The sequence below is a fragment of the Sulfitobacter sp. SK011 genome, from assembly GCF_003352065.1.
In the GTDB taxonomy this organism is placed as follows: Bacteria; Pseudomonadota; Alphaproteobacteria; order Rhodobacterales; family Rhodobacteraceae; genus Sulfitobacter.
Genome location: NZ_CP025803.1, coordinates 2,850,096 through 2,906,973, shown reverse-complemented (window position 1 = coordinate 2,906,973; position 56,878 = coordinate 2,850,096). Strand labels below are relative to the sequence as shown.

At 58.0% G+C, this 56,878-nt stretch carries 52 protein-coding genes, 1 tRNA gene and 1 riboswitch (2 of these 54 only partly in view); of the genes, 30 read left to right on the top strand and 23 right to left on the bottom strand.

Annotated elements, in window-relative coordinates; genetic code table 11:
* The 4 genes in view from C1J02_RS14320 to C1J02_RS14305 are tightly spaced (at most 1 nt apart) and all read left to right on the top strand, a layout consistent with a single transcriptional unit that may run on beyond the window.
* Nucleotides 1-309: the 3' portion of a 4'-phosphopantetheinyl transferase gene (locus C1J02_RS14320; RefSeq protein WP_114879178.1), read on the top strand. The gene continues 390 nt to the left of window position 1, outside the view; only the last 309 of its 699 coding nucleotides appear in the window; the start codon falls outside the window, past its left edge; its stop codon occupies nucleotides 307-309.
* A gap of 1 nt (nucleotide 310) precedes the next feature.
* A complete protein-coding gene (locus C1J02_RS14315; RefSeq protein WP_114879177.1) occupies nucleotides 311-1,261 on the top strand; it encodes a hypothetical protein in 951 nt (316 codons plus the stop codon).
* Nucleotides 1,258-3,771, top strand: a complete 2,514-nt coding sequence (locus C1J02_RS14310) for a hypothetical protein (RefSeq protein ID WP_114879176.1) — start codon at nucleotides 1,258-1,260, stop codon at nucleotides 3,769-3,771. Before C1J02_RS14315 ends, C1J02_RS14310 begins: the two co-directional genes overlap by 4 nt.
* Nucleotides 3,768-4,601, top strand: a complete 834-nt coding sequence (locus tag C1J02_RS14305) for a glycosyltransferase family 2 protein (RefSeq protein WP_114879175.1) — start codon at nucleotides 3,768-3,770, stop codon at nucleotides 4,599-4,601. Before C1J02_RS14310 ends, C1J02_RS14305 begins: the two co-directional genes overlap by 4 nt.
* On the opposite strand, the gene C1J02_RS14300 is transcribed toward C1J02_RS14305, so the two are convergent.
* The 7 genes from C1J02_RS14300 to glpX form a co-directional block, all read right to left on the bottom strand.
* Nucleotides 4,598-5,788 carry a glycosyltransferase family 4 protein gene (locus tag C1J02_RS14300; RefSeq protein ID WP_114880616.1) on the bottom strand — a complete coding sequence of 397 codons (1,191 nt, stop codon included), beginning with the start codon at nucleotides 5,786-5,788 and terminating at the stop codon, nucleotides 4,598-4,600. The genes C1J02_RS14305 and C1J02_RS14300 overlap by 4 nt on opposite strands.
* A 67-nt stretch (nucleotides 5,789-5,855) precedes the next feature.
* A complete protein-coding gene (locus C1J02_RS14295) occupies nucleotides 5,856-7,154 on the bottom strand; it encodes a DUF874 domain-containing protein (RefSeq protein ID WP_205389815.1) in 1,299 nt (432 codons plus the stop codon).
* A gap of 91 nt (nucleotides 7,155-7,245) precedes the next feature.
* Nucleotides 7,246-8,181: an exopolysaccharide biosynthesis protein gene (locus C1J02_RS14290; RefSeq protein ID WP_114879173.1), complete on the bottom strand. Its 936-nt coding sequence runs from the start codon at nucleotides 8,179-8,181 to the stop codon at nucleotides 7,246-7,248.
* A 47-nt stretch (nucleotides 8,182-8,228) separates the two neighbouring features.
* Nucleotides 8,229-9,002, bottom strand: a complete 774-nt coding sequence (locus C1J02_RS14285) for a sugar transferase (RefSeq protein ID WP_114879172.1) — start codon at nucleotides 9,000-9,002, stop codon at nucleotides 8,229-8,231.
* Nucleotides 9,003-9,696: 694 nt separating this feature from the next.
* Nucleotides 9,697-9,771, bottom strand: a tRNA-Glu gene (locus C1J02_RS14280).
* A gap of 78 nt (nucleotides 9,772-9,849) precedes the next feature.
* Nucleotides 9,850-11,589, bottom strand: coding sequence for a single-stranded-DNA-specific exonuclease RecJ (gene recJ, locus C1J02_RS14275; protein ID WP_114879171.1), 1,740 nt, complete (start codon nucleotides 11,587-11,589; stop codon nucleotides 9,850-9,852).
* Between the two features lie 67 nt (nucleotides 11,590-11,656).
* On the bottom strand, nucleotides 11,657-12,619 hold the full coding sequence (gene glpX, locus C1J02_RS14270) for a class II fructose-bisphosphatase (RefSeq protein ID WP_114879170.1): 963 nt from the start codon (nucleotides 12,617-12,619) through the stop codon (nucleotides 11,657-11,659).
* A gap of 823 nt (nucleotides 12,620-13,442) precedes the next feature.
* On the opposite strand from glpX, the gene C1J02_RS20930 reads away from it, so the two are divergent.
* Entirely contained in the window at nucleotides 13,443-13,829 is a 387-nt protein-coding gene (locus C1J02_RS20930) for a hypothetical protein (RefSeq protein ID WP_162798327.1), read from the top strand.
* A gap of 131 nt (nucleotides 13,830-13,960) precedes the next feature.
* Here the strand turns inward: C1J02_RS20930 and C1J02_RS14255 are convergent, their stop codons facing one another.
* A complete protein-coding gene (locus tag C1J02_RS14255; protein ID WP_114879167.1) occupies nucleotides 13,961-15,247 on the bottom strand; it encodes a homoserine dehydrogenase in 1,287 nt (428 codons plus the stop codon).
* Nucleotides 15,248-15,334: 87 nt separating this feature from the next.
* Nucleotides 15,335-15,631: a hypothetical protein gene (locus C1J02_RS14250; RefSeq protein ID WP_205389814.1), complete on the bottom strand. Its 297-nt coding sequence runs from the start codon at nucleotides 15,629-15,631 to the stop codon at nucleotides 15,335-15,337.
* A gap of 77 nt (nucleotides 15,632-15,708) precedes the next feature.
* Here C1J02_RS14250 and C1J02_RS14245 point away from each other — a divergent pair, with 77 nt between their 5' ends.
* Nucleotides 15,709-16,296, top strand: coding sequence for a TetR/AcrR family transcriptional regulator (locus tag C1J02_RS14245; protein ID WP_114879166.1), 588 nt, complete (start codon nucleotides 15,709-15,711; stop codon nucleotides 16,294-16,296).
* Nucleotides 16,297-16,314: 18 nt separating this feature from the next.
* Here the strand turns inward: C1J02_RS14245 and C1J02_RS14240 are convergent, their stop codons facing one another.
* From C1J02_RS14240 to C1J02_RS14205, 8 genes are all read right to left on the bottom strand, one after another.
* Entirely contained in the window at nucleotides 16,315-17,070 is a 756-nt protein-coding gene (locus C1J02_RS14240) for a hypothetical protein (protein ID WP_114879165.1), read from the bottom strand.
* 179 nt (nucleotides 17,071-17,249) lie between these two features.
* A complete protein-coding gene (locus tag C1J02_RS14235) occupies nucleotides 17,250-18,161 on the bottom strand; it encodes a pirin family protein (protein WP_114879164.1) in 912 nt (303 codons plus the stop codon).
* Nucleotides 18,162-18,274: 113 nt separating this feature from the next.
* A complete protein-coding gene (locus tag C1J02_RS14230) occupies nucleotides 18,275-18,754 on the bottom strand; it encodes a hypothetical protein (RefSeq protein ID WP_114879163.1) in 480 nt (159 codons plus the stop codon).
* A 199-nt stretch (nucleotides 18,755-18,953) separates the two neighbouring features.
* The gene (locus tag C1J02_RS14225) at nucleotides 18,954-20,126 is read right to left on the bottom strand and encodes a reductive dehalogenase domain-containing protein (protein WP_114879162.1); all 1,173 of its coding nucleotides are present in this window, start codon (nucleotides 20,124-20,126) and stop codon (nucleotides 18,954-18,956) included.
* Between the two features lie 105 nt (nucleotides 20,127-20,231).
* Nucleotides 20,232-21,605, bottom strand: a complete 1,374-nt coding sequence (locus tag C1J02_RS14220) for an L-serine ammonia-lyase (RefSeq protein ID WP_114879161.1) — start codon at nucleotides 21,603-21,605, stop codon at nucleotides 20,232-20,234.
* Entirely contained in the window at nucleotides 21,605-22,300 is a 696-nt protein-coding gene (locus tag C1J02_RS14215; protein WP_114879160.1) for a glutathione S-transferase family protein, read from the bottom strand. Before C1J02_RS14215 ends, C1J02_RS14220 begins: the two co-directional genes overlap by 1 nt.
* Before the next feature lie 64 nt (nucleotides 22,301-22,364).
* Entirely contained in the window at nucleotides 22,365-22,634 is a 270-nt protein-coding gene (locus C1J02_RS14210; RefSeq protein WP_162798326.1) for an adenylate/guanylate cyclase domain-containing protein, read from the bottom strand.
* A gap of 365 nt (nucleotides 22,635-22,999) precedes the next feature.
* The gene (locus C1J02_RS14205; RefSeq protein WP_114879158.1) at nucleotides 23,000-23,335 is read right to left on the bottom strand and encodes a hypothetical protein; all 336 of its coding nucleotides are present in this window, start codon (nucleotides 23,333-23,335) and stop codon (nucleotides 23,000-23,002) included.
* A 150-nt stretch (nucleotides 23,336-23,485) separates the two neighbouring features.
* Between C1J02_RS14205 and rpiA the strand changes: the two genes are divergently transcribed.
* From rpiA to C1J02_RS14175, 6 genes are all read left to right on the top strand, one after another.
* Nucleotides 23,486-24,274 (top strand): ribose-5-phosphate isomerase RpiA, encoded by a 789-nt coding sequence (gene rpiA / locus C1J02_RS14200; protein ID WP_114879157.1) that lies wholly within the window; start codon nucleotides 23,486-23,488, stop codon nucleotides 24,272-24,274.
* A 12-nt stretch (nucleotides 24,275-24,286) separates the two neighbouring features.
* A complete protein-coding gene (locus tag C1J02_RS14195; protein WP_114879156.1) occupies nucleotides 24,287-25,762 on the top strand; it encodes an FAD-dependent oxidoreductase in 1,476 nt (491 codons plus the stop codon).
* Nucleotides 25,763-25,841: 79 nt separating this feature from the next.
* Nucleotides 25,842-27,056 (top strand): FtsH protease activity modulator HflK, encoded by a 1,215-nt coding sequence (gene hflK / locus C1J02_RS14190; RefSeq protein WP_205389813.1) that lies wholly within the window; start codon nucleotides 25,842-25,844, stop codon nucleotides 27,054-27,056.
* Nucleotides 27,056-27,955: a protease modulator HflC gene (gene hflC / locus C1J02_RS14185; protein WP_114879155.1), complete on the top strand. Its 900-nt coding sequence runs from the start codon at nucleotides 27,056-27,058 to the stop codon at nucleotides 27,953-27,955. The genes hflK and hflC overlap by 1 nt, the downstream gene beginning before the upstream one ends.
* Nucleotides 27,952-28,146, top strand: coding sequence for a DUF2065 family protein (locus C1J02_RS14180; protein WP_114879154.1), 195 nt, complete (start codon nucleotides 27,952-27,954; stop codon nucleotides 28,144-28,146). The genes hflC and C1J02_RS14180 overlap by 4 nt, the downstream gene beginning before the upstream one ends.
* A 173-nt stretch (nucleotides 28,147-28,319) precedes the next feature.
* The gene (locus C1J02_RS14175) at nucleotides 28,320-29,804 is read left to right on the top strand and encodes a Do family serine endopeptidase (RefSeq protein ID WP_114879153.1); all 1,485 of its coding nucleotides are present in this window, start codon (nucleotides 28,320-28,322) and stop codon (nucleotides 29,802-29,804) included.
* 49 nt (nucleotides 29,805-29,853) lie between these two features.
* On the opposite strand, the gene C1J02_RS14170 is transcribed toward C1J02_RS14175, so the two are convergent.
* Nucleotides 29,854-30,411 carry a peptidoglycan-binding protein gene (locus C1J02_RS14170; RefSeq protein ID WP_114879152.1) on the bottom strand — a complete coding sequence of 186 codons (558 nt, stop codon included), beginning with the start codon at nucleotides 30,409-30,411 and terminating at the stop codon, nucleotides 29,854-29,856.
* A gap of 189 nt (nucleotides 30,412-30,600) precedes the next feature.
* Here C1J02_RS14170 and C1J02_RS14165 point away from each other — a divergent pair, with 189 nt between their 5' ends.
* The 3 genes from C1J02_RS14165 to C1J02_RS14155 are packed head-to-tail and all read left to right on the top strand — an operon-like array spanning nucleotide 30,601 to nucleotide 32,068.
* Complete coding sequence (locus C1J02_RS14165) at nucleotides 30,601-30,924, top strand: 2Fe-2S iron-sulfur cluster-binding protein (protein ID WP_114879151.1); 324 nt, start codon at nucleotides 30,601-30,603, stop codon at nucleotides 30,922-30,924.
* Entirely contained in the window at nucleotides 30,924-31,673 is a 750-nt protein-coding gene (locus tag C1J02_RS14160) for a VCBS repeat-containing protein (protein WP_114879150.1), read from the top strand. Before C1J02_RS14165 ends, C1J02_RS14160 begins: the two co-directional genes overlap by 1 nt.
* Nucleotides 31,673-32,068: a hypothetical protein gene (locus tag C1J02_RS14155; RefSeq protein ID WP_114879149.1), complete on the top strand. Its 396-nt coding sequence runs from the start codon at nucleotides 31,673-31,675 to the stop codon at nucleotides 32,066-32,068. Before C1J02_RS14160 ends, C1J02_RS14155 begins: the two co-directional genes overlap by 1 nt.
* Before the next feature lie 19 nt (nucleotides 32,069-32,087).
* On the opposite strand, the gene purD is transcribed toward C1J02_RS14155, so the two are convergent.
* Nucleotides 32,088-33,353 (bottom strand): phosphoribosylamine--glycine ligase, encoded by a 1,266-nt coding sequence (purD, locus tag C1J02_RS14150; RefSeq protein WP_114879148.1) that lies wholly within the window; start codon nucleotides 33,351-33,353, stop codon nucleotides 32,088-32,090.
* 87 nt (nucleotides 33,354-33,440) lie between these two features.
* On the opposite strand from purD, the gene xseA reads away from it, so the two are divergent.
* Nucleotides 33,441-34,997: an exodeoxyribonuclease VII large subunit gene (gene xseA / locus C1J02_RS14145; RefSeq protein WP_114879147.1), complete on the top strand. Its 1,557-nt coding sequence runs from the start codon at nucleotides 33,441-33,443 to the stop codon at nucleotides 34,995-34,997.
* Between the two features lie 28 nt (nucleotides 34,998-35,025).
* Here the strand turns inward: xseA and C1J02_RS14140 are convergent, their stop codons facing one another.
* The gene (locus C1J02_RS14140; protein WP_114879146.1) at nucleotides 35,026-35,421 is read right to left on the bottom strand and encodes a hypothetical protein; all 396 of its coding nucleotides are present in this window, start codon (nucleotides 35,419-35,421) and stop codon (nucleotides 35,026-35,028) included.
* Between the two features lie 49 nt (nucleotides 35,422-35,470).
* Nucleotides 35,471-36,484: an alkane 1-monooxygenase gene (locus C1J02_RS14135; protein ID WP_114879145.1), complete on the bottom strand. Its 1,014-nt coding sequence runs from the start codon at nucleotides 36,482-36,484 to the stop codon at nucleotides 35,471-35,473.
* Nucleotides 36,485-36,648: 164 nt separating this feature from the next.
* Here C1J02_RS14135 and C1J02_RS14130 point away from each other — a divergent pair, with 164 nt between their 5' ends.
* The 4 genes from C1J02_RS14130 to C1J02_RS14115 all read left to right on the top strand — a co-directional run bounded on the left by C1J02_RS14130 (nucleotide 36,649) and on the right by C1J02_RS14115 (nucleotide 41,718).
* A complete protein-coding gene (locus tag C1J02_RS14130; protein ID WP_114879144.1) occupies nucleotides 36,649-38,361 on the top strand; it encodes an NAD(P)H-dependent oxidoreductase subunit E in 1,713 nt (570 codons plus the stop codon).
* Nucleotides 38,362-38,811: 450 nt separating this feature from the next.
* The gene (ftsY, locus tag C1J02_RS14125) at nucleotides 38,812-40,161 is read left to right on the top strand and encodes a signal recognition particle-docking protein FtsY (RefSeq protein ID WP_368073787.1); all 1,350 of its coding nucleotides are present in this window, start codon (nucleotides 38,812-38,814) and stop codon (nucleotides 40,159-40,161) included.
* Between the two features lie 36 nt (nucleotides 40,162-40,197).
* On the top strand, nucleotides 40,198-41,100 hold the full coding sequence (locus C1J02_RS14120; protein ID WP_114879143.1) for a DMT family transporter: 903 nt from the start codon (nucleotides 40,198-40,200) through the stop codon (nucleotides 41,098-41,100).
* A gap of 12 nt (nucleotides 41,101-41,112) precedes the next feature.
* On the top strand, nucleotides 41,113-41,718 hold the full coding sequence (locus tag C1J02_RS14115) for an inner membrane-spanning protein YciB (RefSeq protein ID WP_114879142.1): 606 nt from the start codon (nucleotides 41,113-41,115) through the stop codon (nucleotides 41,716-41,718).
* Between the two features lie 56 nt (nucleotides 41,719-41,774).
* Here C1J02_RS14115 and C1J02_RS14110 read toward each other — a convergent pair whose 3' ends face one another.
* On the bottom strand, nucleotides 41,775-42,482 hold the full coding sequence (locus C1J02_RS14110; RefSeq protein WP_114879141.1) for a glutathione S-transferase N-terminal domain-containing protein: 708 nt from the start codon (nucleotides 42,480-42,482) through the stop codon (nucleotides 41,775-41,777).
* Between the two features lie 92 nt (nucleotides 42,483-42,574).
* Nucleotides 42,575-42,651, top strand: a riboswitch (SAM riboswitch).
* Between the two features lie 65 nt (nucleotides 42,652-42,716).
* Here C1J02_RS14110 and metZ point away from each other — a divergent pair.
* From metZ to C1J02_RS14085, 5 genes are all read left to right on the top strand, one after another.
* The gene (gene metZ / locus C1J02_RS14105; RefSeq protein ID WP_114880611.1) at nucleotides 42,717-43,898 is read left to right on the top strand and encodes an O-succinylhomoserine sulfhydrylase; all 1,182 of its coding nucleotides are present in this window, start codon (nucleotides 42,717-42,719) and stop codon (nucleotides 43,896-43,898) included.
* A gap of 105 nt (nucleotides 43,899-44,003) precedes the next feature.
* A complete protein-coding gene (folE2, locus tag C1J02_RS14100; RefSeq protein WP_114879140.1) occupies nucleotides 44,004-45,098 on the top strand; it encodes a GTP cyclohydrolase FolE2 in 1,095 nt (364 codons plus the stop codon).
* A gap of 185 nt (nucleotides 45,099-45,283) precedes the next feature.
* Nucleotides 45,284-45,523: a hypothetical protein gene (locus C1J02_RS14095; protein WP_254693105.1), complete on the top strand. Its 240-nt coding sequence runs from the start codon at nucleotides 45,284-45,286 to the stop codon at nucleotides 45,521-45,523.
* A gap of 146 nt (nucleotides 45,524-45,669) precedes the next feature.
* Entirely contained in the window at nucleotides 45,670-47,118 is a 1,449-nt protein-coding gene (locus C1J02_RS14090) for a TrkH family potassium uptake protein (protein WP_205389921.1), read from the top strand.
* Nucleotides 47,118-48,716, top strand: coding sequence for a 5-guanidino-2-oxopentanoate decarboxylase (locus tag C1J02_RS14085; RefSeq protein ID WP_114879139.1), 1,599 nt, complete (start codon nucleotides 47,118-47,120; stop codon nucleotides 48,714-48,716). Before C1J02_RS14090 ends, C1J02_RS14085 begins: the two co-directional genes overlap by 1 nt.
* A gap of 39 nt (nucleotides 48,717-48,755) precedes the next feature.
* Here C1J02_RS14085 and C1J02_RS14080 read toward each other — a convergent pair whose 3' ends face one another.
* A complete protein-coding gene (locus C1J02_RS14080; protein WP_114879138.1) occupies nucleotides 48,756-50,579 on the bottom strand; it encodes a serine protease in 1,824 nt (607 codons plus the stop codon).
* A 156-nt stretch (nucleotides 50,580-50,735) separates the two neighbouring features.
* Here C1J02_RS14080 and C1J02_RS14075 point away from each other — a divergent pair, with 156 nt between their 5' ends.
* The 5 genes from C1J02_RS14075 to C1J02_RS14055 form a co-directional block, all read left to right on the top strand.
* Nucleotides 50,736-51,674, top strand: coding sequence for a glycine--tRNA ligase subunit alpha (locus C1J02_RS14075; RefSeq protein WP_114880605.1), 939 nt, complete (start codon nucleotides 50,736-50,738; stop codon nucleotides 51,672-51,674).
* A gap of 25 nt (nucleotides 51,675-51,699) precedes the next feature.
* Nucleotides 51,700-52,224 carry a DUF6446 family protein gene (locus C1J02_RS14070; protein WP_114880606.1) on the top strand — a complete coding sequence of 175 codons (525 nt, stop codon included), beginning with the start codon at nucleotides 51,700-51,702 and terminating at the stop codon, nucleotides 52,222-52,224.
* Between the two features lie 64 nt (nucleotides 52,225-52,288).
* Nucleotides 52,289-53,107, top strand: coding sequence for a DUF1206 domain-containing protein (locus C1J02_RS14065; RefSeq protein WP_254693104.1), 819 nt, complete (start codon nucleotides 52,289-52,291; stop codon nucleotides 53,105-53,107).
* 81 nt (nucleotides 53,108-53,188) lie between these two features.
* Nucleotides 53,189-55,507, top strand: a complete 2,319-nt coding sequence (glyS, locus tag C1J02_RS14060; RefSeq protein WP_114879137.1) for a glycine--tRNA ligase subunit beta — start codon at nucleotides 53,189-53,191, stop codon at nucleotides 55,505-55,507.
* Between the two features lie 88 nt (nucleotides 55,508-55,595).
* Nucleotides 55,596-56,878, top strand: the 5' portion of a protein-coding gene (locus tag C1J02_RS14055) for a putative PEP-binding protein (protein ID WP_114880601.1). 1,255 nt of this gene lie beyond the right edge of the window; the window shows 1,283 of its 2,538 coding nt (coding positions 1-1,283); the start codon lies at nucleotides 55,596-55,598; its stop codon lies off the right edge, out of view.

Here is a 56,878-nt window from a genome sequence, read left to right as displayed (position 1 = left end):
ATCCCAACCATCTGTTCGGCTGCAGAGCAGGCGCAGGCCGCGGGGCCGGATCTGGGTCGTCTTGCCAAGGTCATTTTTAGCGCCAAGGAAGCAACCTATAAGGCGCAGTATCCGTTGACGGGGATGCTATTCGGCTATGATCACCTCGACATTTCACTGGATCCGTCTGCGGGATCTTTCGTGGCAACCTTCCTCAAACGAGCGCCACCATTCGCGGTTGGTGACACCCTGCCGGGGCGGTTTGTGCAGGTGGCAGATCACCTTGTCACTGCGGTAACGATTGGGCAGGGTATGCCCGAAGGAGCCTGACATGTTGCATCTCACGCGCCGTTCTGCTGTGGCCGGACTGGGGCTTGCGCTTGCTGGCGCGGGCGCTGTTGCGTGGCAATCCCGTCCAGATGTCAGCACCGAAAAAGCGCGGGCGCTTTATGCTCAACCTTTGACGAAACCTGCTGGTGCATTGAAGGTCTTTCACCTCGGCCATTCGCTTGTGGGCCGCGATATGCCTGCGATGCTGGCGCAACTTGCGGGGCCTGAGCATACCTACAAAAGTCAGTTGGGATGGGGCACATCGCTAAAGCAGCATTGGGAACCGGACGAGGTCATCAACGGGTTTGCAGAAGAAAACAATCATCCCCATTTCCGCGCTGCCAAACAGGCGATCGGGTCGGGTGCGTTTGATGCGGTGGTGGTCACCGAAATGGTCGAGATTGCCGATGCGATCCGCTATCACGATGCCGCCACCTATCTTGCGCGCTGGGCAGGGCTGGCGTGGGACGCAAACCCGCGCACCCGTATCTATCTTTACGAGACCTGGCACCACACTGATGATGGCAACGGCTGGCTGACCCGGATCGACGGGGATCTGCGCAAATACTGGCTGGGGCAGGTCAAATATCCGGCTTTGACCCGCACAGACGCACCAATCCATCTTATCCCGGCGGGGCAGGTCATGGCCGCTTTTGTGCGGGCGGCACAGGCTTCGGGTGGGACACCGGGTATCACCACTTTGCATGACTTGTTTGCCACGCAGGATGATGGCACGCCCGACACGATCCACTTCAACGATCTGGGGGCGTATCTGGTCGCGTTGACGCATTTCGCCGTGCTCTATCATCGCAATCCTGTGGGCCTGCCCTACGCTTTGTTGCGCGCGGATGGCACCAACGCGCATGCGCCCGACCCTCAGACAGCGCAGTTGATGCAGCAGGTGGTCTGGGATGTCATCCAGCGTCACCCCGAAACCGGCGTTGCGGCATGAGCGGTCTTGGCCCCATTTTGTCGATCCTGATGGTGGGTCACAGCCTGTTTGGGAGTGATGGTCCCGATATGCTGCAAGCGGCGCTCAGCGCAGGGCAGGGCCAGGGGCGTGTTCAGGCGCAGATCATCAACGGCGCGCCGCTGCGCTATAATTGGGAGCAGTCGGACAATGCCGAAGGCGTCGATGCGCGCGCATTGTTGCCCGAGGGCGGCATATCTCATCTGATTTTGACAGAGGCTGTCCCGCTGGCCAATCACACCCGGTGGTCTGATACGGAAGTCTATGCACAGGCGTTTTTTGGTCTGGCCGTGTCTGCGAACCCAGCCACCACAGTTTATTTGCAGGAAACCTGGCACAGCCGGAACAGTGGCACCGGCGTTGCGGTTGATGACGACGCGCAGGCGCATGTGCCCTGGCGTGCGCGTCTGGATCAGGATCTGCCGGTCTGGCAAGGGATCGTGAAATCGGTTGCGGCGGGCAATCGGACCGAAACCGCAAGCATCGCGTTGATCCCGGCAGGGCAGGCAATGGCACGTCTTTACGATGAGATTGCCGCAGACAGGGTGCCGGGTATCAACGACATCGGCGCGGTTTTTACCGATGATATTCACCTCAATGATCTGGGCCACTACTTTGTGGCGATGGTGCAATATGCGAGCCTGACCGGCGAAAGCCCACTGGGCCTGCCGAATGCGTTCAATGACCGTTGGGGCAAGGCATTTGACGCGCCTGACCCCGTTCTGGCCCGCAACCTGCAACGCATCGCATGGGAGGCGGTGCGCGACTATGACGGTGCAGCGGTGGCACCCCAGCCTCCTGAGGCACCTGCACGGGCGGCGAATGCGCCGGGCGCGCCCACGGGCCCACCCGTAGATATTTTGCAAATGCCCGAAGGTGCCGCGCCGGGCAGTGGCACCGTCGGCATCGGGCTGGCCAGCATCGCAGATTGGAGCACCCAGCAGCCCTTCATAGACGTGATGAAAACTTCACGGTCTTGGCTCGGGCATAGGCCCGGCGAATACGGCGGCATGGAATATGCCGAGCTGGTCGCCGAAGGCCATCTGGACGCCGATGGCTGGCCGGTCAGAATGCCACCTGACCTCAGCAGCATCGGGACGTTGATCCTGACTGACATGCCAGAGGCGGCGGTATCGCTTGAAGGGCGTTACCGTTTGCGGTTCGACGGCACCGGCGTGATCGAGGTGGCAGGGCGTGCGCAAAACGTGCGATATGGCGCGGGCGAAGTGACGTTTGATTACACGCCCGGTCCCGGCAGTGTCGATATCCGCGTGCAACGGATCAACACGACCGACCCGCCGCGCAACATCTCGGTGGTCAAGCTCGACAATGCCGCGCGCCTTGATCAGGGCGCGATCTTTAATCCGGCATGGAGTGCCCGTATCGGCGGCTTTCGGGTGCTGCGGTTTATGGACTGGATGCAGACCAACAATGCGACGGTATCAACTTGGGCGGACCGGCCTGAACCCGGTGATGTGAGCTTTGCCTCTGGTGTGCCGGTTGAAGTGATGGTGGCCCTTGCCAATGAGTTGGAAACAGATGCTTGGTTCAACATGCCGCATCTGGCAGACAATGATTTTGTCCGCCGCTTTGCAACCTATGTGCGGGACAATCTGGACCCCAAACTGACCACATATGTCGAGTTTTCGAACGAGGTCTGGAACTGGCAATTCGATCAGGCAGTCTGGGCCGATGTGCAGTCGCTGGCGCGATGGGACCAAAAAGACAAATGGATGCAGTATTACGGGTTGCGTGCAGCCGAGGTTGCGCGAATTTGGTCCGATGTTTTTGGCGAAGAGGGCGACGCGCGACTGGTCAACGTGATCTCCAGCCAGACGGGGTGGCTCGGTCTGGAGACCGAAGCGCTTGATGCGCCGCTGGTTCAGGCCGAAGGGCGTGCTGCCCCGGCAGATGCGTTCGATGCCTACGCGGTGACGGGATATTTTGGTGGGATATTGGGTGTCGATGACCGAAAGCCGGTGGTGAAAGGCTGGTTGGATGAAAGCCTCACCCGCGCACGGGCAGAAGCCAAAACCAAAGGCCTGTCGGGCGCAGCGGCGCAGGCATATGTCGCGCTCCATGGGTTTGATCATGCCACGGCACTTGCGGGGCGTGATCTTTATGACGGGGCGGTCAGCGATGATGCCAATGACACTTTGGCGGATCTGATAGGCCGTGTTTGGCCCTATCATGCGGCCGTGGCACGGGCGCGGGGGTTGGATTTGATTGTCTATGAGGGCGGCAGTCACGTTGTGGGTCTGGGGGCTCAGGTTGATGATGCTGATCTGACGGCGTTTTTCCAACATATCAACTATTCGACAGAGATGGGGACGCTGTACACAACGCTCCTGGCGGGATGGCGGGCCGTTGGCGGGCAGTTGTTCGTTGCCTATTCAGACGTCTATGCGCCGACGAAGTGGGGATCATGGGGGGGCTTGCGGCATCTGGATGATGAAAATCCCCGATGGGATGCATTGGTCGCGGTTCAATGAAGATGCTCAGCATCCTGATCCCCGCGCATAATGAGGCGGCGTATTTGCCGGATTGCCTTGAGGCGCTGCTGGCATCCGATCCGGTCGACCTTTCCGTCGAAGTGATCGTGATTGCCAATGGCTGTACCGACAACACAGCTACGATCGCTCAAGCTTACAAAGATCGGCTCATGTCAAAAGGCTGGACGCTTGAGGTGTTGGACATCGCTCAGGGTGGCAAGGCGAACGCACTTAACGCGGGCGACACGGCAGCGCAGGGGGATGTGCTGATCTATCTGGATGCGGATGTGCAGGTCTCGCCACCGTTGATTGCGCAATTGGCGCAGGTTTTGGACACCAGCGTGCCACGCTATGCCAGTGGTCAGCCGAATGTGACAGTCGGGACAAGCATTGTCACGCGCCTCTATGCACGGTTCTGGCGCACGGTGCCGTTTATGACATTGGGCGTGCCGGGGTTTGGGGTCTTTGCAATGAACCGGGCAGGGCGGGCGCGCTGGGCGGCGTGGCCCGATATCATCTCGGATGATACATTTGCCCGGCTCAATTTTACCCCCGAAGAACGGATGTCGGTACCGGCGCGTTATGACTGGCCGATGATCGAAGGGTTTGCCGCATTGGTGCAGGTGCGCCACCGGCAGGACGCGGGTGTGGCGGAGATTGCCGAACGGTATCCCGCTTTGATGATCAATGCCGATGCCAAGGGGGGTGGCGCACCGCTGTGGCTGCGTGCCTTTCGTGATCCGCTTGCCTTTGCCGTGTTCATGATCGTGCGCGGCGTCGCACGGACGCCCATCCTGCGGAGTGAAAACAGATGGGCGCGCGGACGTTAGCGGCGCATGAGGTCTGCAAGCTTGGCGGCTTCTTTGCCCGCATGGTGGCGTTCAAAGACCCGCGCGCGGCCAGCTTCGCCCATTTTTGAAAGCTTGCTCAGCGGTGTGGCGGCAAAGTCATCAATCGCTTGCGCCAGCGCGTGCACATCCCCCGCCGGGACCAGCCATCCGGTCTTGCCATTCAACACCAGTTCGGGCGTGCCCGCCACATAGGTGGCAATCACCGGACGAGCGGCAGCCATGGCTTCCATCACCACCATTGGCAGCCCTTCGGCAAAGCTGGGCATGATCAACCCGTGTGCTGCGTCCAGTTCCGCGCGAATGCGCGTTTCATCCACCCATCCGGTCAGTGTGATTCGATCCGCAAGCCTGTGACTGGCAATCAAGGCTTCGATTTGCCCGCGCATTTCGCCATTACCAATCAGCGTCAGATGGATGTCCTTGCTGGTTGCCTGAGCAACAGCGTCAATCAGCGCCAGCTGGCCCTTTTGCTCAACAAACCGACCGATGGCGACAATGCGGCGGGGGCCTTTTTTAAGGGGTTCTGTCTGGTCAAAACGGTCCGGCTCAATCCCGCAATGCACCACCTCGATGCGATCCCAGTCATCGGGATCGGACCAGCGACACAGCTGGCTGCGGCCGAATTGACTGATCGCGATGGTAAAGGCAGCGTGGTGCACCTTGGTTCCCAAGGACAACGCCAGCGGGCTGTCGAACTCTTCGGGACCGTGCACTGTAAAGGAATATTCTGGTCCCCCCAGCAGATGCGCCAACATCGCGACGGCGGCAGCATTGGTGCCAAAATGGGCATGGGCATGCGACAGGGTGTCGGCCTCGCAGCGCCCCGCAACATAACAGGCTTCGGCGAGATATATCAGATGGCGCAGCACGCCCACATTGGACGCGCGGCCCATTTTCCAGGTTGCCTGAACCGCAGCAAAAAAGGCAGCAGTGTCTTTGCGCACCATCTGCCAGACCGCCGCGGCAAGTGCGCCAACCCCTTGGGCCAATACGTACTCTGTCTTGCCAACCTCGGCTTTGTCCTGAGGATCAACCAAAGTGTCTGTTGTTGCGCGCATGGCAAACCGAAGCACCTCGTGACCAGCGGCTTCGAGTGCGCGTATTTCACGGCGAATAAAACTCTGCGAAGGTTGCGGGTAGGTGTTGAGGATGTAGGCGATTTTCAAAAGACGATCCTTTGTCCGGTCGCAGTGCACGGCGCGCGCCCGGTAATTTGGCGACTTCCGGGCGTGGCTACGCTTTGGGTGCCTGCGCCTTGCGTGCCATGCGGGCGGTTCGGCCCTTGAGTTTCACAGCTTCGGCAATGACGATCACAGGGCGCAGCCCGGTTTCCCGTTCCATCTGGCGTGCAGTGCGCAGGACGGGATGCCGTAAGTCAAGCAAGAATGCCACGGCAATTGCCGCGATGACCGAGGCCATGCCGCCGAGGAGCGCCACGATTTTCCGACTGCGGGTGTAGGGATAATCCGGCACTTGCGCCTCTTCGAGGGTGATCAGGCGCTCACCCCGCGCGGCAGCCTCCAGCGAAAAACCAACCTCTGCTTCGTTACGGCGGGTCGATATGACCTCAAGCTGGTCCTGAAGCTGATCCATCCGGCGGTCGAAACTGGCCAATGTGCGGTCGATTTCGGGCGAGGTTTGCAGGCTTTCCTTGAGGGCTGTGCGCCGCTCATTCAGGAGGGTACGTTGTGAGGCCAGGCTGGCAAGCTGCGCATCAATTTCGTCTTCCAGACGCTTGACTGTGGCCGCGCGCGCAGAAGGGTAAAATCGGGTGCGCGCAAGTTGGGCCGCAATCATGTCGCGGTCCAGGGCCAGTATCGCAGTGTTCAGACTGGAAATCTCGTCGCGGCGAAAGGCAACGCTGCCTTCGATAGACAGATCATTTTCGCTGCGAAAGGCTTGGAGTTCTTGCTCAAGTGCGGCGATGTCACGCACAATGTTGGCTTCCTGCCTTTCGAAGAATTCAAGGGTTTCGCGGGTCTGTTCCTGGCGTTGGGTGGCTGACAGGGAGCGGGTCCGGTTGGCAAACTCATGGGCGACCGCCTGCGCCTGTTCGGCGCTGTCCATTTCCGCAGTGATTGTCAGGACGGAAATGGTGCCGTCATCAGCAAACCCTTCACGTGCCGCAGCAACACCCGTGATCGTCACCGCACTGCGCAGCAAGTCCACCTTTTCGGAAAGCCGCAAACCCGATGCGTCCTCATATAGGCCAAATTTATCGATCATCCCGATCAGGTTATCGCGGGCCATCAATTGTTGTTCAATCAACTGCAGGCGGCGCGCAGATGAGCCTTCGACCGTTGATGGGGCGAGGTCATTGGCAATCGTGGGCTGTTCAATCTGAATGACTTCGGCGGACTGATACATATGTTGCTGCATCAGGGCAAAAACGATGGAAACGATGCATCCCAAGAAGATCACACTCAAGATCAGCCGCGCCCGGCGGCGCAGCAAATCCAGAAAGTCATCCAACGAATAGATCGGACCCATCAGCCTGCGTATCCCAATATCAATGAGTTCGGGTGCACGCACCCGCAAGGCCCGGTTTTGACCAGTTTAAACCATAGCAATCCGGTGATCATAGGGCTTCCTACATAATTCCAACAGGGGTTCAGACGGCGGATCAGGTGTAGCGAACAATGCTTGAACGGCGCGCCCGGTTTAATACAACGCCCAACAATGGTACCTGCCCACCCAACATCTGTTCGCATTCAGTCAACTGGAGTGCGGTAGTCTGGGTCCCGTCTGACACCAGCAAAACGCCATCTAGATGGGGCAAAAAGGCCGACACATCATCAAAAGCCAGCATCGGCGGCATATCATAGATCACGATCTCGGGCTGCAGGGCTGATTGCATCTGTTGCAACGTCCGTATCGTGGTTGCGTTCTGAAGCGTTTCGGCGGCAAGTTCATGTGGTTCACTGTTCAGTCCGAGGGCCAACGTGTCACTGCACCGGACCAAATGCTCGGCCATCGCGGTGCGGCCGCCCAGAAATTCTTGCAGTGGACCGCGGGCTTGTATGTCAACGGCTGCCGCGGCGCCGGGATTTCGCATGTTAAAATCCATCAAGATTGAACGCGACCCGGCAATGCGCGACAGGCTGAGCGCCAGATTGACCGCCGTAAAGGTCGTGCCACATCCAGTCGTCGGGGCGGTCACCGCGATGTTTGTCCAGCCATGTTCCTGCGCGGTCTGGCGCAGACGTGTGCGCAATACATCAAAGGCGTGGGCATCGCTACGGCCAAGATCGCTGTCGATGGCGGTTTTGGTCGCGGTGGGCGTACCCCTTGTGCCCGGCGCTTCGATGCTCAGGTCTTGCCAACGCGTATCCTCAGCAGATTTTACAAACGATGGCTTTTCCGGGACTACGGCAGAGAGTTCAAGCAGCCGCTTTTGCGACTGTTCATTCATGATACGACGCGGTCGAATGCCGTGGCGCATTCCGCTAAGAAAGGCAGACATTGATTTGCCTTGGACCGCCGCATCCTGCGATGGTTTGGATGATTCAGCGACAGGATAGTTATCCTTCATTGCATCCCACTTTGGCGGTTTGGACATGCGTCAATCTTACACCTGATCTGTGCTGATCCACAATAAGTCTCGCCTCAATATCCGGTCCGGCGCAAGACCACACCGATCGTCTTGTAGAGCACGGTAAGATCCAACATGAACGAAATATTGCGCAGATATTCCGCATCGACTTCGTTGCGATGAGAGAGCCGCGTGTTGTCGCGTGCAGACACCTGCCACAGACCTGTAACGCCAGGTCTAAGAGCGAAATAGGCATCCGATTCACCATACATGGACAATTGCTCCGGCATCATCGGGCGTGGCCCGACAAGGCTCATATCACCTTTCAAGACATTGAAAAGTTGAGGAAGTTCATCCATGGATGTGGCGCGCAGGAAGTGACCAACGCGAGTGACACGCGGGTCGTTGCGTAGTTTTTGCAATTCGTTCCATTCGCGCCGGCGGGCCGGATCGGAAGCCAGATAGGCCTCCAGCACCGCATCCGCATCGCGCACCATCGTGCGCAACTTCAGAATTTTGAAGCGTTTGCCGTTTTTCCCCAGACGCTCTTGTGTGTAAAAGGGCGACCCGCCCTCGACCCAGAGCGCAACAGCGCAAAATGCAATAAACGGGACGGAAAAGGGCAGGGTCAAAAGGATGATAAGCCCATCCAGCAGCGGTTTGACCAAGCCACGATAAAAACCACTCGCTTCGGCTTTGCGGGCAACAGCACCGTCCCAGACATAGCTGCGGCGTACCGACGACACGGCAAACCGTTCAGACCTTAAAATTGCGGGATTGCCATCAGCAGGTAATGGGCCAAATTCAAATTGGCCATACCCCAGTTGGTTCGTCTTATAACTATTCATGATAACCCCTCCAGGGCATATCGCTACTCTTTACTCTCAACTACGCGTTGACCCTAACTGCGCTCTGCATAGTTCCAACAACGGAAACGGTGACCCAGCGGCAGCTCAAATCACGTGCTCTATACATTACGTTCAGCTCACGCCGATGGTTAACCTAACGTCAACCAATCATCGCGATTTCGTGATCGAAAACATTTCCATCACGCGTTCACCGGACCAACTGTCACATTCATAACAGTTTTTAACCGCAAATGAGGCAATTTCTTTGAAACAAACTGTTTCTTCTAAGGCACAAAAGATATTCCCTCTATACGTGTATCTTTATGCGATTAAAGAAGAATTCGCTCTGAAGCCGATCAGACACTTGCCGAATCCGGGGGAAAAACACCGTTGTCGCCAGAGGCTGACTGAACGATCTGAGGACCGCATGGATTGAACAGTATGAGTTGCTGGTGAGAATGGTTTTTTCAATAGATCACACTCGGTCCTTCTATTCTCGTGGATCAAAGGATGTCACGGGATGATCCGGGATTGGCTGACCGTCAGGCAGAAACCCGTTTGCGCATGACTGACATGGCAGGCCAGTATCTGACGGAAGGCAAAGCCCAAGCATCCCCAAATGTGCCGTGACATGGCCAATAGCAGGCAGCATGCGTTCAGGAGCGAATTCAAAACAACAGTTCAAATGGAAAAGTGGCAGCCCGTAGGGGAGTCGAACCCCTCTTTTCAGGTTGAAAACCTGACGTCCTAACCGATAGACGAACGGGCCACTGGTCGTGAGCGGTTCTTTAGGTAAATGACGCGTAGGGTGCAAGCAGAAATTTCCCGTAGATGACAGAAATTGTATTCAGGCCGCACTGGCATCCTCAAGCCTGAGCTGCACAGAACGTTTGCCCCGCCAGGTATTGATATCCAGCCGCCCTGCCAGATGAAACCGCGCGCCGCCATGGTTTTCCATCGCAGGGCCAAGCGGGCCATCAAATGCACCAAAGGCGATCGCGTCCATCGTGGCCCCCAAACCATCGCCAAAAGTGACCTTGAGGTGGTTCTCGCCCACCCGTTTGGCAAAGCGGATCTGGATGTCGGAAAAGACAAAGCGCGGGGCAGGGGCGGCGGCCCCAAAGGGTCCGGCTTCCTCAATCTTTTCGACCAGTTCAACCGTCGCGGCACCCGGCATCAACAGACCGGTCACCGCAAGGTCAGATGGCCCGGCCAGATGCGCGCCCTGTTTTGCCAACAACGCGCCGAGGCGCGCCATGGCCGCGTCCAGCTTGTCCTCGGCCACGGTCAGCCCCGCGGCCATCTTGTGACCGCCCCCTTTGATCAACAACCCTTCGGCCGCGAGCCTTTGGATGGGCGCACCAAGGTCGATGCCAGAAACAGACCGACCCGACCCTTTGCCAATGCCGTCCTCGATCCCGATTACCACTGCGGGCCGGTTTGATGCTTCTTTCAGCCGCGCAGCGACAATGCCGACCACACCGGGGTGCCAGCCGGGCCCCGACGCCCAGACGAGCGGTGCGTCAAATCCACGTTCCTCGGCCTGAGCCAGGGCCGCAGCGCGCACCGACGCTTCAACATCCCGGCGGTCGGTGTTTAACGCGTCAAGGCGTTCGGCCAGCGCGGCCGCCTCGTGCGGATCGTTCGTCGCCAGAAGCCGTGCACCCAGATCGGCCTGACCAATGCGCCCGCCTGCATTGATGCGCGGGCCCAGCAGGAATCCCAGATGATAGGATGTGGGTGCCGTATCCATGCGCGCAACATCGGCCAGCGCCGCAAGGCCAACCCGCGCCCTCTGCGCCATAATCCGCAGGCCCTGGCGCACAAAGGCGCGATTGACACCGATCAAAGGGGCCACATCGGCAACTGTTGCAAGGGCCACCAAATCAAGCAGGCCCATCAGGTCCGGTCCCTTGCGATCGCTCTCCCGAAGGTGCCGGCCCACTTCGACCAACATCAGAAATACCACAGCGGCGGCACATAGATGTGCAGATGCGCCATCTTCGTCTTGCCGGTTCGGGTTTACAACCGCCAGCGCATCCGGCAGCACCTCACCCCCCAAATGGTGATCCAGCACAATCACATCTGCGCCCTTTGCCGCAGCAATCGGCCCATGGGACAGGGTGCCGCAATCGACGCAAACAATCAGATCATGATCTGTTGCAAGGGCTGCCATGGCCTCTTCATTCGGGCCGTAGCCTTCGTCGATGCGGTCAGGAACATAAAGCGTGGCGGTGTGACCCATGTCGCGCAGCCAAACCAGCAGCAATGCCGCAGAAGAGCCGCCATCCACATCGTAATCGGCAAAAACAGCAATACGTTGCCGCCCGTCAAGGGCGCTCAGAAACCGGCGCGCTGCGCTTTCCATGTCTTTCAGCGACCTTGGATCAGGCAACAGATCCCGTATCGAGGGGGCCAGAAATGCGTCGGCATCCGCTGGGGCGACACCGCGCCGCGCCAGCACCTGACACACGGGCTCCGGCAGGTCGGTTTGCTGCGCCAACACCTCGGCTGCGCGTTCCACATCGACCCCGGGACCAACCCAACGCCGCCCGGTCAGGGATGTCTCAACGCCCAGATACGCCATGACCCATCCCTCATTTCACCCTTTTACAAATACCGTCCGACATATGCCGCAGCCACCGGCCTCTGCGTTATTCCACCGGTGTGCGATAGTTCATGCGCCGCACGGATCCGGTCTTGGAGCGCATGATCAGGGTTTCCGTGGTCATCCAGCCGACTTCGCGTTTGACACCCGGTACCAGATTGCCATCCGTCACCCCTGTGGCGGCAAAGATGACATCTTCGGTCACCATCTCGTCGCGGCGATAAATGCGGTCGAAATCGGTGATGCCCGCCTTGGTGGCGCGGCCGCGTTCATCGTCATTGCGAAACATCAGGCGGCCATACATCTGGCCGCCCATACATTTCAGCGCGGCAGCGGCCAACACGCCCTCAGGCGCGCCGCCCTGGCCCATGTACATGTCGATGCCGGTGGAGGGGTCTGCGCAATGCATGACCCCGGCCACATCGCCATCGGTGATCAGCCGGATCGCCGCCCCTGTTGCGCGCACCTCAGCGATCATCGCCTCGTGGCGGGGGCGTTCCAGAATGCACACGGTGATGTCGCCCGGATCACATTTCCTGGCCTTGGCCAATGCCTTGACGCGCTGACCCGGCGACATATCCAGTGTCACCACATCCGTCTTGTATCCCGGACCAATCGCCAGCTTGTCCATATACACATCCGGCGCATGCAGCATCGAGCCGCGCGGCCCCATCGCAATCACCGTCAGGGCATTCGGCATGTCCTTTGCCGTCAGCGTGGTCCCTTCCAATGGGTCCAGCGCAATGTCGACACCGGGGCCATTGCCGGTTCCGACCTCTTCGCCAATGAACAACATCGGTGCCTCATCGCGTTCGCCTTCGCCGATCACCACGACACCGGCAATATCAAGCAGGTTGAGCTGCTCTCGCATTGCATTGACTGCCGCCTGATCCGCGGCCTTTTCGTCGCCTTTACCGATCAGCTTGGCCGATGCCAACGCGGCGGCCTCAGACACGCGGGCAAGGCCCAGCGACAACATCCGATCTTGAAATTGGGCAGTGAGGGTCATGAGGCAGGGTCCTTAGTATTGGTATTTCATGTTTCGTCTAGCGCTCAGGGGGGATTGATACAAGGTTTGGTGTTGGTTTGCAGGGCTTGGGAGTAACTGGTGAATGTCGGCAGTGTGCCCGTAGCTAACGGTTCCGCCAACCGCTAGAATGTCCGTTCTTCGCTTAAGCGCATATTGCTTCAGGGTTCGCGTCAGCGCAAAAGCAGTCTCATAAACCCATCAAATCTGACCGGAATAACGATCAGTTTGTCGAATTAATTGTTCCGATGCTATAACCGCTTCATGCCGACGGCGTTTCGCTATATGCTGGCTTTCGTTGTAAATTGTTCTTTCGGGGTGCCATTAATGGTCGTTGTTCGGCACACTTACATTCTTAACATTGGCTCCGGCCCTTCGGGCGATCTGACTGGTCACATCTACCGTCAAACGGTGACGTATGCCGCCTTTTGTCACATGGCAGCACTTGCAGCGGAGTGGTTCTCGGCGAAGGATAAGTTATGAAAGACCAGTCACCCGTGCGCGCCCATATTTTCACCAACATAAGCCAGCAACTGATTTTCAAACAGTCTCCCGACTTTTCTGCAGAAATCGACGGCGTTCTTTTCACTTGCGGGCTGGAAATACCGGACGATATCGACGTCTTATTGATGTATACGAGAGCGTCTTACTCTGTGAAAACGTCTCTCACTCGTAATCGAACGATCTTTTATGCCGGAGAGCCTGACGTCATACACCCGTATTCCACGAGGTTCTTAAATCAGTTCGGAACGGTTATGACCACGAGCCCAAAGCCCCTAGCGACCAGAAAGGTTCAAGGCACTATTTGTTCGATGCCGCAATCTCAAAAATGCTGCGCGCGCGAGAGCAAAAGACATGGGAAAACAATCGTGCCAGTCTAGATGAAGGCCGCAGGCGCGCTATTCACGACTACAACTTGATGCGCAATTTCGCTCGACTTGTCAGGGAAGCAATGGCGATGGATGAGGTCACTGAAAAACCTAGCCGACCCTGGATCATTCGCTCCGAGCGGTCATTATGGCCGGAGAGAGGTGCTCGCGGCTCGCTTGCTGGATTTATTCTGCGGCGAGGGTTACAATTTTTTGATCCGGAAATAGAGCTTCGACTTTCCGGAGTAATGCGTCACTTAGATGAACGAAAGTCACTCCGGCGCGCTTTGAAACATGCGCAAATCGAAGCGGCGCGTGACTAGGAATTATTATTGAATAATTAAGAGTATCGGCCTTCTTCGCTGCAACTTCCAGCAAGCCGCCGTTCAAATCAGATGGTCAAAATGCTACTTTGTCCGCATTCCGTACATAACCCTGAAGCTTGTCTACCCGCTCAAACTTCCTCAATTCGCAGTGCTACCGGTGCACCCGACATTACGCCTGTGCCATCCATTGCCGCAATTGCGGTATCCAGCGCGGCGCGCGAGGTTTTGTGGGTCACGATCAGAACCGGGGCTGATGTGTCGTCGTGTTCGTATTGGCGCATGCGGTTGATGCTGACCCCTGCGTCGCCCAGAACGGTGGCGATCTTGGCCATGGCCCCGGGTTTGTCGACCAGCGCCATGCGCAGGTAATAGGGGGCAGGGCGCTGTGATGTGGCGGCCACCGGGGTTTCCAGCTTTGCTGCGGGTTGACCAAAAACAGGGCCGGTCCAGCCCCGTGCGATGTCGCAGACATCGGCCATGACGGCAGAGGCTGTCGGCCCCATCCCGGCCCCTGCGCCGCGCAGCACGATCTGGCCCACGGCATCGCCGTCGATGACGACCATATTGGTGCCGCCATCAAGCTGGCCCAGCGGAGAGGTGTCCGGCACCAGGCAGGGCTGCATCCGCTGCTCAAGCCCGCGCCCGGTCTTTTCGGTCACGCCCAGAAGCTTGATCTTATATCCCATATCTGCGGCGGCACGGATGTCTTCGATGCTGACGCGCTCGATCCCTTCCAACTGGATGCCGTCAAAATCAACCTTGGTCCCAAAGGCGATGGACGAGATGATCGCAAGCTTATGGGCTGCATCAATGCCGCCGACATCGAGCTGCGGATCGGCCTCAAGATAGCCCAGACCGTCGGCCTCGGCAAAAATCTCCTGATAGTTTTTGCCGGAGGTTTCCATGCGGGTCAGGATATAATTGCACGACCCGTTCATCACGCCCATGACGCGGGTGATCTCATTGCCTGCCAATCCTTCGGTCAGGGTCTTGATCACCGGAATGCCACCCGCAACAGCCGCCTCATACCGCAGGACAAGGCCATTGCCTTCGGCCAGTTCTGCCAGTGCCTGACCGTGGATGGCAAGCATCGCCTTGTTTGCGGTCACCACGTGTTTGCCTGCCTTGAACGCGGCCTCTGTGGCGTCTTTGGCGGGGCCGGTCTCTCCGCCCATCAGTTCCACAAACACATCCACATCGTCGCGTGTGGCCAGGGCGACGGGGTCGTCTTCCCAGGCGTAGCCTGCCAATGACACCCCACGGTCGCGGTCCTTGGTGCGTGCAGATACGGCGGTGATTGCGATGGCGCGGCCCGTGCGCGCCTCAATCAGTTTGGCCTGTTGGCGGATGATGCGCACCACGCCGACTCCGACCGTTCCCAGACCTGCAATACCAAGGCGAAGCGGTTTTGACATGGGGCACGATCCTTTGTGGTGCGTGTGGTGAGGGTGATGTTGCCGCGATGTAGCGGGTTCGCGCAGTCCATGCAACGCGGCAATCGGTTATTGCAGGCCTTGTTCCAGACGTTGTTTTTCGCGACCGGACAGAACCGACCCCCGCAGCCGCGCGGCACGCGCCCGCAACCGGGCAACACGCGCATTCAATGCGGCTTCGGTCTGAACGGCATCAACGCGTCCCGCAGTGGCCGAAGCCAAAAGCGGGTCAAGTGGCACCAAAGCGGGATAATCGGCGTTTTCAAGTGCCGGTGTGATCGTGCGATCCAGTGCCGGAAATTGCGTGCAGGCGCTGAGCGCCAACAGGGCAAGGGACAAAGAACAAAAAGATGCACGCCATTTCATGACCATGTTCTTGCACCAGTGCCGCTTTGCGCGCAAGCGGGCTTTGCTTTTGAACAATTGTTCATTAATTTGGCCCAATGGCACGTACCGCAGGTTCACATTCCGATATTACTGGCCCTCGGGTGCGTGCAGCAGCTTTGCGGTTGTTCGCCCGAGATGGCTATGCTGCGGTGTCGATGCGCGCCATTGCGGGCGAGGTCGGCGTGCAGGCGGGTGCACTTTATAATTATACGCCCGACAAGCAATCGCTGCTCTTTGATCTGATGCGCGGGCATATGACCGATCTGCTTGCCGAGATGCCAACAAACAGCGAGGCCTTACCGCTGACCCGATTGCGTGCCTTTGTCGAATTTCACATCCGCTTTCACGCGGATCGGCCTGATGAAGTGTTCATCGCCTATATGGAGTTGCGCAATCTCACCCCAGAGAATTTTACCGTGATCGAGACCTTGCGGCGGCAATACGAAGATCAGCTTGAGGCGATCCTGAAACAAGGTGTTGCAGACGGCGAATTTGACGTCGCTGACACCAAGATCGCAACCCTTGCCGTCATCGCAATGCTTACCGGCGTTAATACGTGGTTTCGTGCTGGTGGGCGGCTGTCGCTTGACGAGGTAAGTGCGCAGTACTGGGGCATGGTGCGCAAGGCGGTTGGGGCGCGATAGCGCCCCGTCTTGCAGCCCTCAGTACAATCCGCGCCGCAAGAGTTGGCGCATCGGGTCAGACACCCGGAACGACGGCTGATCATTGCCGGACCGGCCCAACGCGAACGAGACGCCTGCGCGAAGGGTCGTGTCACCGCCTGCCGCGTTGCCGCCAGACAGCCAATCATGCGAAACTTCGGCAAAGAGTGCCGAAGGCGTGTTTGAAATCCTCATATTGACGCCAAATGTGACTTCATGTGCCACGGCGCTGAAGTTTCTTTCGTCAAATTCGGTGATATCATAGTGACCAGAAAAGCGTGTGTTCTCGGTGGCTTGCCAGTGAAGCCCCGCACCCGCCGTGACCCAATCCAGATCGTTGTCCGTCGACAGGCCAATGCCTGCCCGCACTTCGGCGTTCACGTCATCTGACAGCGCAAACATGCCAACGGCACCAATCTGGCCATAGGTCGAAGACTTGTTGTTCTTATCCGCAACCATCAACGACAGCCCGTATTTTTGCCCTTCGCGCGGTGCCATGTAGAGCACTGTGCCGAAGCGCCCGATGCCGCCGTTGCTGCGTTCTTCGTATTGCAGATCGAATTGCAGGCCATGGTGCTTTGTGATTGCGACATCAACCGTACTTGAAACGGAGCCACCTTCGCTGGCGTGATTTGAAAACCCAAAGCGCAGGTCCGCGCCAATGATGCCTAATTCAGTATCTGTGAGGGTTTGTGCGGTTGCGGGGAAAGCGCCAAGCAAGGTCAGTATGGCGGCGGTGAAAAGGGGATGGGACATGGAAAATTCCTTTGATCGACGATAAAAAAATGCACCGGCCCCCGTCGGTCAATGAGGGTCTTATGGTCGATCAGGCGATTTTAGGAAAGTTTAATCTAAACAAATGGTTAAGTGGTAAATTGGTTAACACCAAAGTTCAAATGTGGCAGGGGTGAAGGATCTCTTCACCCCTTGTTTTGTTAATGCACGGGCTTGATGAACTTGCCATTGCGCAGATCGGCAAAGGCTTGTTGCAGCTCTGCTTGAGTGTTCATCACGATAGGGCCATGCCAGGCCACCGGCTCTTCAATGGGTGCACCGGAAATCAGCAGGAAACGAATACCTTGGGGCCCTGCCTGGACGGTAACCTCATCGCCGGATCCAAACCGGACCAGGGTACGGTCACCTGACAGATCGCGAATGTTAAGCTCTTGGCCTGCAACCTCTTTTTCCAACAACACGCCCGAAGGGGCAGAGGCATCCGCAAAGGCACCCGCGCCGCCAAATACATAGGCAAAGGCGCGTCGATAGGTGTCGATGCGAAAGGTCTTTTTGACGCCCGCAGGCACAATGATATCAAGGTATTGCGGGTCTGCTGCGACGCCATCAACCGGCCCTGTTTTGCCCCAGAAATTGCCGGTGATGACCTTGACCACGGTGCCGTCATCATCGGTAATCACGGGAATATCGGCGGCTGTCACATCCTGATAGCGCGGCGCGGTCATCTTTTGCGCGGCAGGCAGATTGCCCCAAAGTTGAAAACCGTGCATCTGGCCACGCGCGTTGCCGTGCGGCATTTCCTGATGCAGAATGCCCGATCCTGCGGTCATCCACTGCACGTCACCGGCACCCAGTGACCCGACATTGCCCAGTGAATCGCCATGATCCACCGTGCCTTCAAGGACATAAGTGATCGTTTCAATGCCGCGGTGCGGATGCCATGGAAAGCCCTTTTCGAAATCCTCGGGCCGTTCGTTGCGAAAGTCATCAAACAGCAGAAAAGGGTCCAGTTCCGATGGGTCCTGAAAGCCAAAAGCGCGGTGCAGTTTGACGCCTGCACCCTCCATCGTCGGCACGGCGCGGCGGGTTTCGAGTGTGGGTCTGAGGGACATTTCCGCTCTCCTATGGAATGATGAACCCAAGATAACCACGGCGCGCCAAATTCCAAGTCAGCCCCACACACGTGTTCTGTGCAAAAATGCGCAAGGCCCTTGGTTCGAGCGACCTATTGCAGTTCGGTTGAACCACTGATGGCATTTTCTGTCTTGCCCGTGGCCTGATCGGTCAGCGACACAAAGGTACCGCCGCCGGTAGCACCCGCAAAGACATCGGTGCCCCCAACGGTTGTCCATTCCCCGGTGATTGCCCCTTCGGCTGTCATCCCGGTGGCGACCCATTTGGTGAAGGTGATTGCGCCCATGGCGGTCCTGAACACGCAGTGCCCCTGGCCCGAAGCGGCGGGCGGCTGAAGCTCCAGCGTGCCGCTGCACTCGCCCTTCATGCCGCTAAGCAGCGTGCCCGCATCGTCCTGATTGTTGCTGGTATATTCTGTGCTGGTAAACACAATCATGTGTCCGTCGTCGATCGGAAAATAAGTGTTACTTGTCTGACCATAAGCGACGGATGACATGTCGAGCGTGCCCCCCGCGATGCCGGGCAATGCAGTGGTGGCAGTGAGAAACGCAGCGATAAAAAATGGTTTCATGACAAAAAATCCTTAAAAAAATACCGAAAAAATTAGGGCCTGCAGGCAACAGAGTTGATCAGGCACCTTTGTCTGGTGCGGTGGTTGGCCATTTCCAAAAATATTGGATAAGCCCCCCCGTGGTGACTTATCATAGGTTAATACCGGGTCGAAGTCATCAAGATTTCGCCACACGCCTGCTTTCCTGAACCAGCTTTGGCTAGATGTCGCGCGCCCACCAATCGCCGGGTTTTTTGCGTCCACCGCGCTTTCGGTCCATCCAAAGTGCCAGGTGGCGCAGGGGTGACAGCGCGATTTTCAGCCATGCCTTGTTCTGCCATTTGGAAAAGTCCCGATTGAACGGGCACACCCGCATGCAGATCGCGCAATCCGATGACATCTTGGCCCAAAAACCAAAGCATTTTTCTGCATCAGAGGTCCATTTGCGCACACCTTTGATGGCGGACACGTCGGTGCTGATCTTGGGCGGGCCAAAGGGAAGCGCCTTGACCGGGCAGGCATCCGCACACTTTGTGCAGATGTCGCAGAAGGCCCGCACGCCGCGTGGTTTGGGCGTGTCGTGGGTCAGCGGCAAATTGGTAAAGATTTTGGAAAACCGCAGGCGCGGGCCAAATTCGGGCGTAATCACCATTTGATTGCGGGCATATTCGCCCAAGCCGGCCTTGATCGCGTAGGGTATCACCAAGCCTGTGTCGTTCATGGATGCCGTCGCTTCATAGCCGAGATTGCGGATATAGGCGGCCAGCTGCATGACCACTGCGGCTTCGTGGCTGTATTCACGCCCGGTTGCGGCCCCGGCCAGCGCGGACGGGTAGGTGGCGACCAGATTCTCTTCCATCTGATGGCCCATCACGATCACGGATGTCATACCCTGGGGCAGATCATTCGGGGCCTCAGACATATCGCGGGTGTCCACGCGGGACGCATAAAGCCATCGGTCGTCCATATCTGTGATGCCGCAAAGGTCCGCCCCGAAAAACCGCGCAATGCGTTTAATCTCTGACGCCATTCTTGCGGGGTCATCGACGGGTTGCTGCATGGGGGCCACGGGCGTGTCATTGGCGATCGCTGCTTGAAACCCCTCGCGCTTTCCTGCGTCGTTACCCCGGTTTGAGATGATGTCACTGACCAGCCAACTGGCATTGCGCAGGGCAAAATCGCGTTGGGTAAATCCATCGCCGCGGCGTGGTGCCGCTTCCATCCGGTAGGAGGCAAAAAACTGATCGGTCTGCTTTGAGCGGATGCGGTCATCCCAAAAGGCGCGGGTGAACATGTCATTGCGCTGGGTGAACCGTTCGAATTCCGCTGTGACCTCAATCCCGGCGGCGGTGTCATCAGGGTGAGGTGTCGGGTGGTTTGACGGATAGCTCATTGGCCATGATTGGGCGGTGGGAACGCAATTGTCAAAGGGTGCAGGGCGCGTGGCGTTCACGTGTCTTTGGAGCGCCAACGCTGTACGCTGTGTTCCCCTGTCACCTCAACAATTCGGGACGTTTACCGCCAAGCCGCCAAGCGAAGTTTCTTTATATTTTTCGCTCATATCCGCCCCGGTCTGGCGCATGGTTTCGATGCATGCATCCAAAGGCACCAGATGCGTGCCATCACCGCGCAGCGCAAGAGATGCCGCAGAAACAGCCTTGATCGCGCCCAGACCATTGCGTTCGATACACGGCACCTGCACCAACCCTTTGATCGGATCACAGGTCATGCCGAGATGATGTTCCAGTGCGATTTCCGCCGCGTTTTCAACTTGTTCTGGCGTCCCACCCATGACCGCACACAGACCTGCGGCAGACATGGCAGCGGCCGATCCGACCTCGGCCTGGCACCCGGCCTCGGCACCTGAGATTGAGGCGTTGAATTTTACCAGACCACCAATGGCGGCGGCGGTCAGCAGGAAATCCTCGATGTGGCTTTCGGATGCGCCGGGCACATGGTCGAGGTAATAGCGCAGGGTCGCGGGCATCACACCTGCGGCTCCATTGGTGGGCGCGGTGACGACCTGCCCCCCGGCTGCGTTTTCCTCGTTCACGGCCATGGCATAGACGCTCATCCAGTCGTTGATCGTATGGGGTGCCTGCAGGTTCATGCCGCGTTCGGCCTGCAACGCATCATGGATGCCCTTGGCGCGGCGTTTGACCGACAGACCACCGGGCAGGGTGCCGCCGGTTTCCAAGCCGCGGTTGATGCAGTCGTTCATCACTTGCCAAAGGCGCTTTGATCCTTCGCGCAGATGCACCTCGCCGTTGCGCGACACCTCGTTGGCGCGTTTCATGCCCGCGATGGTTTTGCCGGACGCCTTGGCCATCTCAAGCATTTCGGCAGCGGATTTAAAAGGGTAGGGGATCGGCGCGCCTTCGTCTGTGTCCTTGCCCGCCGCAAGTTCAGCCTCGGTCATCACAAAGCCGCCGCCGATGGAATAATACGTTTCGCGCAACACCACGTCGCCCTGGGCGTCCGTGGCCATCAGCATCATCCCATTGGCATGGCCGGTGAGTTTCACATCATAGTCAAAGATCATATCCGTTTTGGGATCGAATTTCAGCGCTGGCAGGTCCGGCACAGTGATCTGGTGGGTGTTGTTGATTGCCTGCAGCGCTGCTTCGGCCTTTTCGGCGTCATAGTCTTGCGGGGTGAACCCGGCGAGGCCAAGGATGGTGGCGCGGTCTGTGGCGTGGCCGACACCGGTAAACGCAAGCGATCCGTGCAGCGATGCCCGCAGGCCGGCAAAGTTGAAAGGAGAGGTGCGCATCAGGTCCAGAAAACGTGCAGCGGCAACCATTGGGCCCATTGTGTGGGATGAGGACGGGCCAATGCCGACCTTGAACATATCGAAAACCGAAAGAAACATTATATGGCGCTGCCTTCTGGTGGCGTGGGGGGATGGGGTGCAGTGAAGGGTGTATCACCCAGACCTTCGGCGTTTTGCAAGGCGTGGGTGCAGGGCAGTGTTTCAAGATGCGCACAAAGCTGCGCAAGGGCTGGATAGCGGGACAGATCAAACCAGGAGCGGTCGGCATCACGCGGATAAAGCGCGGGCCAGCGCAGGACACCGGCAATATAGAAATCAAGAACAGTGGGGTCCAGAGCGCCAAGCCATGCGGGTTTGGTTGCGGCAACCTGATCCAGTGCACCAAAACTGATGTGCAAATGGTGTTGCAAACCGTGGCGCAGGGCGGTTGCACTGTCGGCTGCAATGAACTTTTCAGGATAGAACAACATCCGCAACGCCGGGTGAATGGTGTTGCTGACAAAAAACAGCCACTTCAGGAAATCGCCACGTGCCGGATCTGTCGGTGCCGGGCCAAGGCCGCCATGGGTATCGGCAAGCCAAAGCAGTATCGCGCCGGTTTCAAACAGCGGCCCGTGCGGCGTTTCCAGCACCGGGATCAACCCATTGGGGTTCAGCGCACGGTAGGGTGGCTTGGTCTGTTCTGCGTTGGTGCGGTCCACCAACACCGTGCGGAAATTCAGCCCGGCATGCTCAAGCGCAAGGCGGATGATCAAGGATGCGTTATCAGGGGCATAGTGCAGCACATAGGTCATGGCGCAGTCTTACCGCGCAAGCGCAATCGCGCACACATCAAAAGCGACGCTTGGCACCCTGTTTTCAGCTTAGCGTATAGGTGACAAGCTCGACCGCACCGCAAAAGCCCCGGATCGGATACGGGCCGAGCTGTTTCGCTGTCACATCGCACACTTCTGCGAAATCTGCTGTGGCAATCAGAGGCACCTCAAGATCACGGGTCAGCCCTTCGATCCGGCTGGCAAGGCCCACGGCGGCACCGGTCGCGGTGAAGTCCAGCCGTTTGGCCGTGCCGACATTGCCGTAGATCACTGACCCGACATTCAGGGCAATGCCGAAATCAAATTCTGGCAAACCGTCGCTTTTTCGTTTCCTATTCGCATGTTTCGGACGCGCAATCGATTTGCTGGCCGTCACCGCGTTCGATATGTCCGGCTAAAATCTGTTGCCCGGATATGGGGCCCAGATAGGTTTCCAAAACTGCCGATGTTAGCAATTGGTCGTTGTCCACTCTGATACAGGTGCAAAGCGGCGTGATCAGCCGTTCAATCCCCGCCAGCTCCGGCTGTTATAACCCGGTGGAACGATCTGTGGAAAACGACAAGATAGCCCCACGAAATTCTGTTGCTACGATTGTCTCAAGGACTTGCGGCATGCCAAAGCTACGTTTGAATGCCGCGTACCCGGTGGTCCCTTTTGACGCCAGTTGTGCAAACATATCATAGCGCGACCTCATCTGGATCGGTGAGATCGGAATATAGGCGATCACGGTTGCTTTTGATTAGATCGATAAGCGGGTTTTCCATTTGCTCGACAATATTCGCGTAGCTTCTGGGATGGCATCGGGTGGTGACCTGGCCGCTGTCGCGTGTCCAGCGCATCTCAATGACACCAATTACCGGATGCAGGATCGACCGCCCAATGCTGATCCGCGAAATTGCAATGCCGCACCCGACAAGCCGGGCTGCCATTTCTTTTACGGTGTCTGCAATTGGCTCATCTCTGAGCGATTGGGCCAGCAACCAGTCTGTTATGTTGTCGAAGTGGTCAGGCACGCGGCGGGTTCCTTTGCGCCGTGGTTATGAGAAAGTTTAAGAGAATTTCTTTGGAGTCGCTGTTTCTGTGCACATTTGCATGTCCCAAGGGGTCGCGCATGGCTGCCAAGGCACCTATAAGAACGAAAATGCCGCAAGGGAGTCGCTGCCATGGCTGGAGAACTGTCGCCGATTGATAAGGCAAAATTTGTGGCCGCCAAACGCGCGGCGCAATTTGTTGAAGACGGCATGCGCGTAGGTCTGGGTACTGGCTCCACTGCGGCGTGGCTGGTGCGTTGTCTGGGCGAAATGGTCCGTGATGATGGCCTCAGGATCAAAGGCGTGCCAACGTCGACGCGCACTGCGGAACTGGCGCGCGGTGTGGGCATTGAGGTGATATCGCTGGATGAAGCGAAGTGGCTGGACCTGACCATTGACGGCGCGGACGAATTTGACGGTGACCTGAACCTGATCAAAGGCGGCGGTGGCGCGCTTTTGCAGGAAAAGATCGTGGCGACCGCAAGCGACCAAATGGTGGTGATTGCCGATATTGGCAAAGAGGTCGAAAGCCTTGGGGCATTTCCCCTGCCCATCGAAGTCATTCCGTTTGGCTGGCAAACCACGCAGGCGCTGGTTGAGGAAACATTGATCAGCATGGATGTGCTGGGGCGCACGTCGTCGCTGCGGATGAATGGCGAGGTGCCGTTTATCACCGATGAGGGCAATCATATCCTCGATCTGCACCTGAGGCGTATCGGCAATCCGCGGCAACTTGCGCTGGTGCTGAACCAGATGCCGGGGGTCGTGGAAAACGGGCTGTTTATCGACATTTGTGACACGGTTGTGATCGGCTATGGGGATGGCAGGGTCGAGGTGCGCGATATAAATGAGGGTACCGTGGCAACAGAGCGTGTAGATTTCGTTGAATCCGACAATCTGTTTTCCGATCTATCTGACTGAGGAACGCAAGGCATGGCCAAAACTGAATTTGATTATGATCTGTTTGTCATCGGTGGCGGGTCGGGCGGCGTACGTGCGGCACGGGTGGCCGCTGGCGAACATGGCGCACGGGTTGGGCTGGCCGAGCATGACCGCTATGGCGGGACCTGCGTGATACGGGGCTGTGTGCCGAAAAAGCTGATGGTATTTGCCTCTGAATATGCGCATGTGGTCGACGAGGCGCATGCCTATGGTTGGGATCACAAGGCCGGTGGTTTTGATTGGTCCGCGTTTCGGGGCAAGCTGCACAGTGAACTGGACCGCCTTGAAGGGGTGTACCGAAATCTTTTGAAAAGCTCCGGCGTTGATACCTTCGATGCGCGTGCGACGCTTAAGGACGCGCATACCGTTGCGTTGTCGGGCGGTGAAACCAAGACAGCCAAACATATCCTGATTGCCACAGGCGGCCATCCGGTGCGTCCCGATCTGCCAAATGCCGATCTGGGCATTGTGTCAGATGATATCTTTCATCTGGATGAATTGCCCAAGTCGATGCTGATCATCGGTGGCGGCTATATCGCGTGCGAATTTGCCTGTATTATGAACGGCTTGGGTGTTGAGGTCACACAATATTATCGCGGCGCACAAATTTTGCGCGGCTTTGACGATGAAGCACGCGGGCTGGTTGCAGAATCGATGCGGGAAAACGGCGTTGATTTGCATCTGGGCACAAATATTGTCGAAATGTCGCTGGCCGCTGACCACAAGGACGGGCCAATGCCAACTGCATCTGATGCTGCAATGGGCGCATCTGCGCAGCAGCGCCGGGATATTCCGGGCAAATCAGGTGCCAAAGGCAGCCGTAAGGGTCCGATCTGGGTCAAATCCACCAATGGCACCGAAAAGGTGTTCGATATGGTGATGTTTGCCACCGGGCGTGATCCGTCGAGCCGCGAGATGGGGCTTGAGGAAATCGGCGTCAGTATCGGTCGCCGGGGCGAGGTCGTGGTGAATGAATACAGTCAGACCGGGGTGCCATCAATCTATGCGATTGGCGATGTGACGAACCGGGTCAACCTGACGCCGGTGGCGATCCGCGAGGGGATGGCGTTTGTACAAACTGTCTTTGCGGCTGAGCCAACGCCGGTTGATCACGAACTGATTGCTTCGGCCATCTTTACCCAGCCCGAAATGGGCACAGTGGGGATGAGCGAAGAAGAGGCGCGCGACAAAGAAGAAGTCGAGATATACTGCACGTCGTTCCGGCCCATGCAGACCGCCTTTGCGGGCAAACCAAATCGCGTCCTGATGAAACTGGTGGTATCCAAGAAAGATCGCACCGTTTTGGGCTGTCATATCGTCGCACCGCACGCCGGTGAGTTGATCCAACTGGCAGGCATCGCAGTAAAGGCAAAGTTGACCAAAGAACAGTTTGACGCGACATGTGCGGTGCATCCAACCATGTCCGAAGAACTGGTTACGATGCGCAATCCGATGCGCACCGCTTGATTTTCACAGTTTAACGCACAATTTTGTAACAAGATCGAGATTACGCCGCGAAGCGCGGCAGATGAGGGGAAAGACTTAGATGGCAGGCAATACAGGCGGTCCTTGGGGCGGCGGCGGTGACAACGGGAAAGGTGGCGGTGGTGATGATCGCTCCAACGGCAAAAGCGGCGGCGGGCGTGGTCCTGGCGGTGACAAACCGCAAATGCCCGAAATAGATGATCTGGTGAAAAAGGGCCAGGAACAACTGCGCGTCCTGATGGGCGGTGGTGGTCGTGACCGCACGGGTGGTCCGGGCGGTGGTGGCAATCGCGGTACCGGTGGTCCGATACTGACACGCGGCACTGTGGGCCTTGGCCTGCTGGCGGGTGTTGTGCTTTGGGGGTTTGCGAGCTTTTACACAGTGCGTCCCGAACAACAGTCAATTGAACTCTTCCTGGGCAAGTTCTCGTCAATCGGTACCGAGGGTTTGAACTTTGCCCCATGGCCTGTTGTCACGGCGGAAGTGTTTGATGTGACGACCAACCGCACCGAAAACCTGGGTGTGCGCAGTGGCAATTCCGACAATGAAGGTCTGATGCTGACCACGGATGAGAACATCGTAGACATTGATTTTCAGGTGGTGTGGAACATCAAGAATGCCAAAGATTTCAAGTTTTCCCTGCGCGACCCGGAAACGGCTGTAGGCGCTATTGCTGAATCAGCGATGCGCGAAGTGATTGCGCAATCCGAACTGGCACCGATCCTGAACCGCGATCGTGGCGTTGTCGCCGACCGGGTCAAGGAACTGATCCAGACGACATTGGACAACCGCGAAACTGGCATCAATGTGCTGCGTGTCAACGTCAACAAGGTCGACCCGCCCCAGCAAACGGTGCAGGTGACCAATGCATCTGGTCAGACATCAGCGCAATCTGTTGTGGATGCGTTCCGTGATGTGCAAGCCGCCGAACAAGAACGCGACCGGGTCGAACGTCAGGCGGACGCCTATGCCAACCGTAAAACCGCCGAGGCCCGTGGTGCATCGGCGCAATTGCTTGAGGCCGCAGAAGGCTACCGTGCGCGCGTCGTGAACGATGCGGTGGGTGAAGCGAGCCGTTTTGAAGCGGTTTTGACCGAATATGAGGACGCCCCTGACGTCACGCGCAAGCGTCTCTATATCGAAACCATGGAAAAAGTGTTGGGTGATGTGGACAAGATCATTCTTGAAAGCGGCGCTGGTGGTGGCAGCGGGCAGGGCATTGTGCCGTATCTGCCGCTCAATGAGTTACGTCGCAACTCTGGAGGGTCAAACTAATGCGTAAGGCTGGATTTTTGATCCCTATTGTGGTCATTGCCCTTGTGGCTGTGCTGTCCTCGATTTTTGTCGTGGATGAACGTGAAAAGGTACTGGTGCTGCGTTTTGGCCAGATCAAGCAGGTGCGGATTGACCCCGGTATCGGCTTTAAAGTGCCGCTGCTGGACGAAATCGTGCGGTTTGAAGACCGTATTCTGACGCTGCAAACCCCGGTTTTCGAAGTGACACCTGCGGATGACCGGCGTTTGGAAATTGACGCATTCGTCATGTACCGGATCAACGACATTGTGCAGTATCGTCAGGCGATTGGCGCGGGCGGTGAACGTCAGGCTGAAAGCGATCTCAGCGGTATCATGGAATCCCAGCTGCGGGCGGTTCTGGGTTCACAAGGTGTGACATCAAACACCATTCTGTCACCAGAACGCTCTGCCTTGATGGATCAGATCCGCGAACGTGCCGACGCGCGGGCTTCTGTATTGGGCCTCAGGGTTGTGGATGTGCGTCTGCGCCAGACCAACCTGCCGGAACAGAACTTCGATGCGACGCTGAAACGGATGATTGCGGAACGGGACCGCGAGGCAACCGATGAACGGGCGCGCGGTCAGGAAGCCGCGCAACGTGTGATCGCGCTTGCGGATCGGACCTACGAAGAGATTCTGTCCGAGGCGCGCCGCGATGCACGTATCATCGAAGGTGAAGCAGATGCTGAACGCAACAAGATATTTGCGCAAGCCTATGGGAAAAACCAGGAATTCTTTGAATTCTATCGGTCTCTGACGGCCTATGAACAAGCAATGAAAGGCGACAATTCCTCTATGGTTCTGTCTACTGACAGCGAGTTCTTTGACTATCTGCGGTCCGAGCGGGGTGGCCGTCCAGGTGAAGGCGAGCGCAATTGACGCTCCTTTTGCTGGCCCTTGGGTTGGTGATGATTTTGGAGGGGCTGGTCTATGCACTGGCCCCTTCGCTTTTGGAACGGATGCTTGAGATATTAAGCGAGATGCCGCAATCGGCGGTGCGCCAGATCGGCGCGCTGGTGGTGCTGGCCGGGCTTGTCCTGGTCTGGCTTGCGTTCCAGATCGGGGTCTGAGCCGCCGGGCGAAGATGATTTGCGGTTTTTGGCGATCACAACATTATCTGCCGAGTTGAAATGCCCGTGATCAGGCGTATGTTTAATGTTGCGGTGCAACGAGGCAGGATGCACTCTGTCGCGAAACGGTTTCGGGTCAAGGGACCCCACGACTATCCAGCAGGAGATTACCAATGCAGCCACAGGCGCAAGCTCAGGCACGACCTTTCCAAGAAGCCTTTGTTTTCAGGGCGCTTCTCCTAAGCCTTTTGACGATTGCATTTATCGCTGTTCAGGCGGTTACGGCCTTTGCCAAACCCGAAAGCCTGGCACCTTTGGCCGAACAAATCAGCCCGTCGGTGGTGAACATCACAACGTCGACCGTTGTTGCAGGTCGCACCGGACCGCAGGGGATCGTCCCCGAAGGCTCTCCTTTTGAAGATTTTTTCCGTGAATTTCAGGACCGCAACAATGACGGCGAAGAACCGCGCGCGCGCCGGTCTTCGGCGCTTGGGTCCGGGTTCGTGATTTCAGAGGACGGTTTTGTTGTCACCAACAACCACGTCATCGAGGGCGCGGATGAGATCACGATTGAGTTCTTCTCGGGTGAGGAATTGATTGCCAAGGTTATTGGCACGGACCCAAAGACAGACATTGCATTGCTGAAAGTCGAAACAGACACGCCGCTGCCGTTTGTGAGCTTTGGCGACAGCAACGCCTCGCGCGTGGGCGATTGGGTCATTGCGATGGGCAATCCGCTGGGTCAGGGTTTTTCGGTCTCTGCGGGCATCGTTTCGGCACGCAACCGGGCGCTGTCGGGGACCTATGATGATTACATTCAGACGGATGCCGCGATCAACCGGGGCAACTCGGGCGGGCCGCTTTTCAACATGGACGGCGACGTGATTGGCGTGAATACCGCAATCCTGTCACCCAATGGCGGGTCTATCGGGATCGGCTTTTCCATGGCATCCAATGTTGTGACCCGCGTGGTTGACCAGCTCAAGGAATTTGGTGAGACCCGCCGCGGCTGGCTTGGTGTGCGCATTCAGGACGTGACCAAGGACGTTGCGGATGCGATGGGTCTGGACAAGGCTGAGGGGGCGCTGATCACGGATGTGCCCGAAGGTCCTGCCAAAGAAGCGGGGCTGATGACAGGCGATGTCATCGTGTCCTTTGATGGGGTTTCCGTGGCTGACACGCGCGGTCTGGTCCGTCAGGTCGGCAACAGCCCTGTGGGCGCGGCAGTGCGTGTCACCGTTTTGCGTGAGGGCAAGAGCCAGACCATCAAAGTGGTTTTGGGTCGCCGGGAAGATGCAGATTCCGAAGCATCAGCCGAAACAGACGACGGTGCGCCGGATGAGGGCAGCGAACCCGAAAATAAATCGATTCTGGGTCTGACCCTGACGCCGCTCACGGATGCGCTGCGCGAAGAGTTGGGCGCGGATGCCACAATGGAAGGCCTTGCGGTCACTGAGGTGGACGAGGCGTCAGAGGCTTATGAAAAAGGCCTGCGTTCGGGCGATATCATCACCGAAGCCGGGCAGCAGAAAGTGTCAGCCATTGATGATTTGGAAGCGCGGGTCAAAGCCGCCAAGGACGGCGGGCGCAAGTCGCTTTTGCTGTTGGTGCGTCGGGCCGGCGATCCGCGGTTTGTGGCGCTGTCGCTTGGCGACTGACCGAACTACACATATAAACTTCAAAGGGCACCCAAGGCGGTGCCCTTTTTTATTGATCCGGAGGACGCGCCACCGCGACCAAGCCCAGTTTGCGTGCGGTCGCCAGCGAAAGTACACCGCTGTCCAGCCCATCAAGCCGCTGAAATGACTGAATGGCGGCGCGGGTTGCCGCGTCCATCTCGCCGTTGACAGCACCTATGTAATAGCCGCGCACCGCCAATGCCCGCTGAAGCGACGCGTTGAACTCAGCGGTCAGGGCCTCAGGGCAAGGGGTTTCGAACCAATTGTCGACCCTTTGCGTGACGATCAGCGGACGCGCCTCAGTTTTGTAAACGGGCAGTGAACTGATTGTGCCATCCGGGTTAACCTTGGCGGGCTTGACCTGCACCTGTTCAGTCACTGTTTCGATCACTGCGGGGCTGACAGTGCGGCCCCAGCACGTGCCCGGTGCCGCACCTGAGGGTCCGTTGCGTGTGGCCTTTATAACGCCGGGTTCAGGCGGGACATCTTGCCCGACAGGTACAGGGTCGCATGCCGAAAGGGCGGCTGAAAACGCCAGCCACAGGGGAACGCGACATGCGTGAATTACTCGTTGTGCCTCAATCATGGCCCAATGCCTCTTGGGTCTGTTCTTTGGCGTCACCTTAGCGGCTTTGCGCGGGCGTGCCTAGCGGCAAGGGCGTCACGTGAGAATTGTCGCCGAGACGCCATAAAATATCGCAAAATGAGGGGTGGCACTGGACAGGCGGGATAGCTAGATAGCTGGGGACTGATTTTTTAGGCGAGGGTTCGATCAATGGCCAGAATTACATATGTTGAACATGGTGGCACAGAACATGTGGTTGAGGTTGCCAACGGCCTGACCGTCATGGAAGGCGCGCGTGACAACAACATCCCCGGCATCGAGGCCGATTGCGGCGGCGCATGCGCCTGTTCAACATGCCATGTTTACGTGGATGCGGCCTGGGTCGAAAAACTGCCTGCCAAGGACGACATGGAAGAAGACATGTTGGATTTTGCCTATGAGCCAGATCCGACACGCTCGCGCCTGACATGTCAGATCAAGGTTACAGATGCCTTGGATGGTTTGCGTGTCCAGATGCCGGAAAAGCAGATTTGATGCAAAGGATCAGTGCAGGTTTTGCTGCACTGTTCTTGTGTTCGCTCGGGTCGGTCGTTGCCGCAACACAGACCATAACGGCGGCCCGGTTTTCGCAGCCCACTTCACGGTATGACCATGGCATTCTGGGCGACGCTGAGGAATGGGGCCAGCTTGAGATCGACGTCGGCGGGGTGAGCCCAGACAAAGCGTCTGATGTTGATGCGCACCACAAGGCGACCTATCTTTTTCGCCTGCCACAGGATCATGTATTTGAAGACGTGGCCCCGCGCCTTGTGGATGTGACCGGTGACGGCCGCCCTGAGGTGATTGTGGTGGAAACCGATGTGCGCCGGGGCGCGGCGCTGGCGATCTATGACAGCACCGGAAAGCTGGCCGAAACGCCGCATATCGGCACCCGCAACCGTTGGCTCGCGCCCATTGGCGCAGCAGATTTTGACGGTGACGGGCATATCGAGATCGCCTATATCGACCGCCCCCATCTGGCCAAGACATTGCGGGTCTGGCGGTACAAGGACGGCAGGTTGCGCGAGGTCGCCAGCCTTGCTGGCCTGACCAATCACCGGATCGGGGAGCGCGACATCGGTGGTGGAACACGCAGCTGCGCAGGTCTGCCTGAAATGGTGGTGGCAAGTGGCGATTGGCAGCGGGTCATGGTTGTCGGGTTCAATACGGGCAAGCTTGTCGCTCGCGACGCAGGCCCACATCGCGGGCGCGCCAGCTTGAATGCTGCGCTAAAGTGCCAGTGATGTTTGCGCGCGCAGTATTTGCTGCGACGCTTTGCTTGGCCGCACCTTGTCTGGCACAAACGCAAATCACCCCGGAAGCGTTCCTGGATCAGGCGGTCGGCAAGACGTTGACCTTCAGCGGGTACAAAACTGGGGAATTGGTCGGCACAGAGCAATTCCTCAGCCGTGACAAAACGGTTTGGGCGCGGACAGATCGACACTGCACCTATGGTCAGATCGACGTGCGCGGGCCGTTGATTTGCTTTATCTATGAGGATCACCCGGACCCGGACAATTGCTGGATGCCCTTCATAGATGGCGAGGGGCTCACGGTAATCTCTCGCAACTTTGATATTCAGCGCATCACGGCCATCACTGAAAAACCGGTGATCTGCGAGGATGCGCCGCTTTCCTAGCGACCCCTGTGCCGTAAAATCAGGGGATTCCCCGCCAGCCGATATCCCGGCGGCAAAATCCTTCGGGCCAGTCGATCTGATCGACCATTTCATAGGCGCGTTTGTGTGCTTCGGCCAATGACGCGCCACGTGCCGTAACATTCAACACACGGCCCCCGATGGCGACCAATGCGCCGTCCTGACGCGCGGTGCCTGCATGAAATACCATGTTTGAACTGTCCTCTGGCAAGGCGTCCAGACCGTTGATCTGGGTGCCTTTCTCATAGGCGTCAGGATAGCCATTGGCGGCCATGACCACCGTCAGCGCATGATCGTCTGCCCAGTTGACCTTAATCTCGTTCAGCCGCCCTTCGGCGGCGGCCTGCATCAGGTCAAAGGCCTGTGCACCGAGCCGCATCATCAGCACCTGACATTCCGGATCACCGAAGCGGACGTTATATTCCACCAGTCGTGGCGCGCCGTCTTTGATCATCAGACCTGCATAAAGCACCCCTTGATAAGGCATTCCGCGGCGTGCCATTTCGGCCATGGTGGGGCGGATGATCTCGTCCAGTGCCCGCTCGGCAATCGCGTCCGTCAAGACGGGCGCAGGCGAATAGGCCCCCATGCCGCCGGTGTTTGGTCCGGTGTCGCCATCGCCGACGCGTTTATGATCCTGAGCGGTGCCGATGGGCAGCACAGTTTCGCCGTCACATAATACAAAAAACGACGCTTCTTCGCCGTGCATGAATTCTTCGATCACCACCTCAGTTCCGGCATCGCCGAACGTGCCATCAAACATCGTGTCCACGGCGGCCATGGCTTCGGCGTCGGTCATCGCGATGATCACACCTTTGCCTGCGGCCAGCCCGTCGGCCTTGACCACAATCGGCGCGCCGTGTTGTGTGACATAGGCCCGCGCAGCCGCCACATCGGTGAAGTGGCCATAGGCGGCAGTGGGGGCGTTTGACGCGGCACAGATTTCCTTGGTGAAGGCCTTGGATGCTTCGAGGTTGGCAGCCGCTGCAGAGGGGCCAAAAACCGCGAATCCCGCCGCCCGCAGATCGTCGGACACACCGGCGGCCAGGGGGGCCTCGGGGCCGACGATCACAAAGTCGATGCTGTTTTCCTCGGCAAAGACCACAACCGCTGCGCCGTCCATGATGTTGAGGTTTGCACAATCGGCAATCGCAGCGATCCCCGCATTGCCCGGTGCCACAATCAGCTTGTCGCACTTGGGGTTTTGCATGACCGCCCACGCCAGTGAATGTTCGCGCCCGCCGCTTCCCAGAATAAGAATGTTCATACGTGAGAAGCTCCCTTGGCCTTGGTTCCCGCGCGTTCTAAGCTGGGGTCAACCCAGACACAAGCCAGACACAGAATTGAGCGCCCGATGGACCTGATTGACGATCCCGCAGAAGGACTGAACAGCCCGGAATTCACCGTGACCGAGCTTTCTGGCGCGATCAAACGGGTGATTGAAGGCGAGTTCGGCCATGTGCGTATTCGGGGCGAGGTGGGTCGGGTCAGCAGGCCACGGTCGGGGCACATCTATCTGGATCTCAAGGATGACAAATCGGTCATTTCCGGGGTGATCTGGAAGGGTGTTTCCGCGCGGCTCGAAACCCAACCCGAAGAGGGGATGGAAGTCATCGCCACCGGGCGGATCACCACTTTTGGCGGGCAATCGAAATATCAGATTGTGATCGAAGACATCAAACCGGCGGGCATGGGCGCGTTGATGGCGCTTTTGGAAAAGCGCAAAAAGATGCTGGCGGCAGAGGGGCTTTTTGCGCCCGAGCGCAAGCGACCGCTGCCGTATCTGCCGGACGTCATTGGCGTGATCACATCGCCTTCAGGGGCTGTTATCCGTGATATCCTGCACCGCTTGCGCGACCGTTTTCCGCGCAAGGTGCTGATCTGGCCTGTGGCTGTACAAGGGGCGAAATGCGCACCCGAAGTGGCACGGGCCATTGCCGGGTTTAATGCGCTGACACCGGGTGGCGCGCTGCCGCGCCCGGATCTGTTGATTGTCGCGCGCGGCGGCGGATCGGTTGAGGATCTGTGGGGCTTTAACGAAGAGATTGTCGCGCGGGCAGCGGCGGCTTCTGACATTCCGCTGATCTCTGCTGTCGGGCATGAAACCGACACGACACTGATTGATTTTGTGTCCGACAAACGCGCACCGACACCTACGGCGGCGGCGGAACTCGCGGTGCCTGTGCGGCATGAACTGGCCGCCTGGCTGGAAAGCCAGGAGGCCCGTATGGGCGTGCTGCTGAGTCAGGGGCTGACCCGGCGCGGGCAGCGGTTGCGTGATATGGCGCGGGCGTTGCCGCGGGCGGATGCATTGCTCGATGGGCCGCGACAACGGCTGGACCGGGCGGCGGAAAAACTCGAACCTGCGTTGATCGCGGGGGTACAGCACCGCCGGGTGCGGCTGGCAAATGTGTCAGGGTCGCTGCGGCCCGCGACATTGCGGGCGCGTTTGCAGAATGATCACCGAAAACTGACGGGTTTGGCGGACAGGCTGACACCTGCTTTGACGCGTACGGTGGTGGCGACGCGGGACCGCTTCAACGCGCGCGCGCAGGGGTTCAGGACAGATGTGCTGGTGGCCGATATTGATCGCGAAGCCAAGAGATTGCGCGATGTCTGGGAGCGTATCGGCGCGGCTGACAAACGGGTTATGGAAAAGCGCCGGTTGCGGATCACAGCGCTGGCGCGGACATTGGCAACGCTGGGCTACACCGAGACTTTGGCACGCGGGTACGCGGTTGTGCGCGGAGATGGCAACGTGGTGACCGGCAAGGCGCAGGCCAAGAAAGCGGGTGCGCTAGAGATCGAGTTTGCAGATGGCAAGCTGGCAGTTGTTGCCGGGGCTGCGCCGGAACCCGAAAAGAAACCCACAAAGAAAGATATGCCGCCAGAGCAGGGATCGCTACTCTGACGGGTGCCGGCACGCCATGTGCGCTATATCAAACGCCAACCTTTGGCCCCAGACACAGCATTTCCTGACCCTGATCCTGCGCCTCATAAAGCTCTGTTGTGTTGAGTTCATTTTCAAAGCGCGCAATCAACCCTCGGGTGCCTTCGACAAAGCTCCAGCATTGCGGATCGGGATTGTCTTCATAGACAAAACAGATCAATCCGGCCTCTTCGTACCATTCGCCCTCTTTGCAGATGCCGTCCAGAAACGACCACTGCACCCGGCGATCTTCATGGTATATTTCAGCGCCGTACGCATCTCCTCCGCGTCCGTAGAACAGGGTTTTGCCACGGGTATAGGCGTCAAATTCTGCCGCAGACATCCTGTCCTGAGCCAGGGCAGGCAGAGCACATATGGTGCACAGAAAAACGGCAATATATCTCATGGCGTCAGACTGGCAGAAACCGCTGCAACCTGCCAGAGCAAGCCGCAGTCTACGCAAGCTTTTGCCAGCGTTTGACGCGCCGGTCCATGATGCGCCGCCACAATGGCGGAACCATCGCAATCGCGGCCATTACCGGAAGCGAACGGGGCAGCATCGGCATGGTCTCGGGTGTGACCTCAAGCGCGGGAAACGCGCGGGCGGGGCGCAGGTGATGGTCCGAATGACGCGGCGCGTTCAGCATCATCGCAGACGAATACCATTTCGGGGCATTCCAGCTGTGTTCAGGGCCGATGGGCTCAGGTTTGCCAGAAGTGTTTATCGTCCGCCGCAGACCGTAATGCTGAACATAGTCTGAAAGCAGCAGTTGCACTTGCGCATAAAGCGCCAGTCCCAGATAGGCGATAACGCCGCGCCACCCGGCGAGCGCATAGGCGCACCCGGTACAGACCAGCCCGCCCATGACATAAGCGACGTAAGGATGGGTCCACATGGGCGGCACATTTTCCGCGCGTTTGCGGTGCAGGTTATCGGCGCGCCATCCAGCGGTAAATTCACCGTGCATGACACGGGCAGCATAGGTCCAGAACCCTTCGCCAAGGGGGGCTGAGTTGGGGTCTGCATCGGTGGCGGCAAAGATGTGATGGACCCGAAGGTGCGCGGATACGTGGTGGCCGTGCAGGACCGAAATGTAAATCAACGCGCCAATACGTCGGGGCAGGCGGGCACTGGCGTGGATCATCTCATGGGCGTTGGAATTGGATACCTGCCCGAAAAACATGCCAAGCCCGATGAACAGCAACAGCGTGTCGAGTGGACTTAAATAAGGGGCCGCGCCCAATGCCCAGACCCCAAGGGCCAGCAGCGGGAAATGCACAGCGGCCAAGGTCAGGCTAAGCCCGCGGCCAGAGGCATCTTGTTTGGTCAGGGTATGCGGCAGCTTGTCCATCAAGAACACAAAAGCGGTGATCGACAGCGCCGCAAGCAACGGCCATATGCCGCCGAAGATGCAGGCAAACGCCAAAAGCATCGCAGGGGTCAGGCTTGCAATCGCGTACCAGATCATGAGGCACTCCTTTCCCAAAGAGGTTTAGCCGCAAAATGTGACGGGTCAAAGTACTGTCAAATGGCAGCAACAACGCAAAGCGCTGCACAATTGTCGTTTTTTGATCGCAGTCCCCCCTCGTGCTTTGATAGGGTCGCGCCAACGACCAGAACAAGGGGGCCATCATGGCACTGGATGAGCACGCGAAGAAATCAGGCAAAGGCCCCGAAAAAGGTGTCTGGAAATCTGGCAAGGGCAAGGGACGCCGCCACACAAAAGGCCGCCAATTACTGGATGGACCGTGGGAAGAGGTGCGCGCATTGCTGGGCGACCGCCCGCGGCACCGCGATCTGTTGATCGAACATTTGCACCTCATTCAGGACGAATATGGCCACCTGTCTGCGGCACATCTGCGTGCGCTGGCCGAAGAAATGCGCGTTGGCATGGCCGAAGTCTATGAAGTCGCCACATTCTATGCCCATTTTGATGTGATCAAAGAAGGCGCGGCACCGCCACCGGCACTGACTATTCGCGTGTGCGATTCGCTGTCGTGTGAGCTGGCGGGCGCGCAGGCGCTTAAATCGGCGTTGGAGCAGGGTCTGGATGCTTCTGAGGTCCGGGTTTTGCGGGCCCCTTGCATGGGCCGGTGTGACACGGCACCTGTGCTTGAAATTGGCCACAATCACATCGATCACGCGACACCGGAAAAGGTTAATGCGGCCATTGCGACAGGGGATACCCATGCGCATGTGCCCCAGTACGAGGCGTTCGCAGGATATGAGGCGGCGGGCGGCTATGCCACGTTGAAAGACCTGCGCGCGGGTGGTGATTGGGAAGCGGTACAGGAAAAAGTGCTCGCATCCGGTCTGCGCGGCCTTGGCGGTGCGGGCTTTCCGTCGGGCAAGAAATGGGGCTTTGTGCGCGCCAATGCGGGTCCGCGTTATTTGGCCGTGAATGGCGATGAGGGTGAGCCGGGCACATTCAAGGACCGCTGGTATCTTGAGCGCACGCCGCATTTGTTTCTTGAGGGCATGCTGATCGCCGCATGGGCGGTCGAGGCGGAAAAAGTGTTCCTGTACATGCGCGATGAATATCCTGCGGTACTGGAAATTCTGGCGCGCGAGATCAAGGCGTTGGAAGATGCGGGCATCGTCGAGACAGGCTTTATCGACCTGCGTCGCGGTGCCGGAGCGTACATCTGCGGTGAAGAATCCGCCATGATCGAAAGCATCGAGGGCAAGCGCGGCATTCCGCGCCACCGGCCACCCTTTGTGGCCCAGGTTGGTGTCTTTGGGCGACCGACGTTGGTGCACAATGTTGAGACATTGCATTGGGTCGCGCGCATTTGTCGCGAAGGGCCAGAGGTTTTGTCCGGCACTGAAAAGAACGGCCGCAAAGGGCTGCGCAGCTATTCGGTGTCCGGGCGGGTGGCTGCACCGGGGATGTATCTTTTGCCTGCCGGTTCGACCATCACCGACATCATCGCGGCGGCTGGCGGTATGGCTCAAGGGCATACGTTCAAAGCCTATCAACCGGGTGGGCCGTCTTCGGGTTTGCTGCCCGCGCACATGGACGACATCCCGCTTGATTTTGACACCTTGCAGCCGCACGGGTCGTTCATCGGCTCGGCTGCGGTTGTGGTGTTGTCTGATCAGGATTCAGCGCGTGCTGCGGCACTTAATATGTTGAAGTTCTTTGAGGATGAAAGCTGTGGTCAGTGCACGCCATGCCGGGTCGGTTGTGAAAAAGCGGTCAAATTGATGCAGGCCGACAGTTGGGATACCGGGCTGCTGGAAGAGCTGAGCACCGCCATGGTCGACGCGTCGATCTGTGGTCTGGGGCAGGCGGCACCGAACCCGATCCGCATGGTGATCAAACACTTCCCGGACGAAATTTAGCTTAGGGAAAATACCTGTTTGCATAAACGGATCAGGCGCGTGCCACGCGTCTGAACCCTGCGCAAAACCGATCCGCTGCGTTGCGCGCATTGTGGGCATTGCGTGCCGACCCTTTCATCTGTCTGGCAGAGCCTATAGATCAAAGAAAACCAGCAGTGGAGACCCCCTTTGGCATTTTTCAAGAAGCTGAAAGAGCGTTTGTTCAAATCTTCGTCCAAGATCGACGAGGGGCTTGAGGCCATTGTCAGTGATGGCGGTGAGGAAGAGGCGCTTGGCCCGGATGAGGCTGTGCAAGAGGCGATTGATACGAGCGTCGAAGATGCTGCTGCTGAGGCCGAGGCCGCGCGTCAGGAAGCCGAGCGTATAGCCCTTGAAGATGCAGAGCGCGCAGCCCGCGAAACCGCAGAAAAAACCGCCCGCGATGCCGCGGAGCGCGCGGAAAAAGAGCGAATGGCAGAGGCTGAGCGTATCGCAGAAGCGGAGCGGGTGGCAGCGGCTGAGCGTGCTGCAGCGTTGAAGGCACAACAGGACGCTGCTGACAAATTACGTCGCGAGGCGGCCGATCAGGCACAGCGCGAGGCCGCGGAAGAGGCACAAAAACGCGCTGCAGCTTTGGCGCAACAGCAAGCAGCCGACCAAGCCGCACGCGCCGCCGCAGAAACCGCTGTACGTGAGGCCGCAGAAACCTCTGCACGTGAGGCCGCAGAATTGGCTGAACGGCAAGCCGCCGAGAAAGCCGCGAGAGACGCTGCAGAACAGGCAGCAAAGGACGCCGCAGAACAAGCTCAGAAACAGGCCGACGCCCGTGCAGCAGAAGCCGCAGCGCAAGCCGCATCCGCACCTGCACCGATCATGACGGACCTCAGCGCCGTGGTTCCTGCCTTAAGCGAGGAACCAACTGAACCCGCGGCCAAACCGGGATTACTGGGCCGCCTGATGGGGCGTGCTGCGCCAAAAACCGTGGTGCGCCGGGTGTTGGACGACGACATGCTCGAACAGCTTGAGGAGTTGCTGATTGCGGCCGATATGGGGGTCGATACGGCACTGCGCGTCACCGCAAACATGGCCGAAGGGCGCTTTGGCAAGAAATTGTCGGTCGCTGAGATCAAACAGTTGATGGCACAGGAAGTCGCCCGGATCATGGAACCCGTCGCGCAGCCTTTGCCGCTTTATTCAAAGACACCGCAGGTGGTGTTGGTGGTGGGCGTCAACGGATCGGGCAAGACCACAACCATCGGCAAGTTGGCCAGCCAGTTCCGTGCGGCGGGCAAGAAAGTGGTGATTGCGGCGGGTGATACATTCCGTGCTGCTGCTGTTGAGCAATTGCAGGTTTGGGGTGACCGCGCTGGCGTGCCGGTGTTGACGGCGGAGCAAGGGTCAGACCCTGCCAGTCTGGCCTTTGATGCGATGACGCAGGCGCAGGCCGATGGCGCGGATCTGCTCTTGATCGACACCGCAGGACGGTTGCAAAACCGGGGTGATCTGATGGAGGAACTGGCCAAAATCGTGCGGGTGATCCGCAAGAAAGACCCCTCCGCGCCACACAACACCCTGTTGGTATTGGATGCAACCACCGGTCAGAACGCGCTGAACCAGGTCAAGGTCTTTCAGGAAATCTCGGACGTGTCCGGTCTGGTCATGACCAAGCTTGATGGCACCGCCAAAGGCGGCGTGCTGGTGGCGCTGGCGGATAAATTTGGTCTGCCCATTCATGCGATTGGCGTGGGTGAACAGATCGATGATCTGTCGCCCTTTGATCCTGACGAATTTGCAGATGCGCTTGTCGGTCGAGATCGATGACGACCTGTTTGCCCGGGCTTGGCAGGGCACACTAGATTGACGGAATGGTTGCTCTTAATCGAAGGCACGCCAGCAGGTCACACCGCCGCCTTGTGGCTGGCGATCATGGCCGCGTTCCTGCATGCGGTGTTTGGGGCACTGCAAAAGGGGCGGCATGATCCCTGGCTCACGCGTGGGGCGATTGATTTTTCTTATTGTGTGATGGCCGCACCCTTTGCGTTTTTTGTGGTGCCCTGGCCAGAGCCGCATATGTGGGTGATCTTTCTCGGCGCGTTTGTGATCCATGTGATCTACAAGATGTTGCAGGCTTGGGCCTATACCAAAGGTGCCTACACGGTCGTTTATCCGGTGGTGCGCGGGACAGGACCGCTTTTTACGGTCTTGGGCGCATATGTGATTTTTGGTGAACGGTTCACCGGGTGGCAATGGCTGGGCGTGGCTGTGTTGATGGCCGGAATCTTTGGCCTCGCGATCTATAACATGATTTATCTTGTGGCCGCGCGGGACACGCTGAATGCGGCCTTGGGCATTGCGGTACTGACCGGGCTCTTTGTGGCGCTTTATACGACATATGACGCATACGGCATCCGCGCGACGGCGAACCCGTTTACCTTTCTGGCCTGGTTTTTCATGATTGACGGGTTGGTGATGCCGATGATTGCGGCGCGGCGCTGGCGCGCGATGGCAAATCCGCCCGCCTTGGGGCCGCTGATGATCCGCGGGGTGTTTGGCGGGTTGGTGGCATTCATGAGCTTTGGTGCGATCATGCTGGCCACGCGGCTTGATAAGGTGGGCGAGGCGGCAGTTCTACGCGAAACCTCAACGGTATTTGCCGCACTGATTGGCGTGGTTTTTTTGAAAGAGACCGTGGGACCGCGCCGGATTGCGCTGATGGCATTGATCGCGGCGGGCGCTGTGATAGTGGAGATGGGTGGATGAAGGAGCATAACCATGGCTGAGGCCAATCAGATCAACCCCTATTTGAAATCCGCATTGGAGTTTGGTCCGGTGCTGTTGTTCTTTGCGGCCTATCTGCGCCTGAAAGATCGGGTGTTTACCATCGGTGGCACTGAATATGACGGATTTATCGTCGTCACGGCGGCGTTCATTCCGCTGTTGATCCTCTCCACAGCGGCGCTTTGGTGGCTGACGGGGAAACTGAGCCGGATGCAGGTGGCAACGGTCATTTTGGTGGTGATCTTTGGCGGTTTGTCGGTTTGGCTGAATGACGATCGGTTCTTCAAGATGAAGCCGACGATGATCTACGTTCTGTTCGGTGGCTTGCTGGGTTTTGGGCTGCTGCGCGGGCAATCCTATCTGAAATATGTGATGGAAGAGATGATGCCGTTGGAAGACGCAGGATGGATGATCCTGACCCGACGGCTGATGTTCTTTTTCCTGGGGCTGGCGCTTGCAAACGAGGTGATCTGGCGCAGTTTCTCGACGGAAACCTGGGTCTATTTCAAAACCTTTGGCCTGACAGCGGCGATATTCGCCTTTTTCATGACGCAGGGCAGGTTGTTCCAAACCTATGGTTTGGGCAAAGACGAGGGGTAAGTTCGGTGTGGTGTGATCGCGACGGCCCGATCTGAGGTAACGGATACGTCGCGACCTTAAGGCTTTTTCGTAAACAACTGATCGTGCGCGGTTTTGTCTTTGGCAATGTCGCCGCGTTTGTCCGCATGCAAGGCGCGGCCCGCCTGAACACCGGGGCGGGCGGTCATGGTATCGAGCCATCGCGCCATATGCGGTTTGTCGTCCAGCGTCTGTTGCTGGCCTTCCCACAAGGATGCCCAGCCCCAGATTGAAAAATCAGCGATCGAGACAAAGTCACCGGCAACAAATTCATGCAGCGCCAGCTGGCGGTCCAGCACCCCGTAAAGGCGTGCTGTTTCAGAGCGATAGCGGTTTTTGGCGTAAGGAAGATCGTTGGGTGGGTCCATATTCGGCGCGTATTTGAGGAAATGATGTGCCTGACCCGCCATTGGCCCAAGACCGCCCATCTGCCACATCAACCATTGATCAACGGCAATGCGCTGCCGCTCGGTCGTTCCATAGAATTGCCCGGTTTTCCGGGCCAGATATTGCAGGATCGCCCCGGATTCAAAGATCGCAATCGGCGCGCCATCCGGGAAGTCGGGGTCCACAATCGCGGGCATCCGATTGTTGGGCGAGATTTTCAGAAAGGCGGGCGCAAATTGTTCGCCTGCGCCGATGTTCACCAGATGGGTTTCATAGGGCAATCCCATTTCCTCAAGTGTTATAGAGACTTTCCAGCCATTTGGAGTGGGCCAAAAGTAAAGGTCGATGGGTGCGGGCATCCGGGGCATCCTTTGTGGTTGTGCTTATGATGCTTGTTTTGCAGCAGATGCCAAGCCCAAGCAGGATTGACGAAGACTGCGCAGCGGCGTAGATCATGACCCGTGGTGATTTGTTACCGGATTGCGGGCCACGTTAAATATTCCGCTAAAAGGTCAGGATGAGGGACCCCCTTTCGCTTGACCGCGTCTGGGGTTTTTTTATGTCCGATCCATCGGGCCAGAAGGATGAAGAACATGAGCAATGACTGGCAACCACGCACCCGCGCCGTACACGCAGGCACCCGCCGCAGCCAATACGGCGAGGTCAGTGAGGCAATTTTTCTGACTCAGGGCTTTGTCTATGAGAGCGCCGAACATGCGGAGGCGCGGTTTTTGGAAAGCGGGCCGGATGAATTCATTTATGCGCGCTACGGCAACCCGACGGTCAAGATGTTTGAAGAACGCATCGCGTCCCTTGAAGGGGCAGAAGATGCCTTTGCCACCGCAAGTGGCATGGCGGCCGTATCAGGTGCGCTGACATCCATGCTGCGCGCGGGGGATCATGTGGTGTCTGCGCGGGCGCTTTTTGGCTCCTGTCTATATGTGCTTGAGGAAATCCTGGTGCGTTATGGCGTTCAGGTCAGCTTTGTTGACGGGACCGATCTGGCCGCTTGGGACGCAGCGATCACGCCGGAAACCAAAGCGGTCTTTTTCGAATCCGTGGCCAACCCGACGCTTGAAGTTGTTGATATCGAAGAAGTTTCAAAACTCGCGCATGCCAAGGGCGCATTGGTGTTAGTTGATAATGTGTTTTCCACACCGGTGTTTTCGAACGCCATCGCACAAGGGGCCGATGTGGTAATTTATTCTGCGACCAAACACATCGACGGGCAGGGACGTGCGCTTGGTGGGGTTATCCTTGGCAGCCGCGATTTCATCCGTGGCACAGTAGAGCCTTACATGAAGCACACCGGCGGTTCGATGAGCCCGTTTACCGCTTGGGTCATGCTTAAAGGATTGGAAACCATGAGCCTGCGGGTCCGTGCGCAGGCGGCCAGCGCCCTTGAGGTCGCTCAGTCGTTGGAGGGTCATGCGGCACTTGCACAGGTGATCTATCCAGGCCTTTCCGCCCATCCGCAGATTGAATTGGTCAAACGGCAGATGGGGCAGGGCGGTACGGTTTTGTCCATTGATTTGAAGGGCGGCAAGGCCGCAGCATTTAAGTTTCTGAATGCCATAGAGGTCGGCGTGATCTCAAACAATCTTGGCGATGCAAAGACAATTCTGACACATCCCGCAACGACGACCCACCAACGGTTGCCTCAGGATCAAAAGGATGCGCTTGGGATTACACCGGGATTGGTTCGGATCAGCATCGGGCTTGAGGATGCCGCCGATATCAAAGCCGATATCATGCAGGCTTTGGCGGCAGTTTAATTTGGATCTGTTTGCCAGCGATGTGCGTATTATTTCTGCCGATTGGTAATTCGGGCCCTGCGCCCCTACATTGCAGGTCATGCGGCTGTTTCAGGGAGCTTTGCGATGAATGTTGTGACACCGGTTTCAGAAGATGCTGATGGTAAAGCGGCCAAGGCGGCCCTTGCCACCCTAAAGGCATGGGCAGCAACAGCCAGCAAAGCCGAGATTGACGCGATGGACCCTGCGCTTGCGCATCTGCTTGAGGCCGGACACTCCTATCCATCCTTCAACCGCACCTATCCAGACGATTTTGTCGCGGGCGACAATTACAAAGCGACGATGCCTGATCTGCAAAACGGTCCCAGCAGCCTGATCCGTGGGGCCAAGCAACAAATTCAGCATGTGGGCATCAGCAATTTTCGCCTGCCGATCCGGTTTCACACCCGTGATGGCGGTGATCTGACGCTTGAGACGTCCATCACCGGCTCGGTGAGCCTTGAAGCGGATAAAAAAGGCATCAACATGTCGCGCATCATGCGCAGTTTCTACAAACATGCGGAATCCACCTTTAGCTTTGAGGTCATCGAGGCGGCGCTGGACGATTACAAGGCTGATCTGGACAGTCTGGATGCCCGCATTCAGATGCGGTTCTCCTTTCCGATGAAGATCGAAAGCCTGCGTTCGGGTCTGAGTGGCTATCAGTATTACGACATCGCGCTTGAGCTGGTCGAACAGCGCGGCGCGCGTCAGAAGATCGTACATCTGGACTATGTCTATTCCAGCACCTGCCCCTGTTCTTTGGAATTGTCTGAACATGCCCGTGAAACGCGCGGTCAGTTAGCCACGCCCCATTCGCAGCGGTCCGTGGCCCGGATATCTGCCGAGGTGAATTGTGATCAGGATTGCCTGTGGTTCGAGGATTTGATCGAAGCATGCCGCCGCGCGGTGCCCACCGAAACGCAGGTGATGGTCAAACGGGAAGACGAACAGGCCTTTGCCGAGTTGAATGCCGCCAATCCAATCTTTGTCGAAGATGCGGCGCGGCTTTTTTGCGAACAGCTTCATGCAGAACGCCGGGTTGGTGATTTTCGTGTCATCGCCAGCCATCAGGAAAGCCTGCACAGTCATGATGCCATCAGCATCCTGACCGAAGGTGAGACATTCGAGATGAACAGCATTGATCCAAAACTTTTTAACACGCTGTTTCATGTGGGCTAGCGGCATCAGACCGCGCATGTCCTGCATGGTCTGCTCAGGCCATCCGGGTAAGGATCAATGGGTCCCCCTCTCATCGACCATTGCAAAATCACACCATCGGCTATGCAAAACTGTGGGTTCTGCTGCGCTGCAGCATTGCCTATCTACGGGTCAGGGAAGAGAACATAGGAATCTAAGGTACTAAAATGACCTACCAAATCACAACTGCCCCGATCTCTGTCGCCCACCGCGCACAGCACGCCCTTGAGCGGGTTGGATCCTTCTTTGGCGCAATCGGCCACGCGATGATGGTCAATTCAACTGGCCAACAGCGGCTGGACCAAATTCATGCGCTTCAGGCTAAATCGGACGCAGAGCTTGCAGAGCTCAACATCAAGCGCGACAACATTGTCCACGAGGTTTTCAAGGACCTCTATTACGCCTGATCCGACCACACCAATTCAATTGGTGACGAAGCAACGGCCCGCCCAGCACATATGCTGCCCGGGCCGTTTTCATGTGTGTGGTTTTGCGTGGCAATTGGCACCCTGACTGCTTGACACTGACAGGTGCCCGCGCCAACCCTTCGTCCATGTTGGATATGCGCCCCGTTGGATATGTCGTTGGTCTTCTTGTCGCCGTGATGGGCGTGACCATGATTGTACCGCTCTTGGTCGACCTTGCTGAGGGGCGTGGGCATTGGTCCGTGTTTCTTGAATCCGGATTGATCACGATACTTGGCGGCAGCATGATTGCACTGGCGTCATCCAACGGTGTGAAACAGGGGCTTACGATCCAGCAGACTTTCTTGCTGACCTCTGGTGTTTGGCTGATGTTGCCGCTGTTTGGCGCAATTCCTTTCATGCTGGGGGCGACCGAGGCGGGATTTACCGACGCGGTCTTTGAGGCGATGTCGGGACTGACCACAACCGGATCGACGGTTTTGTCGGGGTTGGACGATTTGCCCAAAGGTTTGCTGTTGTGGCGGGGCATCCTGCAATGGCTGGGTGGCATTGGTATCATTGTTGTGGCGATGGTGTTTCTGCCTGAACTTCGGGTCGGCGGGATGCAGATTTTCAAATCCGAAGCCTTTGATACCTTTGGAAAAATCCTGCCCCGCGCAGGCGAGATCGCCACCCAGATTGCGGTCATTTATGTTTGGCTGACATTGGCCTGCGTGCTGAGCTATCTCGCGCTGGGGATGAACACATTTGATGCAACGGTTCACGCACTGACCACCGTGTCGACCGGTGGGTTTTCCAACTATGATGCCTCGTTCGGTACTTTTTCGGGCAATGCGGAATATGTGGCGTCGGTCTTCATGATCCTCGCGGCACTGCCATTTGTGCGCTATGTGCAATTGCTCAACGGCAACGCCTATGCCTTGCACCGCGACCCGCAGATACGTGGCTTTCTGATGACAGTAGGAATCCTGGTTGCGGTGGTGTTCGTCGCCCTTCAACGGGTCTTTCCGCACCACTGGGAACAATCACTGCGTGAGGCGCTATTTAACATCACCTCGATCATATCGGGCACGGGCTATGCGTCGGTTGATTATATGACCTGGGGTAATTTTCCGGTCGCGCTGTTCTTTTTCATCGGGTTGATCGGAGGCTGCGCGGGGTCAACTGCCTGTTCGATCAAGATTTTCCGCTATCAGCTGCTGTTTGCGTCGATCCGTGCGCAACTGCGGCGCATTCGGTCGCCCCATGGCATCTTTACGCCGCGATATGACGGGCGGCCAATTGGGCAGGATGTCCTGTCGTCTGTAATGTCGTTTTTCATGTTCTTTGTTGTGACCTTGGGGCTGGTATCGGTCGCGCTCAGCATGACAGGATTGGATTTTATCACCTCCGTTTCTGGTGCGGCGGCGGCACTTGCCAATATCGGGCCGGGTTTGGGCGATATCATTGGCCCGTCGGGCAATTTCGGCAGCCTTAATGACACGGCCAAGTGGATACTGACCGCTGCGATGCTGATCGGACGGCTGGAGCTGATGGCGGTTTACGTCATTTTCACTGCAAAATTCTGGAGGGCCTGATGGCTGATCAAACACGGCCCTTGGGCGCGCAAATCTCTCACATGCTCAAGGATCGCGGCGTCGATGTGATCTTTGGCATTCCGGGCGTACACAATCAGGAAATGTACCGTGGCATCGAAGAAGCCGGGATCACCCATGTGTTGGCGCGCCACGAGCAGGGGGCGGGCTTCATGGCAGATGGCTATGCCCGCGCGACGGGGCGTCCGGGCGTGGCCTATGTGATCACTGGTCCGGGGGTGTGCAACATCATGACGCCGATGGGGCAAGCCTATTCGGACAGCGTCCCGATGCTTGTGATCTCAAGCTGTCTGGATGAAACGGCCGCGCGGCGCGGGCAATTGCATCAGATGAAAGATCAGGAAATCGCGGCCGGCACGGTTTGTGACTGGTCTGAGACGGCCCATTCAGCTGAGGCTGCGTATTCGTTGATTGACCGTGCTTTAGGTGAATTTGACGTCAACCGACCGCGGTCAAAACACATTCAGGTGCCCATCGCCCAGTTGGAGGCATCGGCACCGCCACCGCCGTCACCGTTTCCCGCACCCACCGGCGTGCCTGTTGCTGACACAGCGGTAGGAAACGCAAGTGATTGGGTTGGCATGCTTTCGCAAGCGCGCAGGCCGCTCCTTATCTTTGGTGGGGGGGCTGTCGGTGCCGCCGCGCCAGCCCGCATGCTGATGAAACGTACCGGTGCTGCGGCATTCACGACCTATGCGGGGCGCGGTATTCTGCCCGCAAATGAGCCGCTGAACTTTGGATCCTACCTTGCCCGTCCCGACAGTGTTTCCATCTTGGAAAAGGCCGATCTCATCATTGCTGTTGGCACCGAGCTGGCCGAGGTGGACTTGTGGCGCGCGCATCTTGGGCACAATTGTCCGATGATCCGGGTGGACATCGATCCGACAGTCCTTCGAGATCAGCAGCGCGCCGACGTTCAGGTAGCCGCAAGGGCCAATGGCTTTTTGGAGGGTTTGCTGGAAGCCATGCCAGAGGATATGAGCCACGACTGGACCGCTGCTGAGGTTGCCGCCGCGCGCAGCAAATGGCATGCCGAGGTCGAGGCGGAATACGCCTCGATCCCCACCATCGCTGAAACCTTGCGCGACTGCCTGCCTGAAGGGACGATGATCTATTCCGACATGACCCAATTCGCCTATGCCGCCAAGGAGGTCTGGGATATGGACAGTCCCCGCCACTGGCATCATCCCTACGGCTTTGGCACGCTGGGGTATGCCCTGCCTGCCGCCATTGGCGGGGCCATCGGACGGCCCGGCAAGCCTACTATGGCAATCATGGGCGACTATGGGTTTCACTATACGATGCAGGAATTGGGCGTGGCGGTCGAACTGGGCCTGAGCATCCCCATCATCCTGTGGGACAACGGCAAGTTGGGTGCGATTGAGGCCAGCATGGTCGGCGCGCAAATCGCGCCCAATGCGGTGATCGCCCGCAACCCGGATTTTGTGAAACTGGCCGAGGCATTTGGTGCTCAAGCGGTGGCACCACAGACTCTTGCAGACATGCAGGATTTTGTCAGGGCGGCATTTGATGCCGATGGTCCGACGCTCATTTACCTGACACCGGACATCACCGGGTAAGCGACGTTTCGTTTGCAGACCCGGTAACGTCGCGGTTGCTTATTCCCAGCAGCTGACCAAAACGGTCATGCCTTGTGCCGCTATCGTCAGGTCACGCGGCGCAATCCTGTTCGTGTTGTCCGTGGCCGTGACGTTCAGGCCGGCTGTGCCTGCCATTTCGGCAATCACAGTCTGATCCAAAGCAAAGCTGACGTCCTTGGGCAATTGCGGTCCATCGGACGGCTTTGGCAACAGCATGCCGACAACGTTGCCGCTGATGTCGAAAACCGGCCCACCAGCGTCTCCGGGTTGTGCTGTCAGTTCCAGACGGCTCAGGTTTTCTTCACCCTGCAACCCACGCACATCGGACAGTTTGCCAAAGGTCAGTGTCGCCGCATTCAACACACCTTCATAGGAATACCCGGCAACAGATACTTCTGATTGCAGACGCGGGGTCACGGTGCCAAACGCCGCCACTGCCAAGGGGGCCAGCGCGCTGCGCGGTTTCAGGATGGCCACGCCATTGGCCGCGTCATCGGCCACAACATCGGCTTCCGTATCGTCATCAATGGTCAAACGACCGCAGGACTGGACGGCCTCGGACGCGGTTGCAACCGATCCTGCGCCATCAATGAAAAAGCCTGAACGCGAGATTTTGGGTTGGCGGATTTGCAAACCTGCCACCAGATCAATTGCCTGTTCTTCGGCACTGCCGGCGGCCGGATCGAGGACACCGGGCAGACGTACAAGGCTTTTTGACATTTCAGCAATCACGCGGCGGCGGCGTTCCTCGTCACCTGCGGGCCAGATCAATGTGAACCCTTTGATCTGTCCATCGATCAATGACACCTGAGTCTGGCTGATGATGCGACCGTTTTCCCCGATCAGTTCGAACGATGTGTTCTTGCGTTCGCGCGGCCCATCAAGCGGCACAATTTCCAACGTCTGCATGATGTCATAAAGGCCAAACAACGTGTCCTGATCCCCCGCCTGAGAGATCAGCAAAAGCCGCGCGCCAATGTCGCCCGAGCTGTTGTAATGCGCAAAGGGGGGCTCGTATTCGGCAAAGCTGACTTCGGCGGTGGGCATCACCATCTCGATCCCCGCCTTTTCGTCGCGCACGACTTGCAGGCCCAGGCCATCCAGCACTGCGTTATATTGTTTGAGCAGTGCTGCGCGTTGCAGCGTTGTCAGAATGCCCGTTACTTCAAAGCCATTGGCCTCTTGCCAGGCCGCCATCGAATTGCGCGTTCCGCGTCCGTAAGACCCATCAATGGCCGCCGCGTAAAACCCGGCCCATTGCAGCGCAATCTGCAATTCTTTGCGCTCATCTGCTGTCAACAAACGTTCGCTCAATCGGGCCTCCTGCGGGCTTTCATCCGCAGGTTCGGGCAGGGCGGGAACCTCAGGAACTTCGGTGATCTGTGGGGCCTCTTCGGTGGGGGCCTCAGCCAAGGGGGCTTCGGCGGGCGCTTCCGGGGCCGGCTCGGTGGTGTCCACAGTGTCAGGAACCGCAATCACCCCCTGGTTCAGTACATTCGCGCCCACGGGCCAGAATTGCTGACGCAGGCGGCTGGACAGTTGAATAAAGCTGTCACGGGGCACCAGTCCGTCGCGCACATAGCTTTGCAGGACCAGTTCCGCATCGGCCCGGCGATAGGGTCCAACGGCGATGCCGTACCATCCGCCGCCCAAGGAAAAGCCATTCACATCCTCAAGCAAGGTCGTATAGGCGCGCGCCCGGTCTGTGGCCGCAGCAAGGCTTGGTTGTGCTTCAATCTGCACCCAGACGACGTCGTCTGCCGATTGCGCCTGGGCCGCACCGGCTGTGATCAGGGAAACTGTGAACAACATCGCCAGAACGGCAAAAAGGCTACGCATCATCGTGACATCTACTTCTGCAAACTAAAATCCGGCGCACATAAGCAGGAAACCGACCTGATTGCCATCGATTTTGGGGCCGAAATAGTCACAATGCTGCAATTGACCCTTGCGCGCCACGCCCGTAGGAAAGGCGCGCAGGATCAAAGGTCTAAGTTGATGTCACAGAACACCGAAAAACCCCGTTCTTTCCAAGCGATCATCCTTGCGCTGCAAAGCTATTGGGCGCGGAACGGATGTGCGATTCTCCAACCCTACGACATGGAAGTGGGCGCGGGCACGTTCCATCCTGCAACCACGTTGCGCAGTCTGGGCACGCAACCCTGGTCGGCCGCCTATGTGCAGCCCTCGCGCCGCCCCACGGATGGGCGCTATGGTGAGAACCCCAACCGGTTGCAGCATTACTATCAATATCAGGTGCTGATCAAACCCAGCCCGCCGAACCTGCAAGAGCTCTATCTTGGCTCGCTTGAGGCGATCGGGATCAATATGGACCTGCATGACATCCGCTTTGTTGAGGATGACTGGGAAAGCCCGACCCTGGGTGCATGGGGTCTGGGCTGGGAAGTCTGGTGTGACGGCATGGAAGTCAGCCAGTTCACCTATTTCCAGCAGGTCGGTGGCCATGATTGCCATCCGGTATCGGGCGAATTGACCTATGGGCTGGAACGTCTGGCGATGTATGTGCTGGGGGTCGATCATGTGATGGACATGCCATTCAATGACCCGGATGCGACCATTCCGCTGACCTACAGGGATGTGTTCAAGCAGACCGAAGAAGAATACGCGCGCTGGAACTTTGATGTGGCCAACACCGAAGTGCTCTTGCGCCAGTTCGAAGAGGCCGAGGCGCATTGCAAGGCCATTCTGGAAGAGCCGCCGACCGATCCCAAAACCGGCAGACGTATCATCATGGCGCATCCGGCCTATGACCAATGTATCAAAGCCAGCCACATCTTTAACCTGCTCGACGCGCGCGGCGTGATTTCTGTGACGGAACGACAGGCCTATATCGGGCGGGTGCGCAACCTGTCCAAGATGTGTGCGGATGCCTTTGTGCAGACCCGCGCAGGTGGCTGGTCAGAGGATGCGGCCTGATGGGTGTGGATCTGGTTGTGACGCCATGAACGGCAAGATTGTAGGACTGGTCATCATGTTTTCAGGGCTTATCGCGGGCACAGCACTTTATTATTTGCAGGTCTACGGGTTCTACAAGGAGGTCGAAGGCGGCGATGTCCAGTTGGTATCAGTTGTTTCAAACCTGCCTGAGCCGATCCCGTTCGACGGTCTGACCGCGATTGACGCTGACAGTTCGCCCATTCGCTATCGTGCCTGCTTTACCACCGAGTACAGCCTGTCCTTGCTGACAGAATCATATGTGCTTGCCGACAAGGCCACGCCGCGCAACGCGCCGGGATGGTTTGACTGCTTTGATGCCGAAGCAATTGGCACCGCGCTTGAAGATGGCACCGCGCTGGCCTTTATCGGACAGAAAAACATTGCATATGGCGTCGATCGCCTTGTCGCCGTCACCGACAACGGGCGCGGTTTTGTGTGGCACGAGCTTAACGAATGTGGCGAAAAATCCTATGACGGCACTGTCATAGGCGAAGAATGCCCTGATCTTCCGGCACAAAATTCAAATTAGTGCCTGCACATTTGGAACCAATGCACCGCTTCAATCGCTAGGTTGCATTGGACAGGGGGCTGAAATGGCAAATACCACGCACAGTGGCCTGAAATGGATCATGCGTGCCGGATACAGCGCGCGGGGCGCGATTTATCTGCTTGTCGGCACTCTGGCACTCTTGGCGGCTTTCACCTCTGCTTCTGCATCAGGCACCAAGGACGCGCTGGTTGACCTGCGCGCGCTGCCATTCGGAATTCCGGCGCTCTGGGCTATCGGCCTTGGGATGATCGCCTATCTGATCTGGCGGATTGCTGCGGGCATCGCCGATGTGGAGGATCACGGCACCTCGCCCAAGGGTCTGACGGCCCGTGGGCTACAGATCATCACCGGGCTGTTGCACGCTCTGATCGGCGTTGCGATCATCGGTCTTGCCGTTGGCGGGCAGGGGTCTGGGGATCGCTCGGCGCAGGATTGGACCCAAGTTCTGATGTCGATGCCGATGGGGCGTTACCTGGTGGCTGCCGGGGCGCTGATCTTGTTGGGGGCCGGTATTTATTATGCCCAAAAAGGCTGGCGCGGCACCTATAAGTCGCATCTGGAACGGACCCGGCTGACCGAACGCGTGGACCCGATTTTGACCGCAGGCCTCGTGATCTATGGCCTGATGATGGCGTTGATTGCTCTGTCGCTGGCCTTTGCGGCGCTGAACGCGGATCCGACACAGGCCGGTGGGCTGGGCAAGGCCCTACAGGACCTGCGCGCAATGACGTTTGGCCGGTTGCTGCTGGGGGGTGCCGGGCTCGGGCTGCTGGCCTTTTCGCTTTATAATTTCATTGAGGCTGCGTACCGCGTTGTGCCGAAATTCTCTGATCCTGACATTGCGACCCTCATAGACAGGTAAGGGTCTGGACCCGCGCCGCGCGTCCCGCTAACTACGGGGTCGCAACGACGCGCCGCATCGCGGCAATAAAAGGGTGTCCCCGTGCCAGACCTGTTGATCGAACTGTTTTCCGAGGAAATTCCCGCGCGCATGCAACGTCGTGCCGCCGAGGACCTGCAAAAGCTGATCACAAACGGTCTGGTTGACGCCGGGCTGACCTATGCCTCTGCCGCCGCCTTCTCAACCCCGCGCCGATTGACGCTTGCGGTTGAAGGGATGCTGGATGCGAGCCCGCGACAGGTTGAAGAACGCAAAGGCCCCAAAGCCGACGCGCCCGAAAAGGCCATTGAAGGGTTCCTGCGCGGTGCGGGCCTGACCCGTGACCAGCTTGAGGAACGCGAGACCCCAAAAGGGGCGATCCTGTTTGCCAAGATCGAAAAGCCGGGCCGCCCGGCAGCAGAGATTGTTGCCGAGGTTCTGGAACAGACGATCCGCAATTTCCCATGGCCGAAATCCATGCGCTGGGGATCGGGCATGCTCAAATGGGTGCGGCCGCTTCATTCGATTGTCTGCGTGATATCAAAAGAGGACGGCGCAGAGGTTGTGCCGTTCGAGCTTGACGGGATCACGGCGGGCGACGTGACCTATGGCCACCGTTTTCTGGCCCCGGATGCGATCAAGGTCAGCGGCTTTGAGGATTACGAGACCAAACTCAAACGCGCCTTTGTGGTCCTGAACCCTGAGGAGCGGGCCGAGACGATCTGGCACGAGGCCACCAATATGGCATTTGCAGGCGGGCTGGAAGTGGTCGAGGATGCGGGCCTGCTGGCCGAGGTTGCCGGGCTGGTCGAATGGCCCGTGGTTCTGATGGGGCCGATTGGCGCGGATTTTCTGGACCTGCCACCAGAGGTTTTGCAGACCTCGATGCGCGAACATCAGAAATTCTTTTCGGTGCGCAATGCCAAGACCGGGCGGATCGAGAAATTCATCACGGTCGCCAACCGCACCACCGTCGATCACGGGGCCACGATTTTGGCGGGCAACGAAAAAGTGCTGGGTGCGCGTCTGTCAGATGCAAAGTTTTTCTGGGAGAATGACCTGCGCGTGGCCAAGTCCGAAGCGGGCATGGCGACGTGGGTCAAGGCACTTGAGAATGTGACCTTCCACAACAAACTGGGCACGCAGGCCGAGTTGATTGAACGCATGGCCGTTTTGGCCCGCGAACTGGCCCCGATGGTGGGGGCTGATCCGGATGAAGCGGAACAAGCCGCGCGGCTGGCCAAGGCTGATCTGTCGTCCGAGATGGTCTATGAATTCCCCGAATTGCAGGGGCTGATGGGCAGCTATTACGCCCGTGCAGCAGGCAAATCTGACGCCGTGGCCGATGCCGCCCGCGACCACTACGCACCGCTGGGGCCGTCTGATGATGTGCCAACGGCACCTGTATCGGTTGCTGTGGCACTGGCCGAAAAGATCGACAAGCTGACCGGGTTCTGGGCGATTGATGAGAAGCCCACGGGGAGCAAGGACCCGTTTGCTTTGAGGCGGGCTGCGTTGGGGGTTATACGGGTAATGGTTGAGAATGATGTTCAGCTCAATATTATCGAAGACGTTCTACAAACGTCAGCGGGCATTTACGCAGGCCAATTCAGTCAATACGCAGTGGAAGAATTTAGTATTGAATTGTCTAATGCCGTAAGCATTTTTGGGAGCGTAAAAGAAGCCTTAGGCTCACTGAGCGAATTGGAAATCGTCGAACGCGCGAGCTCAATTGAAAACATATTTGAGGTTTTGAAAGCGGAAGAGACCGACCTTAGCACAGCAACAGAAAACACGGTAAAAGAGATACTAAAGTTTGAAGTTAATCATACCTTTAAAGGTATTATGCATCGACTGGAGGACCTCCTCTCCTTCCTCCACGACCGCTTAAAAGTCTACCTCAAGGACCAAGGCGTCCGCCACGACATCATCGACGCGTGCATCGCGATGCCCGGCAACGACGACCTGACCCTGCTGGTCAAACGTGCCAAAGCCCTCAGCGATACTCTCAAAACCGATGATGGTGAAAACCTGATCCAAGGCTTCAAACGCGCCAACAACATCCTGACCCAAGCGGAAGAAGCGGACCGCGTCGAATATTCCTACGGCGCGGATGTGAAGTTTGCTGAAACCGACGAAGAACGTGCCTTGTTCAATGCGCTCGACGCCGCCGAAGCGGTGATCACACCCGCGATGGCACAACAGGATTTCACCACCGCCATGTCCGCCATGGCATCGCTGCGTGGTCCCATTGACGCGTTCTTTGACGCGGTGCAGGTCAACAGCGACAATGGCACGATCCGGCGCAACCGTCTTAACCTGCTCAGCCGTATCCGCACCATCTGTACCAGCGTGGCGGATCTGACCAAGGTGGAGGGCTGACACCTGCGGCAATAACACAGGCTTGCCAGACGCATTGAACTGCCTATGCTGCGCGTGAAACTCAAAGGTGCCGCAGCGCAGAAAATCCGTGGAAAATAATCCTGATACCACTCTCGTGACCCAAACCGCGCCGATCGCCAATGAAACCCATGGCGGGCGCGCGAAATGTTTGCAGCGGTTGGTGCGGCTTGATCTGCCGGTGCCGCGGACCGTGGCGCTGTCGTTCAAGGCGGTGCACAAAATCGGCGCGGGCCATTTGCCGGATGTGCAGGCCGTGGTGGCGCAGTTCCCCAAAGGCGCGCTGATGTGTGTGCGGCCCTCAAGCGAGGACCCGGATTGGGGCGGGCCGGGAGCGGTTCTGAACATCGGGATCAATGACGCGCGATTTGCCGAATTATGCGAGACAATGGGTGAAGGGCCGGCGGCGTCGCTCTATACCCGATTTGTGCAATCCTACGCAGTCAATGTGGCGCGCCTGGATCCCGATATGTTTGATGAGATTGAGGGCGAAGGGCGCGAGGCGCTTGCGGAATCGCTGCGCGCCTATGAGGCCGAAACCGAAGAAGCGTTTCCGCAGGACACTGCAACGCAGCTGACCGCCGTGTTGCGGTCCATGGCGCGGGCCTGGGAAGGGACTTCGGCCCGCCTGTTGCGCCAGGCCAAAGGTGCGCCGGCAGATGCCGGGCTGGGCCTGGTGGTACAGGAAATGGTGTTTGGCATTGGCAGCGGTCAGTGTGGATCAGGGGTGTTGCAGCTGGTGGACAGCGACACCGGGCTGCCGCAGATCACCGGGCGGTACATGTGCCAGTCTCAGGGACGCGATGCGCTGCACGGCGATGCCGGCGCGATGTATCTGACCCGTGATCCGCGTGGTGCATCATTGGAGGAGGCAGTGCCGGAGGCGTTCGAGACCCTCAAAACGCACGCCGCCCTGATGCGCGCGCGGCTGCGTGCCGAAATGCAGGTCGAATTTGTGATCGACGAGGGCAAGGTGCACATCCTTGACGGGATGCGGGTGCCGCGGTCATCGCGTGCTGCCGTTCGTATTGCCGTGGCGCTGGCGGATGAGGGGATCATCAGCCGCGAGGAAGCCTTGATGCGGGTGCAGCCCCGGACCTTGACTGAGCTTTTGCACCGTCAGGTTGATCCATCAGCCAAACGCGATGTGATCGGGCACGGCATTGCCGCCAGCCCCGGTGCGGCCACAGGCAAGATCGTCTTTTCCGCAACCGAAGCGCAGGCGGCTGCGTCCCGGAGTGAGCCGTGCATTCTGGTCCGTCGCGAAACCAGCCCTGAGGATATTCGCGGCATGCATGCTGCCCATGCGGTCCTGACTGAACGCGGTGGCATCACCAGCCATGCCGCCGTGAT

What these genes read in the sequence shown, in the direction of transcription:
- C1J02_RS14250 (WP_205389814.1), bottom strand. Translation starts at nt 15,631, where the DNA reads ATGAAATGGCGTGCATCTTTTTGTTCTTTGTCCCTTGCCCTGTTGGCG.
- C1J02_RS14170 (WP_114879152.1), bottom strand. Translation starts at nt 30,411, where the DNA reads ATGATTGAGGCACAACGAGTAATTCACGCATGTCGCGTTCCCCTGTGG.
- C1J02_RS14240 (WP_114879165.1), bottom strand. Translation starts at nt 17,070, where the DNA reads ATGTCCCATCCCCTTTTCACCGCCGCCATACTGACCTTGCTTGGCGCT.
- C1J02_RS14290 (WP_114879173.1), bottom strand. Translation starts at nt 8,181, where the DNA reads ATGTCCAAACCGCCAAAGTGGGATGCAATGAAGGATAACTATCCTGTC.
- C1J02_RS14095 (WP_254693105.1), top strand. Translation starts at nt 45,284, where the DNA reads ATGACCTACCAAATCACAACTGCCCCGATCTCTGTCGCCCACCGCGCA.
- C1J02_RS14085 (WP_114879139.1), top strand. Translation starts at nt 47,118, where the DNA reads ATGGCTGATCAAACACGGCCCTTGGGCGCGCAAATCTCTCACATGCTC.
- glpX (WP_114879170.1), bottom strand. Translation starts at nt 12,619, where the DNA reads ATGACCCTCACTGCCCAATTTCAAGATCGGATGTTGTCGCTGGGCCTT.
- C1J02_RS14065 (WP_254693104.1), top strand. Translation starts at nt 52,289, where the DNA reads ATGGCAAATACCACGCACAGTGGCCTGAAATGGATCATGCGTGCCGGA.
- xseA (WP_114879147.1), top strand. Translation starts at nt 33,441, where the DNA reads ATGGACCTGATTGACGATCCCGCAGAAGGACTGAACAGCCCGGAATTC.
- C1J02_RS14310 (WP_114879176.1), top strand. Translation starts at nt 1,258, where the DNA reads ATGAGCGGTCTTGGCCCCATTTTGTCGATCCTGATGGTGGGTCACAGC.
- C1J02_RS14255 (WP_114879167.1), bottom strand. Translation starts at nt 15,247, where the DNA reads ATGTCAAAACCGCTTCGCCTTGGTATTGCAGGTCTGGGAACGGTCGGA.
- hflK (WP_205389813.1), top strand. Translation starts at nt 25,842, where the DNA reads ATGGCAGGCAATACAGGCGGTCCTTGGGGCGGCGGCGGTGACAACGGG.
- C1J02_RS14075 (WP_114880605.1), top strand. Translation starts at nt 50,736, where the DNA reads ATGTCACAGAACACCGAAAAACCCCGTTCTTTCCAAGCGATCATCCTT.
- C1J02_RS14285 (WP_114879172.1), bottom strand. Translation starts at nt 9,002, where the DNA reads ATGAATAGTTATAAGACGAACCAACTGGGGTATGGCCAATTTGAATTT.
- purD (WP_114879148.1), bottom strand. Translation starts at nt 33,353, where the DNA reads ATGAACATTCTTATTCTGGGAAGCGGCGGGCGCGAACATTCACTGGCG.
- C1J02_RS14235 (WP_114879164.1), bottom strand. Translation starts at nt 18,161, where the DNA reads ATGTCCCTCAGACCCACACTCGAAACCCGCCGCGCCGTGCCGACGATG.
- C1J02_RS14155 (WP_114879149.1), top strand. Translation starts at nt 31,673, where the DNA reads ATGTTTGCGCGCGCAGTATTTGCTGCGACGCTTTGCTTGGCCGCACCT.
- C1J02_RS14080 (WP_114879138.1), bottom strand. Translation starts at nt 50,579, where the DNA reads ATGATGCGTAGCCTTTTTGCCGTTCTGGCGATGTTGTTCACAGTTTCC.
- C1J02_RS14165 (WP_114879151.1), top strand. Translation starts at nt 30,601, where the DNA reads ATGGCCAGAATTACATATGTTGAACATGGTGGCACAGAACATGTGGTT.
- C1J02_RS14215 (WP_114879160.1), bottom strand. Translation starts at nt 22,300, where the DNA reads ATGACCTATGTGCTGCACTATGCCCCTGATAACGCATCCTTGATCATC.
- metZ (WP_114880611.1), top strand. Translation starts at nt 42,717, where the DNA reads ATGAGCAATGACTGGCAACCACGCACCCGCGCCGTACACGCAGGCACC.
- C1J02_RS14135 (WP_114879145.1), bottom strand. Translation starts at nt 36,484, where the DNA reads ATGATCTGGTACGCGATTGCAAGCCTGACCCCTGCGATGCTTTTGGCG.
- C1J02_RS14230 (WP_114879163.1), bottom strand. Translation starts at nt 18,754, where the DNA reads ATGAAACCATTTTTTATCGCTGCGTTTCTCACTGCCACCACTGCATTG.
- C1J02_RS14315 (WP_114879177.1), top strand. Translation starts at nt 311, where the DNA reads ATGTTGCATCTCACGCGCCGTTCTGCTGTGGCCGGACTGGGGCTTGCG.
- C1J02_RS14140 (WP_114879146.1), bottom strand. Translation starts at nt 35,421, where the DNA reads ATGAGATATATTGCCGTTTTTCTGTGCACCATATGTGCTCTGCCTGCC.
- C1J02_RS14160 (WP_114879150.1), top strand. Translation starts at nt 30,924, where the DNA reads ATGCAAAGGATCAGTGCAGGTTTTGCTGCACTGTTCTTGTGTTCGCTC.
- C1J02_RS14245 (WP_114879166.1), top strand. Translation starts at nt 15,709, where the DNA reads ATGGCACGTACCGCAGGTTCACATTCCGATATTACTGGCCCTCGGGTG.
- C1J02_RS14070 (WP_114880606.1), top strand. Translation starts at nt 51,700, where the DNA reads ATGAACGGCAAGATTGTAGGACTGGTCATCATGTTTTCAGGGCTTATC.
- folE2 (WP_114879140.1), top strand. Translation starts at nt 44,004, where the DNA reads ATGAATGTTGTGACACCGGTTTCAGAAGATGCTGATGGTAAAGCGGCC.
- hflC (WP_114879155.1), top strand. Translation starts at nt 27,056, where the DNA reads ATGCGTAAGGCTGGATTTTTGATCCCTATTGTGGTCATTGCCCTTGTG.
- C1J02_RS14130 (WP_114879144.1), top strand. Translation starts at nt 36,649, where the DNA reads ATGGCACTGGATGAGCACGCGAAGAAATCAGGCAAAGGCCCCGAAAAA.
- C1J02_RS14090 (WP_205389921.1), top strand. Translation starts at nt 45,670, where the DNA reads ATGTTGGATATGCGCCCCGTTGGATATGTCGTTGGTCTTCTTGTCGCC.
- C1J02_RS14110 (WP_114879141.1), bottom strand. Translation starts at nt 42,482, where the DNA reads ATGCCCGCACCCATCGACCTTTACTTTTGGCCCACTCCAAATGGCTGG.
- C1J02_RS14195 (WP_114879156.1), top strand. Translation starts at nt 24,287, where the DNA reads ATGGCCAAAACTGAATTTGATTATGATCTGTTTGTCATCGGTGGCGGG.
- recJ (WP_114879171.1), bottom strand. Translation starts at nt 11,589, where the DNA reads ATGGCGTATCTGGGCGTTGAGACATCCCTGACCGGGCGGCGTTGGGTT.
- C1J02_RS14220 (WP_114879161.1), bottom strand. Translation starts at nt 21,605, where the DNA reads ATGTTTCTTTCGGTTTTCGATATGTTCAAGGTCGGCATTGGCCCGTCC.
- C1J02_RS14305 (WP_114879175.1), top strand. Translation starts at nt 3,768, where the DNA reads ATGAAGATGCTCAGCATCCTGATCCCCGCGCATAATGAGGCGGCGTAT.
- C1J02_RS14115 (WP_114879142.1), top strand. Translation starts at nt 41,113, where the DNA reads ATGGCTGAGGCCAATCAGATCAACCCCTATTTGAAATCCGCATTGGAG.
- C1J02_RS14225 (WP_114879162.1), bottom strand. Translation starts at nt 20,126, where the DNA reads ATGAGCTATCCGTCAAACCACCCGACACCTCACCCTGATGACACCGCC.
- rpiA (WP_114879157.1), top strand. Translation starts at nt 23,486, where the DNA reads ATGGCTGGAGAACTGTCGCCGATTGATAAGGCAAAATTTGTGGCCGCC.
- C1J02_RS14175 (WP_114879153.1), top strand. Translation starts at nt 28,320, where the DNA reads ATGCAGCCACAGGCGCAAGCTCAGGCACGACCTTTCCAAGAAGCCTTT.
- ftsY (WP_368073787.1), top strand. Translation starts at nt 38,812, where the DNA reads ATGGCAGAGGCTGAGCGTATCGCAGAAGCGGAGCGGGTGGCAGCGGCT.